Here is a 55991-nt window from a genome sequence, read left to right as displayed (position 1 = left end):
CAGCGCTCGCCGCGCAACATTCGGGACCAGCGGATGGCGGGCGAACCTAGCCGCTGGCGCGACCCGGGAGAACCCGAGGAATTTGCGCCGCACCAGCGCCGCGGCGCGACTGTCCGGGTGCCAGAGACCGGCCGGCGCGATCGCCGTGACGGACCGGCCGCGACCGCGCGCGGCGAGCTCGAGGGCCAGCCAGCCCCCCAGCGAATTCCCCGCCAGATGCGCGTCCCGCCATCCGATGTCGTCCATCAGCTCTTCCAGGAAGTCGGCGAATCCGGCGACCGTGCACGGCTGTTGCGAACCCGGTCCGCCCCAATGCCCCGGCAGCGTCGGCGCGAGCACCTCGAATTCCGTGGCGAGCTCGTCGATGACGCTCCCCCACGCCTGCCAGTTCAGGGCGAATCCGTGGATGAGCAGGAGAGGTTCCCCCGAACCGGCCCGATACACGCTGGGCGGGGCTTCCGATGAACGCTTCGTTGCGTCGCGCATAGACAATTCCTGGAGCTACGGGCCAGTCGTCCTCGCCGACAGGCCGACACTCCATCGTATAATATAGATTCAAAATAGGTGCAAAGTTCGACCGGGCAGCAGTCAAGATCGGCGAGCCAACTGATTTTCCGCAGCACGGCTGCCATATAGTTGAACGGTGGCTAGAAAATCACGGGCGGAGTCGACACCGGAAGATACGCAGGCAGCCGAGTCGAAGGCCGCCAAGACACGTCGGCGCATCCTCGACGCGGCAGCGCATGTCCTGAGCGTGAAGGGCTACTCCGGAACCCGGCTCAGCGATGTCGCCGAGTACGCCGAGATCCAGGCGCCCGCGATCTACTACTACTTCCCGTCCCGGGAGGACCTCATCGAAGAGGTCATGTGGAGCGGCATCGCCGAGATGGTCAAGCATCTCCAGTCGGTGCTGGACGAGGTGCCCAGCGATGTGTCTCCGCTGGATCGGATCATGATCGCGATCGACGCGCACCTGCGGCACGAACTCGACCTGTCCGACTACGCGACGGCCTCCATTCGCAACACGGGGCAGATTCCCGAGCACGTGCGCGCCCGCCAGCTCGCCGAGGAGGCCAACTACGGTGCGATCTGGCGCAAGCTGATCAAGGATGCCGCTGCCGAAGGGCAGGTGCGCGGCGATCTGGATCTGCATGTCACCCAGATGCTCATCATGGGTTCGCTGAACTGGGCCGCTGAATGGTGGACGCCGCGCCGAGGATCACTCGAGACCGTGATCCGGACGGCACAGTCGTTGATTCGCAATGGAATCGCCACCCCGGACTCGGTCGAGGAGACCCCGCCGCCGCGGCGCAGGCGCGCGCCGCGGAAGGCCGTGGCCCGGGCCGACACCGCATAGCCTGTGCCGCCACCGCGTAGCGCGGGTCAGCGTTCGATGCGCAACGCCTCGGTCGGGCATCCCTGAATCGCCTCTTCGACGGCCTTGAGTTCGTCGTCGGCGATGTCCTCCTTCAGCAGCACCAGGTCTCCGCTGTCATCGACCTCGAAGAAGGCCGGCGCGAGCGATTCACAGATGCCCAGGCCCGTGCACTTGCTGCGGTCCACGACCACCTTCATTACTGCCTCCTCCGGCTGGATTCGATCCGGGTGTGCGGGTGCGGTCCGTACCGCCGCCCGCCGCGCTCCCGGATGCTATCTTTTGAATCGAAGATAAATTAGATTCCCGATCCGGTCAACCGGCGGGAACCCGAGATGGAGGACGTGAACATGGACCTCGGACTCTCCGGCGCGCGTGTGCTCGTTACGGGCGGCGGATCGAACATCGGTCGCGGTATCGTCCACGGTTTCGCCAGCGAAGGCAGCCGCATCGTCATCGCCGATATCGACGGCGAGCAGGCGGAGAAGGTTCGCCTGGAGGCACTCGAATTGGGCGCCGCGGCAGCGGAAGTCGTCGCGGACGACCTCACCTCCCCCGCGGCCGCCGGCCGCGCCGTGCGCGCGGCGGTCGACGCCTGGGGCGGCTTGGACGCACTGGTCAACAATGCCGGGTGGAGCAGGCCCGGATTCCTGACCGAGGATACCGATCCGGCCCTGTGGCAGCGCACGGTGGAGGTCAATCTGTTCACCGCGATCGCCGCCACCCAGGCCGCCCTGGCCCCGATGATCGAGGCCCGTCGCGGCTCGATCGTCTTCATCGCCAGCGATGCTGCGTTCGGCCAGATCCGCCAGGGCATCTACGGCGCGACCAAGGCCGCCATGATCGCACTGGCCCGGACCACCGCGAAGGAGCAGGGACGCAACGGAATTCGCTCGAACATCGTCTGCCCCGGCCTGGTGATACCCGAGGGGCCCGAGGCGGTGGGCCAGGACAGCCTCTGGGCGGTGGGCAATGACGCTGTCTTCAATCAGAAGCAGATCGACTTCCTGCTCAAGGACATTCCGCTGCGCCGCCTGACGACGGCCGCCGACGTGGCCAATTCGGTGCTGTGGCTGTCCTCGGAGCACGCGGCCCGCCAGGTCACCGGACAGCTGTTCTCCGTGAGCGGCGGGTACACGATGCCATGACCGCCGACCGGTACTCCCCCGCCCCGATGAACGCAACGAGGGATCGCATTCTCGGCGCGGCCGCCTACGTGTTGAGCCGGCGCGGCGTAGCGGGCACGCGCCTCGCCGATATCGCCGCGCACGCGCAACTCCGCACTCCGGCTGTCTACTACTACTTCCGGTCCCGCGACGACCTGATCGAAGAGGTGATGCGCGAGGGCCAGCAGCGGGTGCGGCGGCATGTGGAACAGGCGATCGCCGCTCAGCCGCCGGACATTCCGGCCCTCGCCCTGCTCGACGCCGCGGTCGAGGCCCACCTGCGCATCGAGTTGGACATGTCGGATTTCGCGTCGGCGGTAACCCGCAACGCCGGGCAGCTACCGCCCGCGATGCGCGATTCCCTGCGCCAGGAGAGCGCCGCCTACCACGCCCTGTGGCGCGGCCTGCTGGAGCGGCTCGGCGACGCCGGAGCGCTGCGACCAGGGCTCGATATCGGGATCGCCCGGATGCTCGTGATCGGCGCGCTCAACTGGACCGCCGAATGGTGGAATCCGGAACAGGATTCGCTCGAGCACCTGGTCGCCACCGCGCAATCGATCGTGCGCCACAGCCTGTCTCCATCCGGAGGCACTCGATCCCGGATCGCGTGACCCGGGTCGTCCGGAGCGCATTGCACGCTGTACAAATTTGAGTCTATATTAAATTAATTCGTTCGACCATCAGGAGACACTCATGCCCGAGGCGTACATCATCGATGCCGTTCGCACCGCGGTTGGCAAACGTGGCGGCGGCTTCGCCCGGTCGCATCCGGCCGATATGGCGGCCCATGTGATCAAGACCGTGGTGGGCCGCAACGACTTCGACCCGGCCGATATCGACGACGTGATTCTCGGCTGCCTCGACAACATCGGTTCTCAGGCCGGCGACATCGCCCGGACCGCCGCGCTGGCCGCCGGTCTGCCCGAGTCGGTTCCGGGTGTCACGATCGACCGCCAGTGCGGTTCCGCCCAGCAGGCCGTGCATTTCGCGGCGCAGGCGGTGATGAGCGGCACCAGTGATCTCATCGTCGCCGGTGGCGTGCAGAAGATGAGCCAGTACCCCATCCTGTGCGCCTTCCAGGCGGGCGAGCCGTTCGGCTCGTCGGATCCGTGGACCGGCTGCGAGGGCTGGGAGGCCCGCTACGGCACGCAGGAGATCTCGCAGTTCCGCGGTGCGGAAATGATCGCGGAGCACTGGAATCTGAGCCGCGAGGCCAATGAGGAGTTCGCCCTCGAAAGCCATCACCGCGCGCTGCGCGCGATCGACGCAGGCTACTTCACCCGCGAAATCACCGAATTCGCAGGCGTTTCCGTCGATGAGGGCCCGCGGCGCGACACCTCCCTGCAGAAGCTGGCTCAGCTGAAGACGCTGCGCGAGGGCGGTCGGCTGACCGCGGGTGTGGCGAGCCAGATCTCCGACGGCTCGGCCGCGCTGCTGATCGCCTCCGAAGCCGCCGTGGAGCGTTACGGCTTCACGCCACGTGCGCGCATCCACCACATGTCGGTGCGCGGCGCGGATCCGGTGATGCTGCTCAGCGCGCCCATCCCCGCCACCCAGCACGCCCTGAAGCGAGCCGGCATGAGCATCGACGACATCGACGCCGTGGAGATCAACGAGGCGTTCGCGCCGGTCGTGCTCGCCTGGCTCGCGGAGATCGGCGCCGACCCGGCCAAGGTCAACCCGAACGGCGGCGCCATCGCGCTCGGCCATCCGATCGGCTGCACCGGCGCCCGTCTCATGACCTCGCTGCTGCACGAACTCGAGCGCACCGGCGGCCGCTACGGCCTGCAGACCATGTGCGAGGGCGGCGGCCAGGCCAACGTCACCATTATCGAAAGGCTCTGACCCATGCGTCGCACCCTGTACGAAGCCGACCACGAGGCATACCGCGAGACGGTCCGCACCTTCCTCGAACGCGAGGTCGTGCCCTACAAGGAGAAGTGGGACGAGGAGCGCTGGATCGACCGTGAGGTCTTCAAAAAGGCGGCCGCGGCGGGGCTATACGCCCTCGAGATCCCCGAAGCCTATGGCGGTTCCGATGTGCACGACTATCGCTTCCGCATGGTGGTCTGCGAGGAGGTCTCGCGCATCAACGCGTTGTCCTTCGGCGTGACCGTCAGCCTGCAGGACGACCTGGTTCTGCACTATCTGCTCGACCTGACCAACGATGAGCAGAAGCAGCGCTGGCTGCCCGGGTACGCCTCCGGCGACACCATCGGCGCGCTTGCCATGACCGAGCCGGGCGCGGGCAGCGATCTGCGTGGTATCCGCACCAGCGCGGTGCGTGATGGCGACCACTGGATCATCAACGGGCAGAAGACCTTCATCTCCAGCGGCATCATGGCCGATCTGGTCGTGCTGGCCGCGCGCACCGATCCCGATGCCGGTTCGCGCGGGTTCAGCCTGTTCGTCGTCGAGCGGGATACGCCCGGTTTCGAGCGGGGCCGCAAGCTGGACAAGATCGGCCTGCCCGGACAGGACACCGCGGAGCTGTTCTTCGACAATGCCCGGGTGCCGCACGCGAATCTGCTCGGCGAAGAAGGCAAGGGCCTGCAGTATCTGATGAGCCACCTGCCGCGGGAACGCCTCGGCGTCACCGCCAAGGCGATGGCGACCACGCGGGCGATCCTCGACCTCACCATCGAGTACTGCAAGCAGCGCCGGGCCTTCGACAAGCCGATCGCCGAATTCCAGCATGTCCGTTTCGAACTCGCGGAGATGCAGACCGAGGTCGAGATCGCGGAGACCTATGTGGATCGGTCCGTGCTCGCCTACAACGCGGGCGAACTCGATCCGATCGACGCGGCCAAGGGCAAGTGGTATCTCAGCGAACTCCAGAAGCGCGTGGTCGACCGCTGCCTGCAATTGCACGGCGGCTACGGCTATATGACCGAGTACCCGGTCGCCAAGGCATACATCGACACCCGGGTGCAGACCATCTACGGCGGTACCACCGAGATCATGAAGGACCTGATCGGCCGGGCCATCGTCCGCTGATCTTCGGAAGGCTCTCGCGCACAACGGAGGAGACCGCCTGAGACGAAGGCCCCGAACCCGCACCGGGTTCGGGGCCTTCGTCTTGCGCTGCGAGCCATCGTGTTCCGAGGTGCGGATTCGCAGGGTGTGTTGTCTCGTTGCGCGGACGGACAGAACGAGCGTCGGTGGACGACACGTGCCCCGGGACCAGTCGTTGGTGGCTCGTAGGTCCCGGGGCACGCAGACCCTGGCCGCGAGTGGGGGTAAGTAACTCGGGGCCAGGGGGTCGCCGTCGTGGCCCGGCGGTGTCCGGACCGCGGGCCACGACGTGTTCGGTCTCCGGGAACGGCAGATGATTGCGAGAGGACGTCGTTCCTGGAGCCGATAACCTTGCCGCGCTGTCACCCACCGGCGGCAAGGAGTCGAGCGGCCGAGACGGCCGCGTGTTGTGAAATGGTGCGCCCCGGGCTCCGTGAACGGTGGTTCCACGGGGCGGGTGGAGCCCGGGGCGCGCCGGCCTTGCCGTCGAAGGTTGGGTTTCGCGGCAAGGGGTATTCGGCGGGGTCAGAAGATCTTTCGCATGACCTTCAGGGCCCACGCGGCGTAGGGCGGGTAGGTGAACTTCGGGTCCGGCTGGAAGGTCTTGCGCAGCACCGATTTCCGATGACTGAGCGCCTCGAATCCCCAGCGGCCGTGGTAGGCGCCGATACCACTGGCCCCGACGCCGCCGAAAGGCAGCTGCGGCACCAGGAAGTGCATGGCGATGTGGTTGATCACCGCACCGCCGGACGGGATTTCGTCGACGAGCCGGCGCTGCACCGGGCCGGACTTGCTGAAGAAGTACGCCGCCAGGGGTTTCGGCCGCGAGTTCACGAATTCGATGGCATCGTCCAGCGTTTCGTACGACAACACCGGAAGGATCGGACCGAAGATCTCCTCCTGCATCACCGGCTCGTCGGGATGCGGATCGACCACGACGGTCGGCTCGATCGACAGCGACGAACGAGTCGCCCGGCCGCCGAGTGCGATCGTGCCCTGAGTCTTGTCCAGGTAGCCCGCCAGGCGGTCGAACTGCCGTTCGTTGACGATCCGGCGGCCGTCGGGCCCGCCGTCCCGCTCGAAGTCGGCGACGGTCGCAATGATCTTGTCCACCAGGCGATCCCGGATCCGGTGATCGGCCAGGACGTAGTCCGGCGCGATGCAGGTCTGCCCCGAGTTCATGAACTTCACCCAGGCAACACGACGGGCGACCACGTCGAGATCGGCGTCGTGGGCCACGACCACGGGGCTCTTGCCGCCGAGTTCCAGCGTGACCGGGGTCAGCGTCGGGGCGGCACCGGCCATGATCTTCTTGCCCACCTCGGTGCCGCCGGTGAAGATCGCGTGATCGAACCCCTGCGCCAGCAGTTCCTGAGTCACGGCGGCATCGCCCTCGACCACGGAAACCGCTTCGGGATCGAAGTACTCCGGCACCAGCCGGGCCAGCAGCGCCGAGGTGGCCGGGGCCAGCTCCGAGGGCTTGATCACCGCACAGTTGCCCGCGGCGAGGGCGGCGATCAGCGGACCCAGGGTCAGCACGACCGGGTAGTTCCACGGGCCGATGATGAGAACCACACCCAGCGGCTCATATTGGACCCAGGCCGATCCTGGGTATTGGATCAGCGGCAGCGGCTGACGCTGCCGGCGCATCCAACTACCTAGATGCTTGACCGCGTACACGGCCTCGCCGCGGGTCGACGCGATATCGCCGAACCAGGCTTCTGCGCGGCTGCGTCCGAGATCGCTGTGCAGCGCTTCGGCGAGCTGCTCCTCGCGTTCGTCGAGCAGCCGGATCAGGCCTTTCAGTTGTGTGACACGCCATTCCCGGTCTCGGGTTCGGCCGGTGGCGTAGGTACGCCGGGCCCGGTCCATGACCGCGGGGACGTCCGCCGCTGTCGCAGTGGCAGGTGTGGACATATCGTCACCTCTTTGTTCCGATATCGGTCGTTCAGCCCAGGGTCGCGGGCAGGTGCTTCACCGAGCGCACGAAATTGCCGACCATGTACGAGGGTTCGCCGAACTGCAGGTTCGGCGCGCGGTGCAGCAGCTGCTCGAAGATCTCGCGCAGCTGGATCTTCGCGACGAAGTTGCCCATGCAGTAGTGCGGGCCGCCGCCGCCGAATCCGACGTGGGGGTTCGGCGACCGCGTGACGTCGAACAGGTGCGGATCGGTGAACACCGTCTCGTCACGATTGCCGGAAGAGAAGATCGTGGCGACCCACTCTCCCTTCTTGATCTCCTGGCCGGCGAGGACGGTGTCCTGGGTCGCGGTGCGGCGGAAAGTCATTACCGGGGTGACCCAGCGGACGAATTCCTCCATGGCAGTGCCGATCCGGCCCTCGAAGTCCTCGGTCAGCAGCGCCTTCTGCTCGGGGAAGTCGTGCAGCGCCTTGGCCGCCAGCGAGATGGTGTTGCGGGTGGTGTCATTGCCGGCTACCGACAGCAGCACGAAGAACGAGGCGATCTCCTCATCGGTCAGCTTCACACCGTCGACTTCGGCCTCGACGAGGTTGGTCATGAGATCGGCCTGCGGGTTGCGACGGCGTTCCTCGGCCAGATCCATACCCATCATGAGCAGGCCGACGAGCGAATCGTTGAGCGCCTCGACGGGGGCCCGGCCACCGGTGACCTCCTCGTCGGCCCAGGCCACCATGGAGTCGGCCATGCGCGCGCCTTCCTCACGCAATGACGCCGGCAGCCCGACCATTTCGTAGATGGTCCACATCGGCAGGCGCTTGGACACCTGCTCCACGAAGTCGAATTCACCGGTCCCGATCCGCAGCAGGTCGTCGACGATGACGCCTGCCTGCTTCTTGATCTGGTCATGGATCTTCGCGACCTGCTTGGGGGTGAACGCGGAGCTGATGAGCTTGCGCAGGGCCGGGTGCCGCGGCGCGTCCATCGCGAGGAACGAGGAGGCGGCCTCGAGGATGTCCGCGGGCACCTCTTCGAGCTGAATGCCCAGGCCCGAGCAGAAGATATCGGGCTTCTTGCTCACCTCGGTGATCAGCCGGTGACTCGTCACCGCCCAGACACCCTCGTTCTCCGGCGGCATGAGCGCGCCCTCGATGGGCGGGTGCCAGCTGATCGGGCGTTCGGCGCGCAGCACGCGGAACGTGTCGTCGCGCTCGTCCGCGGTCTTCGACCAGAAGGCCAGCGGGGAGATGCTCAGCGGATCGTAGGCCCGGGTGGGCGGTGTGATTGCCGTGGTCATGTCAGCACTTCCTCTGAAATCGGTTGAGCATCTTCAGCTCTGGGCGGACGATGCGGAGCTGTACAGCTTTTCCAGCTCGCGCTTGACGAGCTTGCCGGTGGCCGTGCGGGGCAGGGATTCGACGAAATCCACACTCTTGGGCGCCTTGTAGTGCGCGACGCGGTCGCGGGCGTAGTCGATGATCTCCTCGGCCATGTCGTCGCTGCGGGCGACGCCGGGGTGCAGTTGCACGACCGCCTTCACCTGCTGGCCCATCACCGGATCGGGCACCCCGATGACAGCGACGTCGAAGATCGCGGGGTGCATGGTGAGCACGTTCTCGACTTCCTGCGGGTAGATGTTCACCCCGCCGGAAATGATCACGAACGACTTGCGGTCGGTCAGGAAGAGATACCCGTCCTCGTCGACATAGCCGAGATCCCCGACGGCGGTCCAGTTGGGGTGCTCGGGATGCTGTGCGGCAGCAGTCTTCTCGGCGTCTTTGTGGTATTCGAAGGGCAACGTTTCGCGCTCGAAGTAGACCGCGCCGACCTCACCGGCCGGCAGCTCCGTGCCGTCCTCGTCGCAGACGTGCACCGGCCCGAGGATGCTGCGCCCCACCGAACCCGGCTTCTTCTCCCATTCGGCCGCGCTGATGACGGCGAGACCGTTGCCTTCGGTGGAGCCGTAGTACTCGGCGACGATCGGCCCCCACCAGTCGATCATCGCGCGCTTGACCTCGGGCGGGCACGGCGCCGCCGCGTGCACCGCGAGTCGCAGGCTCGACAGGTCGTATGCCGAACGGGTTTCGGCGGGCAGTTGCAGCAGCCGCACGAACATGGTCGGCACCACCTGGGTGACAGTCGCGCGGTACTGCTCGATGGCACGCAGGAATTCCTCGGCGCCGAACTTCTCCATCACCACCACGGTGCCGCCGTAGGCCTGCACGACGCCGCACCAGCGCAGCGGGGCGGCGTGGTAGATGGGCGCGGGCGAGAGATAGACGTCGGATGCGTTGATGCCGAACAGCTTTCCCAGCGCCATGGTCAGCGGATCGCCGGGCTGGTCGACCGTCAACTCGGGCAGCGGCGGCTTGATGCCTTTCGGCCGGCCGGTGGTTCCGGACGAATACAGCATGTCTGCACCACGCGGCTGTTCGGAGAGCCGCTCGCCCGCCGCGGCCAGCGCGTCCTCGTAGGAGTGGTAGCCCGCGACCGGGCCGCCGAAGGCGAACCAGTGCTCGACCTCCGGTGCCGATTCCCGCACGGCGAGCGCGAGGTCGGCGATCCCGGCGGAAGCGATTACTGCCTTCGCATCGCTGTCGTCGACGATGTACGCCACCTCCGGAGCGGTCAGGTGCCGGTTGATCGTTGTGATGTACAGGCCGGATCGCAATGCGGCCCAATAGATTTCGAAACACTCCGGCGAATTGTCGGACAACATCGCCAGGACGTCGCCCGGACGGAGGCCGAGGTCGTGCAGGACCCGGGCCAGCCGGGCCGAATTCTCGTCCAGCTCACGGTAGGTGATCGTCCGGCCCGTGCCGGCCATGACCACGGCGGGTTTGTCCGGGGTCGAAAGGGCGTGTACGCCTGGGAACATGGTGCGATACCTCTTCGCTCGATTAGTCGCGCTGTGCCTGCGTCAGACCAGCAGGTCCGCGCGCCCGTCCCGGTGGAGGCTGTCGAGGTAGACCGGGTACAGCTTGCTGCCGAGCGGAGCGAGCTTGAGCATGCTCGCCACATTGCCCCCGACCTTGATCTTGCCGCGCGCCATGGCGAACGGCAGGTTCACCTTGCCCTGCCAGTAGGCATTGCCGATCTCGGCCGTCATCCGCATCGTGGCCGTCGAGCGGGCGAAGTGGTCCGCCCCCGACTCCACCCGCTTCGCGGGTGCGTCGACGACGAGGTACGCCTCCGGATCGGAGAACTCGAATCCGAGCACCACTCCGGTTGCTGCCAGCTTCGGGCCGATCTCCGGGTCCGCGAAGGCGGCCTCGAAGATTCCCCCGATGTACTTGCGCACCTCGTCCGCGTCCTTGAAGGCCATCTCGATTCCTCTCCGGGACTACGTGCGCCCCAGTTCTCAGAATATAACTTTGATTAAATTCCTGTCGGCGATTGAGTGGTGCCCACCCGACCGTTTGATTCGGACCCGATTTCGACGGACCCTCCGACTGCGCCGCCACTGGTGTGGCGCGCCCCACATGCGATGGGAGTATCGTAAGCATAAGTCGACTTACGCACAAGTACCGATGGAGACTGATGGCCGTCAAGCAGGACTACTTCGATGCCGCCTTCGAGCTGCTGTCCGAGGAGGGCTACAGCGCGCTGAAACAGGCGCCGCTGTGCCGCCGACTCGGCGTGACCACCGGGTCGTTCTATCACTACTTCGAGAACTGGCACGATTTCACGTCGCAGTTCCTCGATCACTGGCTCACCGAGAGCACGACGCAATTGGTGACCATGGCGCAGCAGCGCGGCGATGCGGTCGACCAGCTCGAGGCCCTGCTGCAATTCACCCTCGCCCTCCCCCATCGGGCCGAGGCCGCGATCCGGGTCTGGAGCCGGGCCGACCCCAAGGTGCGCGCCGTCCAGGACACCGCCGACGCGCTGCGCACCCAGGTGGTGCTGGAGGCGGTCCGGGCCGTGTTCGACGACGAGGAAGAGGCGCTCAACCATGCGCGGTGGGGCATCTACCTGCTCGTCGGCTATCAGCAACTCGATACCGGTGAGGACACGAGCCCACTGGAATGGGTGTTGCGCAGGCTGCTGCGGGACGTCGTCGAACGACGAGCGGACTCCCCCGCGCAGGCAGGGTAGCCGTGGCGGCCGGAATCGCACCGGCCGCTCAGCCCGCGCGCATGTACGACGGCAGATCGACAACGGAGTCACCGGCCAGCCCTACCCAGTTTGTCGGCAGGTGGTAGATCAGAATCGTTGCGACCGAACAGAATCCGAGGACGGCCAGGGTTCGGATCGGTCCCTGCCACCGCGCCGGCCAGCGCTCGAAGCCGCGCTCGACCGGTGACAGCCCCTCGGGATGCTCCTGGGCCGCCATGCGCATCCACGTGTACAGACAGCCCAGGGTCGCCACGAAAATGGCTTCGGTGAGCGGGAATTGGTGGATCTGCCCGGGCCAGAGGGTGAGCACGCGGAAGGTCCGCACGTACGCGTACGCGTGTGTGGCCCGCATGATCACGACCTCGACGACCAGATCGAAGAGGAATTCACCGAGCCAGACCAGACCGAACAGCGTCACGTTGCTCATGGCCGGGAACCGCGCGCGCAGCTTGTTCGCGTAGACGCAGGCGACGATCGCGACCCCGGCGCAGAAGTACACGTACATCGGCGGCCCCCACAGCAGCGCCTCCGCGTACCGTCCGGACACCGCCGGGTCGTGCAGCGGCATGAACGGCGACCAGCTGCCGAGGTTGACGCTGTGGGCGTTCCAGGCGAAGACGTAGGCGCGCAGGTTGAGCACCACATCCGCCGCGAACGCCACCAGCCCGCCCAGCACGAATTTGCCGTCCAGGCTCAGCTTTCCGGTGGCGCGCCACGGTTTGACGACGCAGAACCACAGGAAGCCGGCCAGCACCGCGGTGCTGGCGACCTCCAGCACCCGGATGCCCACCAGCCGCCACGGCTCCAGTTCATCCGGGCCGAGCACCGGGGCGGGCGCGAACTGGCTGTCCGAAAGCATCCAGCGCACATACGCTTGCGCGCTGATGATCAGCCAGACCGCACCCGCCAGGGCCCACACGGTGACAGCGCCTTTACGGCGGTCGTCGGTCGGTGCCGCCGTCGTGGCGACGACGATGTCAGGGTTTGTCATGTAGCTCTCCGAACGAGAGGGTGCCCGGTGGGTCATTTCGGTTGCTGCGGCGTCTGCGGGGACGAACCCTTGGGCGCGAGAGCGGAATCGATGCCACCGATGTCGGTGATCACCCAGTTGTTCCGGCTGTCGATGGTCAGCTGGTAGGTGGCCGTCGACTGGATTCCGTCGGGCGCTTGATTGTTCTTCGTCAGCACGCTGACGAAGCAATCGATCGAGTACACGCCGTTCGACTCCGACAGCGCCTTGGCGGCGACCGGCTTGGCGGTCGAAACCCATTGCAGCGGTGAGATGATCTGCTCCATCGAGGACGCGGCCTGGGTCAGCCGGTTCGACAGTTCGGGGCTGGTGCCCTTGGTCAGCCGCGAGCGCCAGGCCGCCAGATCATGGAAGTCCATATCGGCGGCCGCCGTCGCATAGTCGAGCGCGACCTGTTCGGCATGGGCGCGCTGCGAGTCGGCGGCACGCATGCTGTCGACGTCACTCGATTTCGCGTGCACCTGCCAGCCGAGGACGCCGGTCGTGACAACCAGTGCCGCAAGCACTCCGCCTGTCACGAGCGTCTTGAGAGTGACAGTGGATTCGCCCGCCAGCCGGCCGCGGCGGACCGCCGCGCCGAGGTGCGAGCGTCCGGCATCGCTCTTCGCGGTGGTCGCGTCGGTCCGCGCTGCGGCGGAGTCCTCGTCGTGAAGGGTGTCGTCCAGCACTGCTGATTTCTTGCTCATGTTCGTGTTCTTTCGTGAAATATCTTGTCGGCGTGGGCTTTCGGTCGGCATGCGGCGCGGTATCACCTCCCCGGGATCTGGACGTGGATGGCCAACGCGTCGCCCGAGGCGGTCGCGGCGAGGGCGTTGTCGAGGACCTGCCCCAGGTTCACCGTCCGCATCGCGGCGGCCCCGGCCCGGACTCCGGGCAGCAGGTCGACACCGAGTACCTGCAGATCCCCGGCGGACTTGTCGAGGAAGCCCTGCAGATCGTCGAGGAACGGGCTGGCGCCGTATTTGATGCCGTCGCGCAGCGGCCCGAAGTCGACCGCGAAGTGCATGCCTTCGATCACGTCGGTGAGACCTTGTGCGAACCCGACCATGTCGGGTGCGGCGCCCGCGAGATCGCCCGGTACCGAATCGCTCTGCAGCAGCAGCGGTTGCATGGCCTTCAGCAGGGTGGTGAGATTCCCGGACTGCTGGGTAATGGTGGACGCGAGCAGTTCACCGGCGTGGTTCAGATCGCCGAGGACCCGGCTGTCGTCCGGCAGAGCGACGTCCAGCATATGGAAGATGTCCTGAACCCGTTGTGGGTCAACCTGTTCCAGCAGCCGTGTGAGCCGCGCCGAGAGTTCCTTGAAGGTCGTGGGCACGACGATCTGCTTCGTGTCGATGGTGGCGTGATCGGCCAGGTAGGGCCCGGCGTCGCTGTCGGGCTGCACGGCGAGGTAGGTCTCGCCGAGCGCCGAGAGGTTGTCGATGCGGAAGCGGCTGCCGGCGGGAATGTGATACCCGTCGTCGTATTTCAACGCGACCTCGATGTGGTCGGCCGACGTGTCGACATCGGTGACGGTGCCGATCGCCACGCCGCGCAGCAGGACCCGGGACCCGGCCACCAGGCCATTGGTGTCCGATACGGCCATCATCGCGGTTTTCGTGTGTTCGAATGCGCCCGTTTGCAATCCGAGATGGTTCATGTACACGAACGAGGACGCGGCGATGACCGCCATGCCCAGCACGGATACTGCCGTCCGGTTGATCATTTCACGGCCCCCAGCATGCGCAGGACGTTCTCGACGTCGCCGATGAGCTGATCGCCTTGCGGCGCTTCGACCGAGCGGATGTTCACCGATGGATGCTGGACGAACGGCAGCAGCGTCGCGCGCAGGAAGGTGGAGAGCTTGTCCGTGGTCGCCGGTCCGTCGTCCCACAGTGCGCGCAGCGTTCCGCCCGCGCTCGCCAGGGAGTCGAGCATGGGCACCATCCACAGGCCGCCTTCGAAGATGCTGCCGATGGACGGCAGCACCAGGCTGACGTAGGAGACGATGCTGACGGCCCATCGCCGCCAGAAGTACGTTCCGGAATGGGTGCTGTCGTCGGTGAACATGGTGGACAGCAGCGACGATTTGCCATCGATCGCGACGGCCGTGGCGTCGAATCCGTTGAGCATCCGGTCGATCTCGCCGGTGTGCTGGGACAGGTCGCGCAGATCGGTCGACACCACCGTGGCCAGCTGTCGCACATCCTGCATCGCGGGCATCACCGAATTGATGCGGCCCATCGCGTCTTCGACCTTCTGGATGCTGCCGCCGTTGACGAAGTAGGCGAGCACCGCCATGGTGTCCTCCAGTTGCGGCGGTGAGGTCGTCCGGCTCGCGGGAACGGTGCCGCCCGGATCGAGGAATCCGGTAGCGGGGTGGTTCGGGTCCTGATCCAGTGCGATGTAGGTATCACCCAGCAGGGTGTTCTGCCGGATCACCGCCCGGATGTCCGCGGGCACCCGGGTACCGGATTTCAGCTCGGCGGTCACCGTTACCGCCTGTCCGGCGACATCCACCGCCTTGACCTCGCCGACCTGCAGGCCGTTCATCATGACGTCGGCGCCGGCGGGCAGATTCATCACACTGCCGAATTGCAGGGTGATGTTGTATCCGTTGTCGACGCCGCCGCGCACCGACGGCAGATCGTTGGGCCCCAGTGAGCACGATGTCGTCACGAGGACCGTGCCGCACAAGAAGATCGCGCCGAGCCCTGCCCTGAGCCTCGTCGAATGATTCATCTACTTGCCTTTCGCGAGAACCAGGTCCAGCAGTCCCGTCACCGGAACCGGTGCGCCCGAGCCGATGTCGACCGTCGGCGGCTGATAGCTCATGGTCAGACCGTCCGCACCCGACTGCTGCCGCAGCATCGCGGCCACCGGCGGGATCGACGACAGCAGGCTCGCAATGTCTTTCGACCGTGTCGCGGCCAGATGGATGACATCCGCCACCGGGCCCTTCATGAACGGCCAGAGCGTGTCACCGTAGTTGTGCTGGATGTCATTGAGCGTGGCGACCAGCCAGCCGACGTTGTAGGCGACCGAGGTGGGCCCGGACCACAGGTCGATGCCCGCCGCCAGCACCCCCGGCATCTGGTCCAGGATCGACCGCAGAGTCGCCCAGCGCTGCAAGGCCTCGTCGGTCAGCGGCGCCATATTCATGATGCTGGAACCGATATCGGAGATCAGCTGGTCCGGACTCTGCGCGGCGGAGGCGGCGTGCTGCAGCAGGGCGCGGGCGTTCTGATCGTTGCCGCGCATGGCGTCGTCGAAACCCGCGACCGCCGATTGGAAGCTCTGCTTGCCGTCGGCCGGCGCCATCGCATCGATGAAATCGGCAGCGGATCCCGCGATTTCGGAAATGCTCTTCGGAGTGAAGCTGTGCGACAGCGGAATACAGGAGCCGGAGGCGAGCTGCGCCCCGGATCCATGGTTTCCGACGAGTTCGAGACTACGATCGGCCAGCAGGGACTTCGACCTGGTCACCGCCTTCACATCGGCCGGGAGCCGGCGGTCGGAGGTCAGCGAGAAGGTGACCTCCACGTGGTCGCCCTTCGGCTCGATGCGGTCGATCCGCCCGATCCGGTAACCCATCTGGGTCACGGGGTTTCCGGCGTAGAGACCGACCGCGTCGGGCATAGCCGCGCAGAAGCCGGACCGGCTCTCCGGTGTGACTCGCGCGGCCACGGCATAGCCCCCGCCCGCGACGGCGGCGGTGACGCTCACGGCCGCGACCGTGATGATAAGTCGTTTGCGTTTCATGGTCATGTCAGCAGGTCCGTCCTGGAACAGGGACGCAGAGCGCCGCGGCCGAGATCGCTCCCCCGCTGACCGTGGCGAGGCCGTCGGGCCCCAGCCAGGCGACGAGCCGGTCCCGCAGGCCCTGCAACTGGTCGATCGCCGGGCCCATGTTCTGCTGGAAGCCCTCGATGGCGCTGCGGATGTTGGTGACCGCGGACAGCACTTCTTCCTTGTGGTTGAGGTAGAACTTCAGCAGCGGCTGGATCCGGTCCAGGGTGTCGCCGAGGAGGTGGTACGCCTCGTTGAAGCCGGCGTGCCAGGTGTTGTAGGTGCTGAGGACGATTTCGATCTGCCGGATCAGCTCGTAGACGAAATCCCTGCTGCCATTGAAGGTTTGCAGGTACTCCGCGGCGAGGTCGGTGATGGCGCGGACCTGTTCCCGCTGCTGGTCCAGCACGGTCGCGATGCTGTTCATGCCGGAGATCATCGAGCCGATGGATTCCGGATTGTGTTGCAGCGCTTGGGCGACCTGATCGATATTGGCATCGATGGTGCCGCCGTCGACCTTGTCGGTGACTTGGGGAGCGGCTTGCAGGACATCGCCGATCGAGTACGGCACCACGACCCGGTCGACCGGGATCACCGTATCGCCCAGCGCCGCAGTGCCGAGCGGGACCACGGTCACCGCGTAGCCCCCGACCGGGGTCAGCATCCGGACCTGGACCCGCGAGTCGGACCCGATGAAGGTGTCGGCGGAGACCTCGGCCTCCACCCGCACCGTGCTCGGCTGAATGGACACCTTGGTGACCTTGCCGACGGTGATGCCCGCGACGCGGACCTCTTCACCGGTGGACAGCGACGAGGCGTCGGTCGTCTCGAACGCGATCGTCTTGCGGTTCAGCGGGTGCAGGTACAGCACGCTTGTGGCCGCGAGGGCGACGACGGCGACGAGGACCACTACCGCGCCGAGCAACATCTCGTTGTGACCAATGCGGCGGACGATCGCCAGCGGGCCGGTGACGCCGGCCGAATTCCTCAGTGCGCGTTGCATACCACGACCTCGCTGTTGTTCAAGAGGACCCGCACCTCGGTCGGAAGGGTGGCGACGCCATTGGTGCACGCCATCGCACCCGGCTGCGCCGACAGCTGGGGTAGCTGCAGTCCGGCGAAGGCCATCGGCAGCAGCCGCAGGGCGTCGGCCGCGGCGGGCATCGACTGGAACGCCTGCATCAGCATCGTGTCGACGTCCAAGTCCTTGTTCAAACCGAGTTCGATGATCAACTGGTGCACCGGCGCCATGAACTGCGGCCCGAACGTGGCGGTCTTGCGGAACTCGTCCAGCACCGTCATGGCCTTGCCGATCGGAATGCTCAGCGACTGAACGAAATCCATCACCTGAGGCGACCTGCCGCCCATCGAATCCGAGATCCGGGAGAGGTTCGCGGCCAGGGTCGAGATGACCGCTTCGCGGTCGTGCGCCAGATCCGCGAGCTTCTGGACGCTGTCCAGCATCGGGGTCAGACCGCCGCCGTCTCCCTGCAGCAGTGAGATCGCGTTCTGGGTGAAGGTATTGATCTGATCGGTGCTCATGGTGCTGAGCACGGGCTGTAATCCGTTGAACAGCTGCGTGATATCGAACGACGGCCGCGTCATCGCGGTGCCCAGGTGATCGACCGGCTTGCCCGCTTGCTCGGGCGTCTCCAGGTCGACGTAGCGGACACCGGTGAGGTTCTGGTACTTGACGGCCAGCACTGTGTTGTCCGTGAGGCGGTACGGCTGCTCGAGCGAGAAGCCGACCTCGGCGATGCTGCTGCCATTGCGGCGGACCAGCTCGACCGACTGCACCTTGCCGATGCGCACGCCCTTGGTACGGACGTCGCCGTTCACGTGCAGACCCGACGCGTCGGTGAATTCCGCTGTGTAGCTGGTTGTTCTGCCGTCCACCGGGTTCTTGATGGCATTGATCACGATGACGAACAGCAGCACCGAGACCACCGCCGCGACACCGAGTTTCGCCAGGGTGACGAGAGTCTTGACCTTCGGGCTCATCGCGGCACCTCCGACTGCGGTGCCTGCGGTGCCTGCGGCAGGCCCGTCAGGGCGAGCGGCGCCGCCAGCATCGGCAGATTGTCCAGTACCAGACGGAGATTCAGGGTCTTGGCGCCGTCCGGACCGCTGAACACGCCGTTGTATCGGTCGACCAGTGTCGAGAGCTTCCCGAGCGCCGCACCGCCGTCCAGCAGCTGCGGCACCGTGTCGGTCAGCGCCTGGACCAGCTGCGTCACCGGGGTCAGTTCGGTCTGGTGCGAGGCGAGCAGGCGGCCCGCGGAGCCGAAGAGGTTGTTGGCGGCCAGGTACAGACCCTGGTCGGCCTGGTCCATCGCTTCGTCGTCGACGTGGAAGCTGCCGTCGGGCGCCTTGTTGAAGCTGATGTCGAACAGCGCCCACAGCGCGTCGACCGTCTGGCCGCTGAAGGCCGGGAGCACCGCGAGGATGTCGTTCGCCCGCCCGAGCAGCTCGCTCGGCATCGCCTGCTGTGTCTTGGCGGCGCGGTCGGCGACCACGATGCCGGTCTGGATCAGCGGGGTCAGTCCGTCGGTGTAGCGGATGACCTTGTCCAGGGTCGTGATCATGGACTCGGTCAGTGTGCCGTCGATCGCCAGCGAACCCTTTTCCAGCATCGTGGACATGGTGAAGTCACCGGCCGGCATGCGGTCGAGCACCCGATCCGCGACCAGGTTGCCACCGCCGGACTTGCTGACCAGGTTCACCGCGGTGATACCGAAGTAGTTCTCAGGCCGGAAGTCGACCTCGAACGAGTCGGTCAGTCCGTGGATCTGATCCGGTCTCAGCAGCAGGCTCATCCGCAGCGAGCCGCTGCGGGTCCGGTCGAGTCCGGAGACCTCGCCGACCTCGGCGCCGTGCAGAATCACCTTGGTGCCCTTGCCGACACCCGGGCCGACGTAGGGCACGTCGACACTCACCGGTAGTCCGTCGGGTTTCTCGTAGCGGGGGCGGACCCAGACGGCCGCGACGATCGCGATCGTCACCACCACGATCACCGCGGCGGCCGCGACGTTCACCACGCGCGCCTGCTGACTGTCCGTCCCCCGTAAGAAGTCCTGATTTCTCGTCTTCCCCATTGCCTATCCCTTGAAGATCAGAAGCGGGCTCAGCCCCCAGATGGCAACCGTCATGCAGAAATTCAGCACCACGATCGCGACCAGGCTGGCTCGGATCGCCCGTCCCGACGCGGCGCCGACACCGGCCGGACCGCCGCTGGCGAAATACCCGTAGTAGCAGTGGATGATGGTCACCACGGCGCAGAAGGTGACCGCCTTGATCACCGAAGCGCCCAGGTCCGGGAGGCTCAGAAACTGAGCGAAGTAATGGTCATAGGTCCCGGCCGGCTGCCCGTGGAAGGTCTTCACGATGATGCCGCCGGTGATGAAGCTGATCACCAGGGCCATCAGATAGCCCGGCAGCACGACGAGCATGCCGCCGATCAATCGCGTCCCGACCACGAATGGAATCGCTTGCAGGCCCATCGATTCCGTGGCGTCGATCTCCTCCGAGATCCGCATGGCGCCGATCTCCGCCGTCATCCGGCAACCAGCCTGCGCCGCGAACCCGATACCGGTGACGATCGGCGCGATCACCCGGATATTGCCGAATGACCCGATGATGCCGGTCAGCGGACCGAACCCGAGCAGGTCCAACGCCATGAACGCCTCGATCGCCACCACGGCGCCGACCGCCACACCGAGGAAGAACATCAGGCTCACCACGCCACCGTCAACGATGAGCGAACCGCTGCCCCAGGCCATGTTGTTCATGGTTTTCCACGTCGCCTGGCGATAGTGGCGAATCGTCTTGGGCAGCAGGTAGATCGTCTTGGTGACGAAGACCGTCACCTGACCGATTTCACCGAAGGCACGAGTAATCATTCGTTCACGCCAACCGTGCCGGGAAGAACATCATCTGCAGCTGGCTCACCAGCAGATTGGTAATGAAGATGCAGAAGACGCTGAGGACCACGGAGGCGTTCACGGCATTGGCCACGCCCTTGGGCCCGCCCTTCGCCTCCAATCCGCGCAGGCTCGCGATCAACACCACGATCGTCGCGAATATCAGGGCTTTCAGGACGGAGAACACCAAGTCGGTGGGTGTCGCGAAGGCGCCGAAGGACTGCCAGAAGCTACCGGGGACAACGTGATTGACATTGGCGGAGATGATCAGGCCCGCACCCACGCCGGCCGAGATGATGATGATGCACAGCATCGGCGCGATGGCGATCATGGCGAGGAACCGTGGCATCACCAGGCGTTCGACCGGGTCGACACCCATCACGCGCATGGCGTCGATCTCTTCCCGGATCGATCGGGCGCCCAGGTCCGAGGCGATGGCGGAGGCCGCCGCGCCACTCATGAGCAGGCCGGCCGCCATGGGCGCGCCCTGCCCGACCACGCCGAGCCCGCTCGCCGCGCCAGCCAGCGAGTTGGCTCCGACCTGGTTCATGATGCCGCCGACCTGGACCGACACCTCGGCGCCGATCGGGACCGCCATCAACAACGCGGGCAGCGCGGTCACCTTCAACAATGACCACATCTGCTCGATGACCTCATGAATCGGCATACGCAGCTTGATGGAATCCACAACGGCAAACCGCACCACCGCGGCGGTCAATTCCGCGGATCTTCCGATAGTGGCGAGAGAGCGCTTGGGCGACTCTTTCGCATAATCAACGACCCGAGCGCCGAATCGCGGACGCTGCCGTATCACCGGTGGTTCCATTGGTTTCTGTGCCGGTTCCGGAGCAACTACCGGCTGCAATGTAGCCGTCATTGTTTATCACGCATTCCTAACTTGAAGACTATTTACTTCAGATTAAAAACTGAGGATGAGCAGGGGCTCCTTGCCTTTCCATCTAATTCGGAATATGTGACATACGATCCCGACATCCACGATATGTGGTCGGCGTCACTACACGGTCAGCATAGCATAAGTCGGCTTACGCGCAAGACCGTTCGATACGGACTGCAAAAAACAACCGGAATGTTTCAATAAAAACGGAATACCGTAGGATTTAATCGTCGACCAGAAACACAACTGCCCTCCGATTCACGAAAGTGAACCGGAGGGCAGTATTTCAAGTTGTGTGCGGGTTTCCGGCCCGCGGACTTCTAGTTGGATCCCGCGGCCATGGACTCCACTGCCGTCAGTCGCTCGGAGATGGCCTGCTCCCGCTGCCGCTCGACCGCACGGCCGAACAATCGCAGGCCCTTGTCCTCGGAGCGGAAGTGCTTCAGCATCGCCTTCGCCGCGTTCTGACCGGGCATGCCGCTGATACCGGCGACCGGGTGGGTGCCGGAACCGGTGAGGAACAAACCGGGTACCGGCGTCCGGTAGCCCGCGAAACCCGCGGCCGGCTTGCGCGGGCCGAACCGGGTGATGATCGGGTCGACGTGGTACACGTTGCCGTCGATCGCCCAGAACCGATCCTGGATATCGGGCAGTGCCAAATCTCGGCGGGCCACCTCGAGATCCTCGACGCCCTCGTAGAAGAGGTTCGCGTCCTTGATCACGCTCTCGGTGATCTGCTTCTTGGCCTCATCCCACGGCAGACGCGGGATGCTGGGCGTCAATCCACTCCAGAACCAGTACAGGTCGCCGCCGGGGGGTGCCATCGACTCGTCGAACGCCGTCGACACCATGCCTAGGCCTGGAACATGTTGCGGCACATCGCCGCGCACGCAGTCACGCATCGCGGCCAGCGTCTGTTCATAGGTGTGGTACGAGTTGCACGCGACCCGCAGGTCCAGGCCATCACCACGCCACTTCTCGTGGCGCGTCATCCGGATCTTGCCCTTCAGCGCGACATTCAGCTTGTAGTCGGTGATCCCGCGCTTCAGGGTCGGGATGTTCTCGACCGCGTTCTGCAGCTTGGGCGGCAGCACACCCTTGGGCAGCAAGCGGGTCAATGTGTTTCGCGGGCTGCACGCCGTCAGCACACCGCGGCGAGCGTAGATCTCTTCACCGTTGGCCAGGTGCACACCGGTGACCCGGCCGCCGCGCACGATCAACTCGTCGACCGGCGAGTTGGTGCGGATCCGGCCGCCGTTGGACTCGATGCTGGCGATCAGCGCCTTGGGCAGCGCACCGGTGCCGCCGTGGAACATCGCGACGCCGTAACGGCTCAGCACGCCCAGGTAGATCAGCGACCAACCGCTCAGGTCCTGGTCGAACTGCATGAACGGCAGCGCGATCAGCAGGGGCGCGCGGATCATGTCGTGCTCGAAGCTCTCCTCGATCGCCTCGGTCTGCGACGACGCCATCCAGCGGCCGATCGCGATCAGCTCGCGACGGTTCTTCACCATGCCCTTGGCCGCCTGCATGATCGCGCGGATCTCCGGGCGGGTCGGGCTGGTCTGCATCAACGGAATGCCGATCTCGACCGCGGCGTCGATCACCCGATACAGATCGAGCAGGGCTTCGGCGTCCTTGCGCGAGAACCGTTTCAGCTCTTCCGCCGTCTTGCGCGGATCACGCCACAGGCCCAGCGAGGAACCATCGGCGGCCAGCTGATAGTGCGCCGGATCGATGATGGTCTGCTTCAGACCGAACTTGGCGCTGAGACCGAGTTCCTTGTCGATGTTCGTGGTCCGGAACAGCGATGCCTGCATCGAGGCCTCGTTGATCGTGTATCCCGGAGCCTCGGGCAGGAAGGGATTCGTCGCGGTCATGCCACCCGCGGTCGAGTGCGCCTCGACGACGAGTACATCGAGACCGGCCTGGGCCAGATAGGCGGCGGCCACCAGGCCGTTGTGCCCAGAGCCGACGACGACGACGTCGGCCACGTTGGAACTGGGTGGCATTGATCGAACCTCTCATTCTTCCGTTGGTGCGGATCTGTCTGTGCAAGACGGAATAGAAAATCCGCTGGTCTTACGCGGAGGCGCAGTGCCCGCCGCCCGCCGACGTCCGTGATCGGAGCCACCGAAGGTCTCCGAGTAGTGATGCTAGCCACTAATTAACGTTGACGTCAATATCGGCGTCTTCTAATCTAGATTCGAATTGCCACGTACGCAACGTGGCGACAGCGCACGACCCGAAAGGTGCACGATGACCACCGGTGTTCAGAGAGTTTGTGCCCTCAGCGGGCCGCTCTTCGCGGCCTCGCTCTTCGTCGGCATGATCATGGCCGGCCTCTTCCCACCCAAGCCGCCCAGCTGGTCCGCACAGCAGGTCGCCGAGTTCTGGAGCACCGACGCCGACCTCAAACGGGCCGGACTGATGATCATCATGATCGGCTCCGGCCTGCTGATCCCGTTCGGCGCCATCCTCGCGGTGCGGCTCAAGAAGATCGAGGGCGCCTCCTCGCCGTTCACCTATGTGATGCTGATCAGCACCGGCATCAGCTCGGTCGCGATTCTGCTACCGGTGTTCATGTTCGCGGTGGCCGCCTACCGGCCCGACCAGCGGTCGCCCGAGCTCACCCAGGCGTTCAACGACGCGGGCTGGCTGCCGTTCGTGATGAACTGGCCGGCCGTCACCGGCATGGCGCTGGCCATCGCGTTCGCCATCCTCGGCGATCGCAGCCGGACGCCGCTGTGGCCGCGCTGGGCGGCCTACTACAACCTGTGGACCGGATTCCTGTTCGCCGCAGGCGGTTTCGCGATCTTCTTCAAGCACGGCGTCTTCGCGTGGAACGGACTGCTGGCCTACTGGATGGCCGCGGTCGTGTTCGGCGTCTGGTTCTTCGTGCTGGCCTATCTGCTGTGGACGACCACCGGCGCGCACGCGACCTCCTACGACGACACCGCCGTGGCGGCCCGATGACACAGACCGCCGTCGACCTCGACGTCGCGGTGCCCGCGCGGCGGATTCCGGGCGAGGAGGGCATCTGGGTCTTCGTCATCGGAGACATGACCGTCTTCGCGCTGTTCTTCGGCGTGTTCATGTACACGCGTGGACACGATCCGGCCGCCTTCACCCCTGGGCAGCCCGGCCTGGACCGGACGCTGGGCGCGATCAATACGGTGCTGCTGCTCACCGGTTCGCTGCTGGCCGTCCTGGGTGTGCGGGCCTGCCGAACCGCTCCGGCTCGCACCCGGATGGCGCTGTTCCTGTCGGCGGCCGCGTGCGCGGCCGGGTTCGTCGTCATCAAAGCGGTCGAGTGGTCGCATCAGTTCGCCGCGGGCCACACGGTGGGTACGAACGACTTCTATTCGTACTACTTCGTTTTCACCGGTATCCATCTGCTCCACGTGCTCATCGGCATCATCGTTCTCCTGCGGATCGCGTTCGTCGTCCGTAAGGAGACCCTCGAATCCCGTGATCACGTGCTCGCCGAGAGCGGCGGGATCTTCTGGCACATGGTCGATCTGCTGTGGATCGTCCTGTTCGCACTCTTCTATCTGATGCACAACGGAGTGTCATGACCACCACGCGTCGCATTGGCCTGGTGTGGGCCGTTCTGATCGCGGCCACCGGCGTTTCCTGGCTCACCGGAACCGAATTCGGCAATCGTTCCGAATCCGCGGTCACCGTCCTGCTGCTGGCGGTGTCCTTCTTCAAGATCCGCCTGATCGGCCTGCAGTTCATGGACATCCGCACCGCCCCGCGCGGCCTGCGAGCCTGGTTCGAGGCCTACATCGCCGGCGTGCTCGGGATACTCATCGCACTGTCCGTCCTGGCGTAGCGCGGATGCGCCTGAGGCGGACGGCCGGTGAGACAACGTTCTCGCCGGCCATCCGCGTTCGTCTCACCAGCCATTGCCTTCCAGCAGCTTGGTGAACTGTGCGACAACCGATTCGAGGTCGTCGTGGCTGCCGACGAACCCCGCGTACAGGCCCATCCCCCACATCACCGCGATCAACATCTCCGTGACCGCCTCGATATCGGTGCCTGCCGGCAGCACACCGCGGTCCGCGGCCGAGTGGAGCGTCTCACCGAGGAATCCCCGCAACTCGTCGAGCTGGCCGAGGGCCCGTTCCTGGAACTCCGGATGGCGCACGGAGTCGAGCAGCGATGACGAAATGAACTGTGCGTACGAACGATCGGACGAATCGGCGCGGACCGCAGTCGCGAGGAACGACGAGATCCTGGCCGCCAGCGTCGGCTGCTCGCTGGCCTGATCGATTCCGGCGGCGACCACCTCGTCCCGGGTCGCTTCGAACAGCGCCGTGTACAACTCGGTCTTGTCCCGGAAGTAATGGTTGACGGCGGGCCTGGTCAGATCCGCGCGCGCCGCGATCTCACGGAACGTGGCGCTCTGATAACCCACCTCGGAGAACACCGCCCTGGCGGCGTGCAGAATACGCTGACGCGTGTCCGCACCGGCGGTCATCGCCGGGCGTCCACGCCCTCGTGCGCCGCGACCGACTTCACTCGTCATGCGCTTCACCCCACATCCATGCTCACCGGGACTGGAACGAAATTCGGCACCGGGTCAGGTGAATACAGCGACGTAGCGCCAATCCAATACCGGCCGTTCACGGCCCACGATGCGACCGTCCGCGAAAACCTCCGATCGAAGCTCGATCAGGTGGGCACCGGCGGTCGACGGGAGCACCCGTTCGACAGTGATCACACTACGCAAGGTGTCCCCCTCGTGCACGGGCCCGAGATGGTCACAGCCGTGCCATCCCACGACCGTCGCGAGATTCGGGAACGCCCGGGAGGCCTGGGCGAGCGCCAGGCCGATGGTGTGTCCGCCGTAGACGAGACGCCTGCTCCCCGCGGCGGATTCGTCATGGTGCACGCGCGCGATATTGAGACTGAGGCGGGCGAGTTGCGCGGCGCCGTCGACGAGATCGCCGCCGACGATGTCGATCTTCTGCCCCGGTTCGGGAATCGTCCCGGCCGCGCCCGGCGCCCAGCGCAGCGTCTCGAAGTCCCATGCCGCGAGCGATGCCGACCAATCCGGTTCCCCCGACGGACCGAGGTGGTCGAGATCGTCAGCACGACCGGTCTCCATATCCGCGCGCAGCGGGAGCATGGCGCACCGCCAGAAGTCGAGAACATCTCGGCCGAGTTGATCAACGGTATGAATCCGCAGGGCCACCAACCCGGTCGGCGCGCGATCGGTGCGCCGCCGGTTCTGCCGCAGTCCTTCGACCGTGGTGGTCGTGGTGAGAGTGTCTCCCAGATGGGGCATGCGCCGGAAGGCGAGCCCTCGATAGAACAGATTCGCCTTCACATGGTGGGTGACCACCGTCGACTGACCGATGGCGATATCCCACACCAAGGCGGGGTGTGCCAGCCCCGGAGCACCGGTCACCGCTACCGACAGCCCGTGGTCGAGGGGAAGACGCAGCCGGTCGCCGACGATCGACTGATGTACCGCCGCAAGACCTTCGGTCAAGGTGACCGCCGGCGCACCGTCGAACACCTGCCCACGCTCGAGCTCCTCGAAGTACGGTCCTTCCGCGTTCATTGCGCCACCGCCGTCTTGAGCAGCGTCCGGCGCGCGGCCACCGCGACCGCCTCGTCGATCATCTGGCCGTCGAGTTCCACTGCGCCACGGCCGCTGTCATGGGCCGCCGCCAGCGCGTCCACCACACGGCGCGCGTAGTGCACTTGCTCACTGGAGGGTTCGAACACGGCATTGATCATGTCGACCTGACGGGGATGAATGGCCCATTTGGCGTCGAAACCGATCCGCGCCGCATGGCTCACCGCCGCTTGGAATTCGTCATCGACCCCGACGCCCAGGTACGGGCCGTCCACCGCGTCGAGGCGATGGGTGCGCGCGGCGGTGATCACCCTGTCCTGCACCGCGATCCAGAGCGCGGGATCCAGCCCCGCCGCCCGGCCCAGTGACGCCGCGAGATCGGCGTATCCGGTGATCAACGCCGTGAGCCGGGTGGTGGCCGCGGCGATCTGCTCGATTCGGCTCAGCCCGTCGGCGGTTTCGATCAGCGCCTCCACGGCCAGCGGCGCTCCGCCGTCGGCCTCGATCCCGTCGAGCAGGCGGTCGGCGAACTCCAGATCCCCCGGCGACTCGACCTTGGGCAGCACGATCGAGCTCGCCGGGATTCCCGACCGGGCGACCGCGTCGATATCGAGGTGGCACCAGCGACTGCGAGTCGCATTGACCCGCACCGCGATCGACGGCAGCCGGCCGAAGTCGTCCCACTCGATCGCGCTCAGCAGCGCCCGCGCTCGGTCCTTGTCCGCGGGCGCGACGGCATCCTCGAGGTCGATCACGACCTGGTCCGCGCCGGCGGTCATCGCCTTGCGGATCTTGCGCTCGTCGCCACCGGGTACGCAGAGGACCGACCTCCGCGGTGGACGTTCTGTCATCGACAGCCACCCTTTCTACTTTTTAATCTATGTTAAAGTATATCGATAACTTATCGGAGCCCCACGAGGAGTCAACTGTGAGCGAGCTGTCCGCCGAGGAGCAGCAGGTAGTGGCGACGGTGCGTGAATGGGTCGACCGCGAGGTCCGCCCGGTCGCTCGCGACCTCGAACACGCCAACGAATACCCCGAGAAGCTGATCGAGCAGATGAAGCAGCTCGGCATCTACGGCCTGGCCATTCCCGAGCCGTACGGTGAAGCGCCGGTGTCGATGCCGTGCTACGTCGGCGTCACCGAGGAGCTCGCGCGCGGCTGGATGAGCCTGGCCGGCGCGATGGGCGGCCACACCGTCGTCTCGAAGCTGATTCTCGCCTTCGGCACCGAAGAGCAGAAGCAGCGGTATCTGCCGAAAATGGCGACCGGGGAAATCCGGGCCACCATGGCGCTCACCGAACCGGGCGGCGGCTCCGATTTGCAGGCCATGATCACCACCGCCAAGCGAAATGCGGACGGCTACACCATCAATGGCGCGAAGACCTGGATCAGCAATGCCCGCCATTCACAATTGATCGCGCTGTTGTGCAAGACGGACCCGGCCGCCGAACCGCGGCATCGCGGCATCAGCATTCTGCTCGTCGAGCACGGCCCCGGCCTGACCGTGTCGCGCGATCTGCCGAAACTCGGCTACAAGGGTGTGGAGAGCTGCGAACTTGTCTTCGACGGATATCGCGCGCCCGCGGACGCGGTGCTCGGCGGTGTCGAGGGCAAGGGCTTCTCGCAGATGATGAAGGGCTTGGAAACCGGTCGCATCCAGGTGGCCTCGCGCGCGCTCGGTGTCGCCCAGGCCGCGTTCGACGACGCCTTCGCCTACGCCCAGCAGCGAGAGAGCTTCGGCGTTCCCATCTGGAAACACCAGGCCATCGGCACCTATCTGGCCGAGATGGCCACCAAGCTCACCGCCGCGCGGCAGCTGGTCCTGCACGCCGCACGCAAGTTCGACGCCGGTGACCGCTGCGACATGGAAGCCGGGATGGCCAAGTTCTACGCCTCCGAGGTCGCCATGGAGATCGCACTCGACGCGGTGCGCATTCACGGCGGCTACGGCTATTCCACCGAATACGACGTGGAACGCTATTTCCGCGACGCGCCGCTGATGATCGTGGGCGAGGGAACGAACGAGATCCAGCGCAATGTCATTACCGCTCAACTGATCTCCCGCGGCGGCCTCACTCGCTGAACCTCGGGATCCGACCGGCTCGGCGGTGGTGCGCCACCCCTCGCGACCCACCACCGCCGGGCCGGCCGATACGATCACGCCGAAGTCTGTTGTCCCGCAACCGCGGACGGCACCCCGAGCACTCGCTCGAGCTCCTCGAGTTCCACATCCGTGTACGCCGCCAGGTCTGCCACATTCGGCACCGACCGGCGGCACGCGGTGAAACTGATGTCGACCTGCTGTGCGTAGCTGGACATGGTCGCGTTCAGGGCCTGACCGTGGAACAGCACCGACGGACCGTAGATCTGCTCCACCGGCGCTCCGTCGTAGTACAGCGGCTGCGTCGGACCGGGGACATTGGACACGATCAGGTTGGCGCTGGGCCGGACTCGGCCGCTCAATCCGAGGATGAACAATCCGATCTGCGGACCGGTCAGCAGAATCGTGAACGGCGCGACCGCATGCGCGGGCAGCGACCGTTGCACCCGCTTCGCCGCGGTGGTGGACCGATGCACGGCCCGCAGCCGAGCCAGCGGATCGCCGATCTCGGTGTGCAGCCGCGCGAACAGGAACGCCAGCGCGTTCCCGACCGGCGCCTGACTCGCGTCCCGCAGGTTGACCGGCAGTTGCCCGACAACCGATGTGGCGGGAAGTCCGCCCCGCTCCAGCAGGTACCGGCGCAGCGCGCCGCCGAAGACGGTCAGGAAGACATCGTTGACAGTGACATCGGCGGCCGTGGCTATCCGCTTCAGGCGCGCGAGTTCGTAGTGCCGGGTGACGAATGTCCGCTTGTTCCCCACCCTGCGGTTGAACACCGTGTCCGGGGATTGGAACGGTCCGGCCAGGGCGCCGGTGTGATCGCGGTGGATCGCGATGAACATGCGAATCAGCGCCGACACCGCGAGGGCACCGGAACCTACTGCCCGGCACAGTGTTCCGACGATTCGCAACGCCGGGTGCCGTGCGCCGCGCCCCGGGATGACCCGCAGCTCAAGCGCTGCGCCGTTGCCGCGGATGCCCGCGCTCCAGGGCGGCAGCATGCCACGGGCCGCCGGGTCCGGACTCAGGATCCGCCCCAGCAGTCGCGCGGCGCCGACACCGTCGAGCTGCCCGTGATGGAGCTTGAGGTATATCGCGAAGCGACCGTGTTCGAGCCCTTCGATCACGTGGCATTCCCATAGTGGCCGACGCCGATCCAGGGGCAGCGAATGCAGGTGCGACACCAGCGTTTCCAGCTCTCGTTCACCCCCGGGCGCGGGCAACGCGATGTGGCGGAGATGGTGGTCGAGATCGATGTCGGCGTTGGGAACGGTGTGCCAGCCCGGTAGGGGTGTCTTGCGTAGCAGCAGGTTGAACGGCGGGGCGAAGGTCCGGTCCGACCTCCACCGGGTGACCAGATCCCCCACATAGGTGCCAGCGGCGCCCTCCGGGGGCGACAGGATGAGCAGCGGTCCGAAATGTGATGGTGCATCGCGCTTTTCGATGTAGAACCACGCGGCATCGAAAAGGTTCAAGAAGGTTCTCGTCATCTACCTGTTCTCACTCGACTGGAACGGACGGATGGCCTTCGTCGTTGAACGCCGTCGCAAGAGCAAGGGGTGCCTGGCGCGCGCCTGCCGGAGACCCCAGCCTCCGACATTGATCTAATGTACGTTAAATTTTCAGCTCCGTCCGAGTAATCGGCATCGACGTTGCGCATGACACACGACCAACTCGGCGCAAGCTCCGCCGGTGGCGATTTCCTCACTTGAGAGTGCACTTTTGGCGCCCGCACCGCATCCCCGGCGAGCAAGGAGGCGCTCGACGCAGCACCCGGAAGTATGACCGGTCGCACATATTGACATGAATGTAAATTAGATTACTCTGGGCCACCGTGTGCGGTGTGTCATACGAAAGATCAGGACTCATGACCGTATCGAAACCGACCGTGGTCGCCATTCCCAATGCGCTCCACAGCGAATCACCCCCGAACGCCTCGTGGAGTTCCATCAACCTGGCCGAGGCGGTCCCGGGCGTGATGACCCCCCTGTGCGCCAGCGCCTGGGTTCCCGCCAGCGAGCTCGGGCTGCGCGCGCCCTTCTTCGCCATGGGCGCGCTGGACGCCGACCGGCGGTCGATCCCGGCGGATCCGCTGGACCGGATCACCAATGTGTTCTACGGCCGCATGGCGGTCCGGGTCGATTTCCTCTGTGAGATGGGCGATCTGATCCCGGGACAGTCCGGCGAGGCGCTCTCCCGGGATTTCTTCGGTTTCGTCCCACCCGATTTCGTGAGCAAGCCGTCGAACCGACGACTCCCGATGATCCTGATGCGGTATCCCCGAACACTTCTCGGCATCGCCGCCGAGATCGAGCGACGACGGCGCGAGACCGACGCGTGGTGGCGGACCGCCATCCCCGACAGCGCCGTGCTCGGTCTGAAGGACGCGCAACGACTCCTGGTCCAGGCGATGGATCGATTCGCCGACAACCTCGCCATGCAGGCGGTGGTCAGCGCGTGCGCGATTCAACCGGTCTACGAACAGCTCACCACGATGGCCACCGCCGCCGGCACCGCACCGGCCGACCTGATGCGCGGGCACGGATCACACGAGGAGAGCGCGGTCCTGTCCGACCTCTGGGCAGTGTCGCGCGGGCGTCTGGAGCTGCCCGAATTCCTGTGCCGGCACGGATATCACGGCCCCGGCGAGGGCGAACTGTCCACCACGGTATGGCGCGAGGACCCGTCGCCCATCCTGCGCATCATCGATCAGTACCGAACCCTGGACGACACCGCGGCACCGGAGGAGACCGAGGCCGATTCCGTGAGTCGCCGTGAGGCGGCCGAACGGCGGCTGTTCGACAATCTCCCGTGGTCGAAGCGGCTGCCAGCGCTGCTGCTCCTGCGGCTCGCACGGCGGTTCGTGCCGCTGCGCGGCGTCGGCAAGGTCTCGTACCTGCAAGCCCTCGATGTGATCCGAGCGTGCGCCCGGCGCATCGGCGCGCTGCTCGTCGCGACGGGACAGCTCGAAACCCCCGACGACGCTTTCTATCTCACGCGCGAGGAGATCACCGGCTCGCTAAGCGGGGACCTCCGCGCGATCGTGGACCGGCGCCGTACCGATCGGAGGCTGTACCAGTCGCTCGAGGTCGAGACCTCCTGGACCGGTACGCCCGTCGCGACACCGATCGAGGTTCCGGCGCGGGAGCGAACCAGCACGCTGTCCGGCGTCGGCGCCTCACCCGGTGTGGTCGAAGGCCGTGCCGTGGTGGTGCTCGACCCGTCCGAGACAGAGATCGAAGCCGGCGACATTCTCATCGCGCACACCACCGACCCGTCGTGGGTCTCGCTGATGTTCCTGTCCGAGGCCCTGGTCGTCGATATCGGCGGCATGCTCAGCCACGCCGCCGTGGTCGCGCGGGAACTCGGCATTCCCTGCGTCATGAACACCAAGAACGGAACACAGGTCATCCGCACCGGTGACGTCGTCCGCGTGGACGGCGCCAGCGGCTGTGTGGAGATCATTCGCACCACCGAAGGAGATTCTCAGTGAACGCCAGCCTCACCACGACCGCGGCCTGGGGCCCGCTCGCCGAACCCATCCACACCGAGGCGGCGGCACCGGGCGGTCCGGTCTGGAAAGACAATGCGTACCTGTCGTTCTGGGATACCGATGCCGAGGTCTTCGGCACGCTGCACGTGTCGACCTCCCCCAACGACGAACGGGGGCGCCGCACGCGCTGCAGCATGTCGGCGGGCGGTCGCACCGCCGAGATCATCGAAAGCCTGGAACCCGGCAGCTTCACGAGTTCCTCCATCGACTTCGGGCTCGACGGGGTGGTGCGGGTCGAGCACCCCGATCTGACCTTGGAATTGACCAATACGCCGCTGTTCGTGCCCGCGGACTACGCGGTCGGCGGGCTCATCCCCGAACTCGTCCCCGGCAAGCCGCTGCAGCACTATCAGCAGGGCTGCGCGATCGCCGGGACCGCGACCTTCGCCGACGGCACGACTCACGCCTTCCAGGGCTACGGAATGCGCGACCGCACCTGGGGATTCCGCGACGAATCGGCCCAGTGGATCGAGTACGCCGGCCTGATCGCCGTGTCCGAGGACAGTTTCCTCACGGCGATGAAATTCCTCGGGGCGGACGGCACGGTACGCGGCGACGGCTTCTACATCACGGGCGAATCGTCCACTCCCATCACCGGTATCGCCTTCGCTCGCGACGCGGCCGCACAGTTCGTGCGGGCGACGCTGACGCTGGCCGACGGCTCCGAGCACGTCGCGCACCTCACCGATCGCGCGGCCGGGTTCTGGGTACCGATGGGCGCGGCGAGCGAAGGCCCCGCCTTCGGCACCTACGACGATTTCATGCGGCTGGTCCTCGATGGCCGACCGGGCGCGGGACTGTTCGAACAGGGCATCCTGCACCGCGTTTGGTGATCGACCGGCACCGACCAGGAGTACTGGAAATGAACGACGAAATTCGGATTCTGCAAACGACCAGGCTCAAGGGACGCCCCCGGATCGAGGACCTGAGCGAGACTCTCGATCTGGCACGCGACACCCTCGAGTCGGCTCTGCGTCCCATGCTGGGAGCCGGTCTGCTCGAAGAGGTCAAAGGGCGCGTCAAGCTGACCCTCGAAGGCAGGCAGCGGCTCGAAACACTGTTCGCGGCCGTGCGCGCCGGGACCGATCAGACGGCCCTGTCCGCCGCGTACCACGAATTCGATTCCTACAATTCGCGATTCAAGCAGCTGGTGACCGACTGGCAGCTGATCGACGGTGAACGGCCCAACGACCACACCGACGCCGACTACGACAACACGATCATCCGGCGACTCTCCGACCTGCACGCGAACTTCCTCGAGCTCGTGGCCCGGTTGGCGGGTATCGCTCCCCTACTGTCGGACTATCCGCGCCGATTCACCGACGCGCTCGGCCGAATCACCGCGGGCGAGCACCGCTGGCTGGCCGCACCGCTGATCGACAGCTACCACACCGTGTGGTTCGAGCTGCACGAGAACCTCATCGGGCTTGCCGGCCTGTCCCGGGTCGCCGAAGCCGCCGCCGGGAGGGCCGAATGAGTACGCATCCTTCCGTCGTACAGCTCAAGGGTCTCGCCGGTCTCGACCGAACTGTGGTGGGAGGCAAGGCCTGGAGCATCGACCGCATGCTCGCGCTCGGAATTCCAGTACCCCCGGCCTTCGTCCTGACCACCGACGTGTGCCGCGACTACTACGCCAACGACCGGCGAGTGGACGACTCCGTCTGGGATGCGATCCCGGCGGCCATGGCAGAGCTCGAACTGATCACCGGCCGCCACTTCGGCGCCGCGGCCCGGCCGCTGCTGGTGTCCGTCCGCTCCGGCGCCGCGACCAGCATGCCGGGCATGATGGACACGGTTCTCAATCTCGGCATGACCGACGAGGTCGAGCGGGCCCTCGCCATGGAGAGCGGGGATCCCGGCTACGCGGCCGACACCCGGCGTCGATTCCTCGAGCAATTCGAGCGGGTGGTCGGGGTACCGGTGCCGCTGGACCCCTGGGAACAGTTGCGGCTCGCAGCCACCGCGGTACTGCAATCCTGGAATTCCGATCGTGCCATCCATTACCGCCGCGAGCGGGGCATCCCGGACGATGGCGGCACCGCGGTCACCGTGCAGGCCATGGTCTTCGGCAATTTCGATGACAAATCCGGCACCGGAGTGCTGTTCACCCGGAACCCGCTGACCGGCTCGGCCGAACCCTACGGCGAATGGCTGCCGCGCGGGCAGGGTGAGGACGTCGTATCCGGCCGCGCCAATGCGCAGCACCTGGACGACCTGGGTGCGTCGATGCCGCACGTCCACGCCGAACTGATGGCCGCCGCCACGCGTCTGGAAGAGGATCGGCGCGACGTACAGGACATCGAGTTCACCGTCGAAGGCGGCACACTGTGGCTGCTGCAGACCCGCAACGCCAAGCGGACTCCGGAAGCCGTTGTCCGGCATGCCGTTCTGCATCAGCGGCAGGGACTCATCGACACCCGCGAGGCGCTCGACCGGATCGGCGTCCAGGATGTCCAGGCACTGCTCACCCCGCATCTGGACCCCGCGGCGGTCGCCACGGCCACGCGTGTGGCAAGCGGTAAACCGGCGTGCCCGGGCATCGCATCGGGGGTCGTCGTCACCGACGCCGACGAGGCCGAAGACCGTGCGGCCCGAGGCGAATCCGTGATCCTGGCCCGGCCCACCACCGACCCGGATGACGTCGCCGCCATGTCGGCGGTCTCGGCCGTGCTCACCGAGTTCGGCGGATCGACCTCGCACGCCGCGGTCGTGTGCCGCGAGATGGGCGTGCCCTGCATCGTCGGCTGCGGCGCGGACACCGTCACCGCCCTGGCCGGACAGTTCGTCACCGTGTCCGCGACCACCGGGACCGTCTACCACGGCGGGCTGCCGATCATCACCGGTTCGGAATCCGGGGACCCGGACCTGGCGCTCCTATCCGATTGGCTCCGAACCGAACTCGGCGCGGCGGCCACCGGCAGCCTGCCGGAACTGCTCCGGCTGCGCGCCCACCGCCTGAACACCGAGAGGACCGCATGACCGACCGCCACACCGTCTACTCGCTGCTCGACTCCCAGGGTTGCGATCCTCGTAAGACGTGGACGACAGGCAATGTGGCAGAGGCGTTTCCGGGTGTCTTCACCACCTTCGGATTCACCTTCATCCACGAACCGATGGAGCTCGCCTTCCGGAAGATGTTCGTCCGGCTCGGTGTGTTCGCACCGTCGCAGATCGTGCTGCCCGATCGGATCGAGGACATGTTCTGGACGCTGTTCGCCGGACGCGCGGCAGCGAACATCGACATGTTCCGCGACCTGGCCAATCTCATCCCCGGCACCTCGCCGACGGCGGTGGAACAACAGCTGTTCGGCTATGTCCGCCCGACCACCGTCGATGCCCCCTCGTACCGGAGATACCCCGCCATCCTGGCCAAGGCGCCCTGGACCGTCGCGACGCTGCCGCGCCGCCACGACGCCATGTTCGCCGGGTTGCGTCGCTGGCGCCTCGATCGGCTGGCCGACATGGCCGCCCGCACCGAGTCCGAATGCCTGGACATCCTCGCCGATGCGCGAAAGCGCTTCGAGCAGATCATGATCGAACACCTGGTCGTGGCCTTCGTCAGCTCGGGTCTGGCGGATCGCCTGCGCGACACCGTGGCCGAGCTCGGCCATCCGGGTCTGGAAGCGCAGCTGATGTCCGGCGTGGGTTCCGACGAGAACGAGGTCGCGCACGATCTGTGGGCGCTCGCCCACGACGAGATCACCCTGGACACCTTCTGTGACCGTCACGGCTACCACGGCTCCAATGAAGGCCAGCTGTCGGGTGTTTCGTGGCGCGAGGATCCGGGTCCCATCCTGAACCGCCTCGGCGACTACCGTGCCATCGCGGCCGACAGCCCGCGCGCACCCCGGCAGCGCAGCCGCGAACAGGCCGCGGTCCGCGAACGCGCGATGGCCGAACTGAGCAGTGCCACTTCGGGATTCAGCCGACGGACCGTCTCTATGCTCACCGGGGTCACCGCTCGCTTCCTGGCGCTGCGCGAACAGGGCAAGGCGGGTTATCTGCTGACCTTCGACGTCGCCCGCGCGGCGACCCGGCGACTGGGCGGCCATCTGGTGGCACGCGGCGTGATCGATCGTGTCGAGGACGTCTTCCACCTGTCCTACGACGAGCTCGTCCGCGGCGTCGACGGCGATCATCGCGAACTCGTCGCGGACCGTTCAGCCGTTTACCAGGAGCGACTGGCCTACCGGCTGCCGCAGTCGTGGACGGGACAACCGGAGGTGCGCAAGGCCGGAGAGGCCACTGCCGTAACGCCTTCCGACCCGGGAATCATTACGGGTGTCGCCGCCAGCGGCGGTGTGGTGGAGGGCAGGGCCCGGGTCGTCCGCGATCCCGACACCGTCGAGCTCGAGGAAGGCGACATCCTGGTCTGCGAAACCACGGACCCCAGCTGGGTCTCGCTGTTCCTGGTCGCCGGCGGCGTGGTCACCGACCACGGCGGGCTGCTCAGCCACGGCCCCATCGTCGCCCGCGAACTCGGCATTCCGTGTGTCTGCGGAACCGAGAACGGCAGCTACCGCATCGAAGACGGCCAGCTCCTCAGGCTGAACGGCGATCTCGGCACCGTGGAAATCCTGGGCCCGCAGGCTGCCCCGTGACCAGACGCTCGCTCCGCACGTCCGGCCTGCGCCACCGGAGTATCCGTATCCGCGTGCTCGCCATCGCGCTGATTCCCTGTGCCGCCCTGCTGGTGACGGGATCGGTCGCGGTGGCCGGCCTGGTGCAGGATGCCCGTTCGGCGTACCGCTGGTCCGATTACCTGACCGAGCAGCTGAATCCGCTCGTCACCTTCATCATCGCGGTGCAGAACGAACGAACAGCCAGTCTCGCCGCGCTGGACGGCAGTCCGCAGACGGTCGCGGAACTGCAACGGCAACGGGCGAAGACCGACGCCGCGCTGGCCGAGATCGCCCGGCTGGCACCGCAGATGCAGGCGCTCAACGAGAATGCCGTGGCACAGTCGACACCGGCGTTCGCCGCGCTCGCAGCCCAGGCGCCCATCGTCCGGAAGAACGTCGACGCCCGCCAGGCGAGCGCCACCGAGGTGGACGATTTCTACACCAGGCTGGCCGATGTCATCGCGATGGGGCTCGAGGGGCTGGCGCACTACACCCCCGATTCACTGACCGCCGCAGAGGAGATGAGCGCCTCGGATCTGATGCGGATGACCGATCTGCATTCGCGCGCAATCGGTTTCGCCGCGGCGGCGGCTCCGCACGGGACTCTGCCGCTCGACGATCGACACCGGGTCACCGAGTTGACCGGCGCGTACCGGCATCAACTCGACGGGCTGACCTCGCGCCTCACCGGCGCCGAGCAGTCACAGCTGCGGAAGCTGAGGGAATCCCCCCAATGGCGGACCGCCGTCGAGTCGGAAGACCAGCTCGCCGACGAGGGCGATCTTCCGATCCCGTTCGGGGACTGGCGTGTTGCCGAACAGTCGGTCGACACCGAGCTCATGGCCCTCTTCAAGGGTCATGCGCAATACGCCAACGGCCTGGCCTCCGACGCCGCGCACCGGTCACTCGTGCGTTCGATCGTGGCCGGAACAGGCGTCGCGATCATCGCGGTGACAACATTCGCGTTCGCGGTGCTGCTGGCCAACCGACTCGTCCGGCGACTGCGCTCGCTGCGTTCGAGGACCCTTCAGCTGGCCAACGAGACGCTGCCGGCCATCGTCGAGCGACTGCACGACGGCGAGCACGTCGACATCGATGCCGAGATGACCCAGATCGATGACCGCGATGACGAAATAGGTCAGGTCGCAGCGGCATTCGGTTCGGCGCAGCGCACCGCGATGATCGCGGCGGCCACCGAGGCCCGCACCCGGGACGGGTTCAACAAGGTCTTCCTCGATATCGCCTACCGCAGTCAGGTCATCGTCCGTCGCCAGCTCGATGTGCTCGACCTCGCCGAGAACAAACAGGACGATCCCGAACATCTCGAGCTGCTCTTCCAGCTGGACCATCTGGCCACCCGGGCCCGGCGGAACGCGGAGAATCTGCTGATTCTCGGCGGCGCACAACCCGGCCGCCGCTGGCGGCAGCCGGTGGCGCTGGAGCAGATCGTCCGCAGCGCGGCCTCCGAGACGCAGGATCTGGCGCGAGTCAGCGCAATTCGATTGCCGCAAGCCCATGTCCTGGGCACCGCGGTGGCGGACCTCATTCACCTGCTGGCCGAGTTGATCGACAACGCGACCGCGTTCTCACCGCCGCAGGCACCGGTGACCGTGCACGGCACTATCGTCGGTCGCGGCGCGGTCGTCGAGGTCGAGGACCAGGGCCTCGGCATCCGATTCGACGAGCGAGAACGGCTGAACGAGCTCCTTCGCGATCCACCGGACTTCCAGGAAATGGCCCTGGCCGGACAACGGCACCTGGGGCTGTTCGTGGTGAGCCGGCTGGCGCACCGTCACGGGATCATGGCCAGCCTGCAGGAGTCCGCCTATGGCGGCATCAAGGCGATCGTGCTGGTTCCCAGCAAGCTCCTGGATTCCAGCATGTTCGACGCGGCACCGGTGGCGTCCGCGATCGGCTGGGCCCCTGGGCCCGCAGTGATCGACGCGCCGGTACGGCCTGCGCACGACCCTGTTCCGCGCCTACCGGGTCGCGAATACCAACAGCTCCCCCCCTGGCCTACCGAGATCGTTGCCGATGTGGTCGATGCGAACGATTCCGCCCCGGCGGCAGTACACCATACCGCGATACCGCTCGAAGGCCGCCACGCATCGGCTCCTGCCGTGGGTTCCCGGAACCCGTTGCCGCGCCGACAGCGGCAGGCACATCTGGCACCGCAACTGCGGGTGGAAGACGACGCGACCGATGCCCCGCCACCCGCGACCGCCGGTCGGCTCCGGCCCCCTGCGGAGGTCCGTCATGCCATGGCCTCCTTCCAGCGCGGCACCCGTCAAGCGCGCGCCCATACGTACCGAACCCCCGAATCATGAACGGTCACAGCATGAATAACGACGCGCAGATCCAAACCGGCCGCAATGCGCTGGACTGGCTCCTCGACGGCCTGGTCAACCGGCTGCCCGGGGCCGAGCACGCGGTGGTGCTGTCCGCCGACGGCCTCGCACTGGCCCGCTCGGCCGGCCTCGACCCCGAAAACGCCGAACATCTCGCCGCCATCGCCTCGGCCCTGCACAGCCTGGCGCGCGGCGTGGGCGCCCGCTTCGGCAAGGGCCCGCTGCAGCAAACGGTCGTCGAACTCAGCGAGGGCTATCTGGTGGTGACCGAGGCCGGACAGGGTGCGTGCCTGGCGCTGCTGGCCGCCATCGAGGCCGACCTGGGTCTGGTCGCCTACGAAATCAATGTCATCGTCGGACAGGTCGGCGAACAGTTGTCGGCGATGCCCCGCAGTACGCCAGGCGCATTGCGGACACAGTGGGCGCCGTGAACCACCGCGCAGACGACCCCTGGGCGTTCGAGGACGATCCCGGTCCCCTGGTCCGGCCCTTTGCCGTGACCCGGGGCCGAGTCGGCAAAGACCGTCACAACCTGGACATGCTCACCCTCGTCGTCGCGGTGCGCTCGGAAGCCGAAGTGGCAGCGCTCGATCGGGAGTACGGCGACATCGTGCGGCTCTGCCAAGGCAGACCGCAGTCCATCGTCGAGCTGGCCGCCCACCTGCACCTCTTGCTGGCAGCCGTCAAGGTGCTCGTGGGCGACCTGATCGACTCCGGCTACCTCATCTTCCGTTCGCCGCCACCACCGGCGAGCGGGCCCGACCCTCTACTTCTGCAGGCGGTGATCGATGGCATACGCAGGCTCTGAGTACGCCGACCCTTCCAACTTCGGCGCTACCCAGGTCGTCAAGCTGCTGATCGCAGGTGGTTTCGGAGTCGGCAAAACGACCTTGGTCGGAACGGTCAGCGAGATCACGCCCCTGCGCACCGAGGAACGATTGTCCGAAATCGGCGCGGCCTTCGATGATTTGACGGGCGTGGAGAACAAGACGACCACCACTGTCGCGCTGGATTTCGGCCGCATCACGCTCGGCCCGAGCCTCGTCCTGTATCTCTTCGGCACGCCGGGCCAGGACCGATTCTGGTTCATGTGGAAGGAACTATCGGTCGGCGCGCTCGGCGCGATCGTGCTGGCCGACACCCGCCGCCTCGAAGACTGTTTCCCCGCGGTGGACTACTTCGAGTCCCGCCGGATCCCGTTCGTCGTCGGAGTGAACTGCTTCGACGGGGCCGACATCTACGACGAGCAGGAAATCCGTATCGCTCTCGACCTGCCGCACGACATCCCCGTCCATCTCTGTGACGTCCGGCGTCGAGAGTCCGGGAAGGCCATACTGATCCGCCTGCTCGAACACATCCGGACAGAGAGTACGGCGAGCCACCGGCCTGCGGTCGGATAGCGTTCGACGGTTCGCGGGCATATCGCGTAGTGTGAATAGGCTTTCATCCAATGAAGGCCTATTCGTCACTGCCGGACCGACGATCGAAACCCCGCAGAGGATCGCTGTGAACCAGACCCAGCAGACCAACGTTCCGACCCGTCGGGACCGCCGGCGGGAACGCAACCGGCGCAACCTGCTGGACACGGGCCGCGCACTCATCGCCCAGAGAGGTGTCGCGGGGCTGCGTATCCAGGAGATCACCGAACGCGCGGATATCGCGCTGGGCTCGTTCTACAACTACTTCGCATCCAAGGAAGAGCTCGTCGAAGCCGTTGTCAGCGAAAGCCTCCAGGAGTTCGCCTCGGCGACCATCCCCGCCGACGAGGCGAACATCGACCCCGCGATCACGGTCGCCCACGCCATCACACGATTCATGCGGCTCAGCGATTCGGATCCGGATTTCGCCCGGCTCATCGTGAACCTGAGCCACGCGGACGTCCTCTTCACGACCGCCGTATACCCGTATGCGCGAATCGCATTGGAGCGCGGCATCGATCAGGGGCGGTTCGTGATCGCCGATATCGAGGTGACGCTGACGGCCGTGACGGGGGCGGCGCTGGCGCTCATCCGAGAGATCCTCGAAGGCCACAAGACACCGGATATCGACCGGGCATTCAGCCTGCACGTGCTGTGCTCGCTGGGTCTGAGCCCGAGCGAGGCATCGGAAGTATGGAACAAGGCGGGCCGCATTTGATGGAAACGTGAAGGGTGATCCCGCAGATCCGCGGGATCACCCTTCACGTCGTGCGCCTCGTTCTCCGGTCGCGGCGCAAGGTTTACGCGGCCAGGACTCCGCCGTGGGGTTGCAGGTGCAGCGCGTCTTCGGATTCGGGGCGACCGATCGCCTTCAGCACCATGACGACATTCACGAAGAACTGAATGCCGAAGACCGTTGCCGGCACCCAGAAGACGAAGATGCCGCCCCAGCTGAACGGGCCCGAACGGAAGAACGGCAGCAGCACTGCGGGGAAGAACATGATCAGCACCCAGATGTTCACGTAACCCAGCCAGCGCGGGAACAGCGGACGGCTCCGGTTGTCGGAGAAGATCGCGTAAGCGAACGCCAAGCCCTGCACCATCACCGGGGGAAACGGCATGACCAGGAAGATCCAGCTCAGGTCGTTCATCAGCACGGTCAGCTCCGGCGAACGCTCCGGCCGGAATGCGGTCACGACGAAGAGGAGACCCGGCAGCAGGAACGTCACGCAGGCGAAAGCTCCACCGGCCAGCTGTGTGAAGACGACAGTCGGGTGTACACCCGGTATGCGCTGAATCTGGCCGGAAATGACCGCGGTGAACGACGCGTAGAACATCGAACTGAGCATGACCATCGCGGCACCGGCCCGCACGCCGTTCGCGTGATCCCGATAGTGAGCCACGACCTCCGCCGTGGTCTGCGAGGGCAGCATCGGTGGAAACATGCCGGCCACCACCAGGCCCCCGAAGAACACGAGCGGGCATACGATGCCTGTCCATGCACATATCCGTTGGAAGGTCATCTGGTTCATTTCAACAATTCCTTCATTACTCGTTTACAGCTCTGACTCCGATATCGGTTCAGGCCCACAGATACATGCCGACTACCACCCCGCACACAACGAGGCAGTAACTCTCGTAAAGGCTGCGCAGCAATAGTGGGGCGGCGCGCAATTCCATAAAGTACATACCGATCAGTCGTACCTTGATGAACGCGACCAACACGATCACCACACTCGAGATGGGGTGACCGGCGGTCCGATCGTGACCGCCGTGGGTGCCGAGGAACCAGGAAACCACGGTAGCCATGACCAGGACGCCCCATACGGCGGTCACCCGCCCGCGCACAAGTGCCGTCAATGCCGACATCGTCACCTCACCAGATACAGCAGGGGGAACAGGACGATCCAGAGCAGATCGACCATGTGCCAGAAACAGGCGCCACCCTCGAAGAACGCACTCTGCCGCGCGGTGAGGGCCGGCTTACGACTCAACACGAGCAGCGCCGACAACACCAGCATGCCCACGATCAGGTGAAACCAGTGCAACCCGGTCATGACGAAATAGAGCATGAAGAAATTGTTCGTCGAAGGCGTTATGCCGGCATGGACCTTCTGGCCGTACTCGATGACCTTCAGGGTGGAAAATATGACTCCACACGTCATTGCACCGATGATGAACCATGACGCAAGCGGACTCTGCGTACGCACCGCACGAACAGCGAGTACCACCAGCAGCGAGCTGAACAGCAGGACCACCGTATTGGCGGCGCCGAAATCTTGGTTCAAGGCCCGCTGCGATTCTGTGAACAGCACAGTGTCTTTCGCGCGGTAGTACAGAAAAGTCGCGAAGAGCACCGAGAACGTCAGCATATCGCCGAGTATGAATACCCAGACGCCGACCTCACCCGGGATACGCCGACCCGAGCTCGCAGTCACGACATGCATCGACCGTCTCGGTTTCGTGCCTCTGCCCGCTGCCGTAGCAGTTCGGAGAGAGTTCCGGTCCATTCGGCCCCGGCTTCGCCCCGGACCCAGTCCGATACCTGCGCGAGATCTGGGTCTTCGCGCTCTGAGGTCGAGACGATGGGCAACTGGCCTTCATAGACGGCGCCGGTGGTCGCGCACACAGTGACGGTCTTGCCTACCAGGCTGGTGACGGTGCCGGGGCCGCACCCAACGATGCACGGCACCCCCATTTCTCGGCACACGACGGCGGCATGTGACGTCGACCCGCCGAATTCGGTCAGCACGGCCGCGACCACCGACATAGCGGCGACGTCGTCCGGGTCGGTCGTCGGCCGGGCGAGGATCACCGACTCACCGCGCTCCGCGCGCTCTTCGGCCTCGTCGGCGTCGCTGACAACGACACCCGAAGCGATACCGGGACAGGCCGGCTTTCCACTCGCCACGGTCTTTTCGGCCGCGACCGCAGTCGGGTCCAGATGCGGAGTCCGCAATGCTTCCACATCCTGGACATCGATCCGTTCGAGGGCCTCCTCCACGCTGATCAGTCCCTCGTTCTGCAGCTGCACCGCATGCCGCACCACGGCTTCCGGCGTGCGCTTCGCGCTTCGGGTCTGCAGCAGCCACAGCCGACCGCTCTCCACGGTGAACTCGATGTCCTGCACGTCCCGGCCCTGTCCCTCGAGGCGTCGAGCGGCGAGCATCAGATCCGCGTGGACATCCGGCATGGTGGTTGCCAGGGAATCGAGAGGCAACGCGTCGGCGCGGCCGGAGACGACATCCTCGCCTTGCCCGCGCGGCAGCCATTCACCATACGGTTCCGGGGTGCCGCTGAGCGGGTTGCGTGTGAATAGCACACCGGTGCCGGATGCATCGTCCAGGTTGCCGAACACCATTGCCTGTACTGTCACGGCAGTTCCGCCCGTGTCGGACAGACCACGGTCGCGCCGGAACGCGATTGCCCGCGTCGAGTGCCAAGACTCCAGAACCGCGACGACGGCCTGGCGCAACTGCTCCCAAGGATCGACGGGTGCGGCGACGCCTGTCACACGTTCGAACTGTTCGAGGAAGCGGCGGCGGGTGTCGGCGGCGTATGCGGCATCACCGCTCTGCTCGGCCAGGGCTCGCTCGATGTCATCGGTCATGCCGAGGTTGAGGATGGTGTCCATCATCCCGGGCATGCTGGTGGCAGCGCCCGAGCGGACCGAGATCAAGAGCGGGCGTCGTGGATCACCGAATCTGCGGCCGGTGGTCTCCTCCAGCCGTGCCATCGCGTCCGGAATCTGGGCCCACACGTCGGCGGGCAGTTGCCGGTCGTCTGCGTAGTAGCGTCGGCATACTTCGGTGGTGAGGACGAAGGCCTGCGGTACGGGAATTCCCAGTTCGCGCATCTGCTCGATGCTGAATGCCTTGCCGCCCAGTACTTCCCGGTCCGCGCCTGTGGTGCCGTCCAAGGTCAGGACACTGATCGAGGGGGTTGTGGTCGTCGTCATTCTGCTCTCCCCGCGGCCGCTTCCTCCACGCGGGAGCGGCCGGTCAATCCGATAAGGTCTTCGTGCAGTTCGAACCACACGGTGTGATAGCTGTCGATCAGCGGCCTGGCGAGCCATCCGTGCTCGCCACTGAGAACCTTGGCCAAGGCGACGGAGAATCGGTGGGCGTACGGTGCCAGCCTGGGTGCGATCGCGCACATGCCGCGCAGGAGTGGAAGAAACTGTTCATGCAGGACCTCGAGTCGGCCGATGATGGCGGCGTCGTACTGTGCGTCGCTGTGATCGTTGGGCGTGCTGCCGTCCTTCAGCTGCCAGTCGGCCACCAACTGTTTGAATCCGGAGTTGAAATCATCGAACCGGTGGTACGCGACCGACAAAGTTTCGAGATCGAGGTCTGCGCGTTCCGCCTCGATCAACGACGAGAGCCTGGTCCGGCCTTCGGCGGTGATCTTCACCCGTCCATTCGTTTCGGTCACCCAGCCACTCTCGAGCAGCGGGCCGAGCACCTCGGTCACGGAGTCCAAGAAGAGCCCGGCGCCGTCGGCGACCTCGGTGGCTCGCGGCCGCCCCTTCAAGCGCACCTGTTGCAGCACGCGAATCTCGGCAGTCATCAGCCGACCTCCTGTACGGCGTTCTCCGCCACGCGTTCCTGGATCTGGACCAGCCCGGTGGAACCGTCGACCAGCAGTCGATCACCGGTTTTGATTGCGCGCGTACCGTTTCCGGTGTTGATGACACACGGTATGCCCATCTCCCGTGCCACGATCGCACCATGGCTGAGCGGTCCACCGATATCGATGACCACTGCCCCGGCGACGAGGAAGCACGATGCCCAGCTGGGATCGGTGGTGGCGCAGACGAGGATCTCGCCGTCCTCCAGGTCACCGGCATCGGCGTCATGGACGACGCGCGCGATCCCTTCGACCGTGCCGGCGCTCACCGGCATCCCGCGAACCTCGGTGACGTCCTCCGGTTCCGCCGCTCTGCTCCGCTGCGGCACGGGAACCCCGACCCACTGGTCGGGCAACACCAGAGCGACGTACTCGTTGAAGCTCGCCCGCCGTTCGTCCACGCGTGCAAGGCAATCGGCCGGGAGCTCACCGGTGATCTCGTCGAAGGTCAGGTAGTACACGTCGTCGGCGGAGCGCAACAGGCCTCGCGCCACCAGGTCCGCGCCGATGACCCGAGCCGCAGCCCGGGCAGCATCGATGGTCTGTACGAACGCTGCCTTACCGACCTCGCGAAGCGGAATATAACGCCGGGCGATATTCAGCACCATCCGCGCTTTGCGCCGGTCGAGGGCGCCGAGTCCGGCGAACACGCTGCGCTCGGCAGCGGCCCGTTCCTCGCGCTGCCGTTCCGCGCGCGCGAAGGGCGACGAGGACTCCGGCAAGCCCCGGTAGGTGGTGACCAGGCGCTGCAAAGGTGTCGGGTCCTCGCGCCAAGAACGCGAGGAGATTTCTGCCTCCACCGGGCCGTGGTAGCCGTGGTCCGCCACGAACTCGCTGAGGGATCGTTCGCCGCGCGAGACCTGCCAGAGCTGACCGGCGGATTTCGCCTCCTCGACATCGCCGAAGCCGGTGATCAGCGAGGTGGACAGGTTGGAATTCCCACTGGTGGTGGCGATTTCGCTGATCTGGTCGAAGATTCCGGTGCCCAGCAATGTCACGATTGAGTGCGGGCACATGACGTCCTCGAAGCGCTGCGCGGCCTCCAGCAGGACCTTTCGCGCCGCGGCGGCATCAGGGATGCCACCTGGCGCGGTGACCGTACGCCACCATCGATCGGTATCGGCGCGCAGCCGCCGGATCCGGGCAGGTAGCCGCAGCACGGTCCAGCCCATCTTGCCCGCGATGATCGGGTACCGCCGCATGGACGGATGGCTTTCCACCCCGGGGCGAACCGAACCGAGCAACTGCTCTTCCAGTGCATCGCCGGAGGTACCCGGCATCAGGTCCGCAGCCCGACGCAAGCAGTCGATATTTGCGGCGAACCGGCCGAAAACCGCAGCGGAGAAGCGGTCATCGACGGATTCGGGCACTGTCACGGCACGACGCGGCAGCACCCCCAGGTCGCAGAACGCGCCCTTCATGCCCAACTCCAGCGGGTCTCGCCAGAAGGTCCAGCCCAGCGGGGTTGCCACCCCGGGAAAGTTCTCCCGGGTGTTCACCGTCGTCCACGCAGTCTCGGGAGAACCGATCTCGTGCAGCGGGTTCGTCATCGGCCCTTCCTTTCTGTTCCGGCAACGATGAACTCGTGCCCGTTCGTGTGCCTTGTCATGAATCTCGTCTTTCGTCGACTGAATCGAAATGTGTTCGGATCACCGGTGTCCGGCGACTGCGCGGCGCTTCATCGCCTGCTGGTAGCGGTCGAACCAGATCTCCTGGTATGTCGCATACGTGACTCGCCCGTGCTCGTCCTCCCACCGGAAGACGCTGTCGCGGAACGCCGCGTTGGGCCAGGCCGGGATGTTCGCGGCCGCGATGGCCTCGCCACGGAAGCGATGGATCGTCCCGTGTTCGTCCTCGGCCTCGATCTCCTGCCGCACCGCCATATGCAGGTCCGGGTGGTACTCGAGCACGTTCCGCCGCACCCGGGTGATCGACCGGGTCTCCTCTCCCAGCCGGATCCAGGCGTAGTGGTGCGACGGGCGGTCGCCGACGTCGTAGAGACCCGCCCAGGCCGGATCGGTGTCCAACGGTTCGAAACTGATCTGGTTGAAGATCAGATCCGGTCCGAAGTACATGGGCGACCAGCCCACCGGCGGCACCGGCACGGCGCCGCGCTTCTCCACCCGCACTTGATTCCACGATCGGTCACGCGGCGCGAAGCAGTCGACCGGATACCGTTCACCGCCGAGCGTCAACTCACCGGTGACATGCATGAATTGCTCACTGCCACCAGGGCTTCGCCCCACGGAATGATGGTCTTCCTCACCCGGCATGACATGACCGCGCGCGAGTAGCGGCGTTACCGCCTCGGCGACGATGTCGAAGGAAGCGTCATCGCTCTGATAGCTCGCGCGGATCCGGTGGCCGGGCTCGAGGAATTCGATCACCAGTCCGTTATCGGTGGTGATCGTGTTGTCCGCGATCACCGGCCAGGGCATCGTGATCTCGTAGTCGAGGAAGGCCATATCGGTGAACTCGATATTGTCCATCCCCTGGAAGAGGCAGACGCCACCCTGCGAGAGCGGAAAGGCCGGCTGCAGCCGCAGGTAGACGAACGCGCCGATCGCCGCCTCGGGAACTGAGAAGCCGAAGTAGTAGGTGTGAATGGTGTGCGGATCCCACTGCTCGCCCTCGGCGGGCAGGGGACGCAGCAGATCTGTTGCGGGCGAATGAATTTCGACGGACATCGTAAGTCTCTCTGCTCAGAAGCGGGCACTGGCGACCGGCGCGGCCGACACTTCGGGGGAGTTCAGGGACATGATTTTTCGGAACAGTGACTCGTCGCCGGCCTCGGCAGCGGGCCGGGCGACGGCGATACCGATCAGCCACACCACGAACAGCGCGAGACCCAACGTGGCGAAAGCCGCGAAGTAGGTCCAGAAGTACGACACTTCTTGCTGATTCAGCGCCGCGAACACTGGCCAGCCCGCGGCACCGTTGGCTGCGCCGTCGGCCATCGGAATGGCGGCGATGACCGCGAGCAGCTTCCACGCCTGGTCCAGGTGGGGCAGGATCTTGTAGATCACGGCACCGGCCAGCATCGGCATCAGCGGGTTGACAAAGCCCCACCAGAGCGGGAAGCCCCAGAAATTGAACGGCTGATGGCCGTAGTAGAGGTAGGTCTTGGCCGTGATGCCGGGCGTCTCCAGAACGATGTTGATGGCGAAGTCCATGGCCCAGATCGCGAACAGGTTCCGCATCGTGACTCCACGGGCGAAGAGTTTGGATGCCAGGTATCCGAGGCCGCCTACGTACCACGGGTAGACGAACACGATGTAGAGCGGCATCGTCCGGTCGAGCACCGTGAATGTGCCCAGTGCTCCGTTCTCCTTCAAGAAGCACATGCCGAGCACATCGACCAGCGGCTCCCAGATCGCCGCGAACAGTCCGCCGATCAGGCAGAAGAGCAGGACCGGCCCTCTACCCTTCAGCAGTCCGCGCAGCGCGATCAGGATCGTCACGCCGAGCGGAATGAAGATGAAGATGTTGAAGAACGTCTCCGGCCCCTTCGGCATCACCTCCTCGACGGGCGGCTGCGGGATCGTCGTCGCTAACAGCGTTGTCAACAAAGGGGCCTCCATCACTACTCTCTGTCCACCGTGTGCGGCGTCACATTTGAAGCTAGCTTAGATTGAAAGGCATTTCAATAGTGAAAACATGTTCACAATACTGACGCGAGCAGCCGCAGCTCCGAGAGGATCTACCTGTGGAACACACGGAACCGCCCCGTCCACTGACCCGCAACGGTCGGCGGCGCGAACTGACCCGCCGCAGCCTCCTCGATACCGGGCGAGGGCTGATCGCCGAGCGAGGTGTCGAGGGCCTGCGCATTCACGAGATCACCGAGCGCGCCGACGTCGCGCTGGGCTCGTTCTACAACCACTTCGCGTCCAAGGATGAACTGGTGGATGCGGTGCTCGGCGAAACCCTCGCCGAGCTGGCGGCAAGCAGTGTCCCGGAGGCCGATATCGACGCGGACCCCGCCACGGTCGTCGTCGGTGCGATCGTCCGATTCATGCGGTTGACAGACACCGATCCCGACTTCGCCCAGTTGCTGGTGAATCTCAACCACGCCGAAGCGCTCTTTCTACGATCCATTCACCCGTACGCGCGCACGGCCGTCGAGCGCGGCATCGCCAGTAGGCGCTTTGTCGTGGTGGATATCGAGGTGACGGTATCCGCGGTGATGGGCGCCGCATTGGCGCTCATCCGCGAGATCCTCGCGGGTCACAAGACACCCCAGGACGACCGGGCCTTCAGCCTGCACGTGCTGGCGGCGCTCGGATTGACCCCGGCGGACGCCGTGGAGGCCTGGAATCGCGCCTCGACGATCCACTGAAGGGCGATCGCGCGGCCGGTGGGTCGCAAACACCTGCCCTGACTCGGCGGCCGGCGCAGGGTGCCGTGCTCGCACCGGCGAGTCGGCAAGTTTTCTACAATGAAAAAAGTTTCATGATTGAAAAATCATTCTTCTTTGTGAATGATTGTCGTATGAACCCAGACACACCCCACCTCGCCGGCCCGCTGCCTCGCGAGACCGACTACGTGGTCATCGGCGCTGGTCACAACGGCTTGACCGCAGGTTGCTACCTATCCCGCGCAGGGCATCAGGTGACCGTGCTCGACGCGTCCTCGCAGATCGGCGGAATGACCGTCACCACTGCGATCCTGCCGAGCGCGCCACAACATCTGTTCAACGAGGGCGCCATCCAGGCGACCGGGATCTTCGGAATGTCCGGCATCGCGGATGATCTCGAGCTGCACAAGTACGGCCTGCGGATGATCTCCGTCGATCCCGCACACGTGCAGCTCGCACCCGACGGGAGCTCTTTGGCAATCTGGAAGGACCCGCGCAAGACCGCCGATGAGCTGCGTCGCTTCTCCAAGCGGGACGCCGAGGCGTGGCTGGACCTGGCGAATGCGCTGGACCCCGCGATGGACCTCGTCATCGCCTATATGAAGGCACATCCGTTGCGGCCGTGGACGAAAGAGATGGGCAAGGCGCTCGCCCGGGCGGCGCGGCACCCCAAGCGGCTGTATTCGCTGCGGCACCTGGCGACCGCTTCGCACACCGAATTCCTCGAAGAGACCTTCGAATCCGAACTGCCCAAGGGCGCGCTGGCGGCCATGGCCGCTTTCTCGCAGATGCGCCTGGACATGACCGCCTGGGCGATGATCTATCTCGGTGTCGTGCAGAAGATCCCGAATGCCATGCCCGTCGGCGGCACCGGCTCCCTGCCCGCGGCTCTGGAGCGTTATCTCACCGCGCACGGCGGCAGCGTCCACACCGGTTGCCGCGTAGCGGAAATCGTTCTCTCGAATGGCCGGGCCACCGCGGTCAAGCTCGACACCGACCAGATCGTGCGGGCGCGCAAAGGCATCATCAGCACCTGCAACCCGGTCATCACGCTCAATGAGCTGCTGCCCGAAGGGGCGCTGGACCGCACACTGACCGTGCGCGCCAAGGACATCCCCATTCGCAAGACCCACGCCACCTCGCTCAAGATCAACGTCGCCTTGAAGGGCGAGGTCTCGATGAAACGCCATGAAAAGTGGCGCGGGAACGATCTCGATCTGCGCGGCTACCTCGCGGCCTGGCACACCCTCGAACAGCAGGACGCCGCCTGGAACGCCGTGGTACGCGGCGAATGGCCCGACCCCGTCCCGGTCAGCTGCTCGATGATCCCCTCGGCCGTCGACCCCTCGCAGGCGCCCGCCGGGCAGAGCACCTTCTACCTGTGGTCCGGTGTCATCCCCGTGACGCCACGGGAGCCCTGGGCGGACGTGCGTGACAAGATCGGCGACGCCGTATTGCGTGACTGCGCACAGTATTACGAAGGGCTCGACAGTCTGGAGATCGACCGGGCGGTGCTCGGCGGGCCGGACATCGAGGCGCGCTTCAACGCCCCCGCCGGAAACGTCTACCACGTCGATCCGCTGATCACCCGCTTCGGACCCATGAAACCCGCGCCGGGACTGGGCGCCTATCGCCTGCCTGTCGACGGCCTCTACCTCAGCGGTGCGGGAACACATCCCGTCGGTGGTGTCTGCGCTCTGCCCGGAAAGCTCGCCGCCGAAACAGCGATGCGGGTCGAGGCGAAGTCCCGTCGATGAGATGAAAGGGGCTCTCGCGGCGCACGATCGGCCGCGAGAGCCCCTTTTCTTCTTTCTTCAGAGATCAGACGACCGCATGCCGGCTGCGTTCGGCGGCCGCCTCGTTTTCGATCGCGCGAATGACCACCCAGGTCATGACCAGATACCAGATTCCGAACGCCGCGGCCGGGATCCAGAAGCCGATGATTCCGGTCCAGGCGAAGACGCCCGTCTTGAAGAAGATGATCAGGCTGGCGGGCAGCAGCAGAGATCCGACCCAAACGTTGTACCACGCAACCCATTTGGGAAAGATCCGCTTGTCGTTGTGATCGGTGAGAACGGCCACGACGATAGCGCCGAGCTGACCGAGAATCGGCGGCCACGGCAGGATCAGCATGACGTAGCTGATGTCGTTCATGAGCTGGGTCAGCTCGGGCGAACGATCGGGCCGGAACACTCCGCCGATGAAGAGCAGCATCGGAATCATCAGGACGACGGTCACGATAATGCCCGAGGCGAATTGCAGAATGGCCAGCGATGGAATTCGGCGCTCCATCCGCCGCAACTGCATGCTGATGACGAAAAAGTAAGGGATCGTCAAGAATACGCCGATCATGCCGAGCAGCAGCCCGATCTTGTGCAGCGCGACGTCCTCTCCGTACCGCGCGGCCACCTGCGCCGGACTGTCCGCGGCCGAGATGAGCGGGATGAACCCGCCCATCAAACCCCACCCTCCGAACAGCAGAACAACGAAGGCGGGTCCACACCACGCGCAGAACAGTTGTATCCGGCGGGAAAGCTCCACATCCGCCAGCTGGATTTCATGATCAATCATCGACAACCTCTCCATGCCCGATGCTGCCCGGCTCAGCCGACCAGGCCGATTTCATGCTATCCAGAATTGAAATAGCGTTCAACTATGAAATCTTCTTCACGTTAGATTCTGGAGTTCTTCGGACCTGCCCCGGCAGCGTGGACAACAGCATCGAGAAACGAGAAAGGGTGGTCCGCTCCGAGGAGCGGACCACCCTTTCGTGTCCGGCGATGTCACTTCCGTGCGGACCTCGCCGGCGTTCTCTTCGCCGGTGCGGGCTTGGCGGCAGGCTGCTTCGCCGTGGTGTCGGCGGGCTGTTGCGCGGAGGCGTCCGCCGCGGGCGCGCCGCTGATCCGAGCGTCGTAACCACTACGCGCCGCATGGTCGAAACTCAGGAACGCGGTGTCGGCGCCGAGCAGGTGGTTCATCCAGTCCCGCAGCCTCCGGCCGATCAACGGCTGCGTCCGCACCATCGGGCCGAGGACCGCGGGCAGATACACATCCGGTTTGCGCAGCACGATCGCGCGCACGATGGCCTCCGCCACCTCCGCCGGCTCCAGATTCTTGAGCAACTTCGTACCCTTGGTACCGGCGACCAGCTCGGTGTTGGTGAACGACGGCAGTACACAGGTGAACGAGACACCGGAGCCCGCGAACTCCACGCGAGCGGACTCGGTCATCGAGATGACCGCGGCCTTGCTGGCTGCGTAGCTGAGTCCGCCTGGCACCGGCGCGGTTCCGGCGATCGAGGCGACATTGACGATATGTCCGCGGCGACGCGAGAGCATCCCGGGCAGCGCGGTGCGCATGCCGATCATCGGCCCCGCGACATTGATATCGAGCACCCGCTTGGACAGCGTCGTCGCCTCGTCGAGGAAGGGCCCGATCGGCATGATGCCCGCATTGTTGACGAGCACATCCAGCGGACCGAACCGCTCTTCCGCCCGAGCCAGAAAGGCGGCGAACGACTTTTCGTCCGTGATGTCGACCCGTACGGCCTCGACACCGTCGCCTCCGAGCTCGGCGGCAGCCTGCACGGCGGCGGCCTCGTCGATATCGCCGATGACGATCTTGACGCCGCGGCGATGCAGGGCCTTGGCGGTTGCCAGACCGATTCCTCGCGCCGCGCCGGTAATGGCCACGACCTTGCCCTGCATCCTGCGGGTCAGTTGTGCTTCGTTCATTCCCTACCTACTTCGTTGGAGGTCGTGAGCCCGCGGACAGCGCCCGGGCACTTCGACGGTCTGCTCTACTGTCGCTAACACTGTGGTCAGCCGGCCTTCTGACCATCATATTAGAAAATAGATTAAATACTAGGGTTACCGGAACGGCCGCTCGTGTTGGAGTGCACGTCCACTATCCGTAGCTCCACAGATCACGGCACGGTAGTGGCCGCAGGCCTTTCCGCACCCTTCGGTCGACGGTGACGCGACGTCCGCGCTGCGTCATGGCCGTGCAGAAGTGCCGCGCCTCCGATGCCGTCGCGGCGTATTCGAGGCGGATCTCCCCCACACTGTCGTCGAACCGTATTTCTACGCGCCACAGCGATTCCGCCGCACCCGCGAGCGCCGCCACCCCACATCCCAAGCACATCCCACCGACCTCCTACATCGTCAGGGGCGCCTCCGTATTCGACACACGCGGCACCTGTAAGGGTTATAGAGCCGGCGCGGCGGCGCGACGGCTCGCCGCAAAGGCGAGGCCCTCGTCCCAGGTCGCCTTCCGCATGATCAAGCCGCGGTATTTCATGATGACGTTCTGGCCGTTGATGGTGAGCGCTCCGGCCAGTCGATCGCCCTGGCGATACAGGGCCACACAGCGTCCGTCGGTGGCGAGATCACCATCCACGATTCGGATTTCGTCCGCGGTGGGCACACCGACGAACTGGATTCGGCTGTCGTACCAGTCCGACCAGAAGTAGGGCACGGTCTGATACGGATTGGCAGCACGGGGGTCCAGGGCGTTGCGGGCGGCGACCGCGCCCTGTTCGGCCGCGCTCGTCCAGTGTTCGAGCCGCATGGGCCGATCGAACAGCGGATTGTGCCATCGCGCGACATCGCCTGCGGCGTATACCCGTTCGGCTCCGGTCCACAGCGTCTCATCGCAGACGACGCCGTTGTCGATCCGCAGCCCCGAGCCTTCCAGCCATCCGGTGGCCGGGATCGCGCCGATACCGACGACCACCAGGTCGGCGTCGATCGCGGTGCCGTCGGTGAGCAGCACCCGCTCGACGCTGCCATTGCCTTCCACCGCGCTCACGCCCACACCGCATCGCAGATCGGTCCCGTGTCGCTGATGCAGTGACGCGCAGGCCACGCCCATGGTTTCGCCGACCGCGCGAACGAGCGGCGTGGGCAGCGCCTCGACGATGGTGACGTCGAGACCACGCTTACGAGCGCCGGCGGCGACCTCCGAGCCGATGAAACCCGCGCCGATGACCACGGTCCGCGCACCGGCGTCGAGTGCTTCCCGGACCGCCACCGCATCGTCGAGGGTGCGCAGCGTGTGCACGCCGGCCAGGTGCTCCGACCCGGGCAGAGTTCGCGCGTCGGCTCCGGTGGCGATGACCAGCGCGTCGTATCGGACGGCTCGATCACCGATCTCGACCTGCTTGGATTCTGTGTCCAAACCCGTTGCAGGGAAACCGAGTTCGAGTTGGACGCCGAGTTCGTCACGCAGCATGTCCGCGCTCCGGAAGAGCGTCGACGCGGGCGACTCCCCTGCGGGCAACTGGTCGAGGTACGCCTTCGACAGCGGCGGCCGGTCGTAGGGCAGGTGATGCTCGGCACCGATGAGCGTGATGTCACCGTCGAATCCGGTCTTACGGGCAGCCTCGACCGCCCGTAGGCCCGCCAGTGACGCCCCCACGACCACGAGGTTCTCCTGTGCCAACTCGCTCACCTTCCGATTTCGTATCTGGATGTCCTGCTGAGGATTTCGTCGCCGGTGTCAGCCGACCGGATTGACGCCGGGCTGCGCCGCGGTCATGTCGGTGATGTCCTTCCACCGCTCGGCGATATCGTCGATGGTCGGCGTCCCGTCGAAGGCCACGCCCTGCGACTGGAAGTACTGGACGCGGTGCACCTGACCGCCTCCGGCCACGATCACCGAACCGCTGTCGGTGCACTCGTCGCTGACCAGGTATCCGACGACCGGTGCGACCTGCGCGGGCGGAAGTTTCGCCAGCAGTTCCGGAGGAGCGATGTCGGAGGTCATGCGGGTGGCCGCCATGGGTGCGATCGCGTTGGCGAGGATGCCGTACTTGCGGCCCTCGATGGCGAGGGTATTGATCAGGCCGACCAGCCCGGCCTTCGCGGCTCCATAGTTGGACTGCCCGTAATTTCCGTACACCCCGCTGGTCGACGTGGCGACCACGATGCGCCCGTACCCCTGCTCGCGCAGGTGCGGCCAGACCGCCTTGACGACGTGGTAGCCGCCATAGAGATGGACCTGCACGACCGCATCCCACTCGGCGGTGGTCATGTTCTGAAATCCCTTGTCGCGCAGGATGCCCGCATTGCTGATCAGGCCGTGCACGGCGCCGAATTCGTCGCGGGCGGTGCGCACGATCCCCGCCGCGCCCGCCTCGGTCGCCACGCTGTCGTAGTT

General features: G+C 65.7%; 55 protein-coding genes (1 of these 55 cut by a window edge). 22 read left to right on the top strand and 33 right to left on the bottom strand.

Translation table 11 applies throughout. The annotated features are described in order from the left end of the window. Positions 1-486 carry the 5' portion of an alpha/beta fold hydrolase gene (locus ACFXN1_RS15700; RefSeq protein ID WP_379443402.1) on the bottom strand. Its footprint begins 354 nt before the window's first position, so the window shows 486 of its 840 coding nt (coding positions 1-486); it begins with the start codon at positions 484-486; its stop codon lies off the left edge, out of view. Positions 487-643: 157 nt separating this feature from the next. On the opposite strand from ACFXN1_RS15700, the gene ACFXN1_RS15695 reads away from it, so the two are divergent. After that, complete coding sequence (locus ACFXN1_RS15695; RefSeq protein WP_379443403.1) at positions 644-1357, top strand: TetR/AcrR family transcriptional regulator; 714 nt, start codon at positions 644-646, stop codon at positions 1355-1357. A 26-nt stretch (positions 1358-1383) separates the two neighbouring features. On the opposite strand, the gene ACFXN1_RS15690 is transcribed toward ACFXN1_RS15695, so the two are convergent. Continuing rightward, positions 1384-1575: a ferredoxin gene (locus ACFXN1_RS15690; protein ID WP_379443405.1), complete on the bottom strand. Its 192-nt coding sequence runs from the start codon at positions 1573-1575 to the stop codon at positions 1384-1386. 150 nt (positions 1576-1725) lie between these two features. On the opposite strand from ACFXN1_RS15690, the gene ACFXN1_RS15685 reads away from it, so the two are divergent. From ACFXN1_RS15685 to ACFXN1_RS15670, 4 genes are all read left to right on the top strand, one after another. Next, entirely contained in the window at positions 1726-2523 is a 798-nt protein-coding gene (locus tag ACFXN1_RS15685; RefSeq protein WP_379443415.1) for an SDR family NAD(P)-dependent oxidoreductase, read from the top strand. Beyond that, entirely contained in the window at positions 2520-3152 is a 633-nt protein-coding gene (locus tag ACFXN1_RS15680) for a TetR/AcrR family transcriptional regulator (RefSeq protein WP_379443407.1), read from the top strand. Before ACFXN1_RS15685 ends, ACFXN1_RS15680 begins: the two co-directional genes overlap by 4 nt. An 82-nt stretch (positions 3153-3234) precedes the next feature. Next, complete coding sequence (locus ACFXN1_RS15675) at positions 3235-4386, top strand: acetyl-CoA C-acetyltransferase (protein ID WP_379443409.1); 1152 nt, start codon at positions 3235-3237, stop codon at positions 4384-4386. Positions 4387-4389: 3 nt separating this feature from the next. Next, positions 4390-5538 (top strand): acyl-CoA dehydrogenase family protein, encoded by a 1149-nt coding sequence (locus ACFXN1_RS15670; RefSeq protein WP_379443411.1) that lies wholly within the window; start codon positions 4390-4392, stop codon positions 5536-5538. A gap of 543 nt (positions 5539-6081) precedes the next feature. Here ACFXN1_RS15670 and ACFXN1_RS15665 read toward each other — a convergent pair. Genes ACFXN1_RS15665 through ACFXN1_RS15650 form a run of 4 tightly spaced genes read right to left on the bottom strand, consistent with a single transcriptional unit; the run spans position 6082 to position 10798 of the window. Beyond that, positions 6082-7473, bottom strand: a complete 1392-nt coding sequence (locus tag ACFXN1_RS15665) for an aldehyde dehydrogenase family protein (protein ID WP_379463603.1) — start codon at positions 7471-7473, stop codon at positions 6082-6084. A gap of 31 nt (positions 7474-7504) precedes the next feature. Continuing rightward, positions 7505-8770 carry a cytochrome P450 gene (locus ACFXN1_RS15660; protein ID WP_379439412.1) on the bottom strand — a complete coding sequence of 422 codons (1266 nt, stop codon included), beginning with the start codon at positions 8768-8770 and terminating at the stop codon, positions 7505-7507. A 33-nt stretch (positions 8771-8803) separates the two neighbouring features. Beyond that, a complete protein-coding gene (locus tag ACFXN1_RS15655) occupies positions 8804-10351 on the bottom strand; it encodes an acyl-CoA synthetase (RefSeq protein WP_379439411.1) in 1548 nt (515 codons plus the stop codon). A gap of 42 nt (positions 10352-10393) precedes the next feature. Next, positions 10394-10798, bottom strand: coding sequence for an SCP2 sterol-binding domain-containing protein (locus ACFXN1_RS15650; protein WP_379439410.1), 405 nt, complete (start codon positions 10796-10798; stop codon positions 10394-10396). A gap of 215 nt (positions 10799-11013) precedes the next feature. Here ACFXN1_RS15650 and ACFXN1_RS15645 point away from each other — a divergent pair, with 215 nt between their 5' ends. Next, complete coding sequence (locus ACFXN1_RS15645) at positions 11014-11571, top strand: TetR/AcrR family transcriptional regulator (protein WP_379399072.1); 558 nt, start codon at positions 11014-11016, stop codon at positions 11569-11571. A 28-nt stretch (positions 11572-11599) separates the two neighbouring features. On the opposite strand, the gene ACFXN1_RS15640 is transcribed toward ACFXN1_RS15645, so the two are convergent. From ACFXN1_RS15640 to ACFXN1_RS15590, 11 genes are all read right to left on the bottom strand, one after another. Continuing rightward, the gene (locus ACFXN1_RS15640) at positions 11600-12583 is read right to left on the bottom strand and encodes a spirocyclase AveC family protein (RefSeq protein ID WP_379439409.1); all 984 of its coding nucleotides are present in this window, start codon (positions 12581-12583) and stop codon (positions 11600-11602) included. A 32-nt stretch (positions 12584-12615) separates the two neighbouring features. Then, positions 12616-13308, bottom strand: coding sequence for a hypothetical protein (locus ACFXN1_RS15635; RefSeq protein WP_379439408.1), 693 nt, complete (start codon positions 13306-13308; stop codon positions 12616-12618). A gap of 62 nt (positions 13309-13370) precedes the next feature. Then, positions 13371-14330 carry an MlaD family protein gene (locus ACFXN1_RS15630; RefSeq protein ID WP_379439407.1) on the bottom strand — a complete coding sequence of 320 codons (960 nt, stop codon included), beginning with the start codon at positions 14328-14330 and terminating at the stop codon, positions 13371-13373. Beyond that, entirely contained in the window at positions 14327-15346 is a 1020-nt protein-coding gene (locus ACFXN1_RS15625) for an MlaD family protein (protein ID WP_379439406.1), read from the bottom strand. Before ACFXN1_RS15625 ends, ACFXN1_RS15630 begins: the two co-directional genes overlap by 4 nt. Then, positions 15347-16372 (bottom strand): MlaD family protein, encoded by a 1026-nt coding sequence (locus ACFXN1_RS15620; protein ID WP_379439405.1) that lies wholly within the window; start codon positions 16370-16372, stop codon positions 15347-15349. A gap of 1 nt (position 16373) precedes the next feature. Beyond that, positions 16374-17396, bottom strand: coding sequence for an MlaD family protein (locus ACFXN1_RS15615; RefSeq protein ID WP_379439404.1), 1023 nt, complete (start codon positions 17394-17396; stop codon positions 16374-16376). Continuing rightward, complete coding sequence (locus ACFXN1_RS15610) at positions 17381-18394, bottom strand: MlaD family protein (RefSeq protein WP_379439403.1); 1014 nt, start codon at positions 18392-18394, stop codon at positions 17381-17383. Before ACFXN1_RS15610 ends, ACFXN1_RS15615 begins: the two co-directional genes overlap by 16 nt. After that, positions 18391-19488, bottom strand: coding sequence for an Mce family protein (locus tag ACFXN1_RS15605; RefSeq protein ID WP_379439402.1), 1098 nt, complete (start codon positions 19486-19488; stop codon positions 18391-18393). Before ACFXN1_RS15605 ends, ACFXN1_RS15610 begins: the two co-directional genes overlap by 4 nt. Positions 19489-19491: 3 nt before the next feature. Then, on the bottom strand, positions 19492-20292 hold the full coding sequence (locus ACFXN1_RS15600; RefSeq protein WP_379399081.1) for an MlaE family ABC transporter permease: 801 nt from the start codon (positions 20290-20292) through the stop codon (positions 19492-19494). A gap of 4 nt (positions 20293-20296) precedes the next feature. Beyond that, positions 20297-21190 (bottom strand): ABC transporter permease, encoded by an 894-nt coding sequence (locus ACFXN1_RS15595; protein WP_379439401.1) that lies wholly within the window; start codon positions 21188-21190, stop codon positions 20297-20299. 338 nt (positions 21191-21528) lie between these two features. Next, the gene (locus ACFXN1_RS15590; protein ID WP_379439400.1) at positions 21529-23220 is read right to left on the bottom strand and encodes a phytoene desaturase family protein; all 1692 of its coding nucleotides are present in this window, start codon (positions 23218-23220) and stop codon (positions 21529-21531) included. A 247-nt stretch (positions 23221-23467) separates the two neighbouring features. On the opposite strand from ACFXN1_RS15590, the gene ACFXN1_RS15585 reads away from it, so the two are divergent. Genes ACFXN1_RS15585 through ACFXN1_RS15575 form a run of 3 tightly spaced genes read left to right on the top strand, consistent with a single transcriptional unit; the run spans position 23468 to position 25046 of the window. Further along, positions 23468-24184, top strand: coding sequence for a hypothetical protein (locus ACFXN1_RS15585; RefSeq protein ID WP_379439399.1), 717 nt, complete (start codon positions 23468-23470; stop codon positions 24182-24184). Next, positions 24181-24786 (top strand): cytochrome c oxidase subunit 3, encoded by a 606-nt coding sequence (locus ACFXN1_RS15580; protein WP_379439398.1) that lies wholly within the window; start codon positions 24181-24183, stop codon positions 24784-24786. Before ACFXN1_RS15585 ends, ACFXN1_RS15580 begins: the two co-directional genes overlap by 4 nt. Continuing rightward, positions 24783-25046, top strand: coding sequence for a cytochrome C oxidase subunit IV family protein (locus ACFXN1_RS15575; protein ID WP_379439397.1), 264 nt, complete (start codon positions 24783-24785; stop codon positions 25044-25046). The genes ACFXN1_RS15580 and ACFXN1_RS15575 overlap by 4 nt, the downstream gene beginning before the upstream one ends. Before the next feature lie 63 nt (positions 25047-25109). Here the strand turns inward: ACFXN1_RS15575 and ACFXN1_RS15570 are convergent, their stop codons facing one another. Genes ACFXN1_RS15570 through ACFXN1_RS15560 form a run of 3 tightly spaced genes read right to left on the bottom strand, consistent with a single transcriptional unit; the run spans position 25110 to position 27652 of the window. Further along, the gene (locus ACFXN1_RS15570) at positions 25110-25742 is read right to left on the bottom strand and encodes a TetR/AcrR family transcriptional regulator (protein WP_379439396.1); all 633 of its coding nucleotides are present in this window, start codon (positions 25740-25742) and stop codon (positions 25110-25112) included. 54 nt (positions 25743-25796) lie between these two features. After that, positions 25797-26783, bottom strand: a complete 987-nt coding sequence (locus ACFXN1_RS15565; RefSeq protein WP_379439395.1) for an acyl dehydratase — start codon at positions 26781-26783, stop codon at positions 25797-25799. Continuing rightward, positions 26780-27652 (bottom strand): HpcH/HpaI aldolase/citrate lyase family protein, encoded by an 873-nt coding sequence (locus tag ACFXN1_RS15560; protein ID WP_379439394.1) that lies wholly within the window; start codon positions 27650-27652, stop codon positions 26780-26782. Before ACFXN1_RS15560 ends, ACFXN1_RS15565 begins: the two co-directional genes overlap by 4 nt. A gap of 77 nt (positions 27653-27729) precedes the next feature. Between ACFXN1_RS15560 and ACFXN1_RS15555 the strand changes: the two genes are divergently transcribed. Next, positions 27730-28887, top strand: a complete 1158-nt coding sequence (locus ACFXN1_RS15555; protein WP_379439393.1) for an acyl-CoA dehydrogenase family protein — start codon at positions 27730-27732, stop codon at positions 28885-28887. A gap of 74 nt (positions 28888-28961) precedes the next feature. On the opposite strand, the gene ACFXN1_RS15550 is transcribed toward ACFXN1_RS15555, so the two are convergent. Further along, positions 28962-30395, bottom strand: coding sequence for a wax ester/triacylglycerol synthase family O-acyltransferase (locus ACFXN1_RS15550; protein ID WP_379439392.1), 1434 nt, complete (start codon positions 30393-30395; stop codon positions 28962-28964). Between the two features lie 488 nt (positions 30396-30883). Here ACFXN1_RS15550 and ACFXN1_RS15545 point away from each other — a divergent pair, with 488 nt between their 5' ends. The 10 genes from ACFXN1_RS15545 to ACFXN1_RS15500 all read left to right on the top strand — a co-directional run bounded on the left by ACFXN1_RS15545 (position 30884) and on the right by ACFXN1_RS15500 (position 41564). Continuing rightward, positions 30884-32398, top strand: coding sequence for a PEP-utilizing enzyme (locus tag ACFXN1_RS15545; RefSeq protein WP_379439419.1), 1515 nt, complete (start codon positions 30884-30886; stop codon positions 32396-32398). Further along, on the top strand, positions 32395-33291 hold the full coding sequence (locus ACFXN1_RS15540) for a hypothetical protein (RefSeq protein ID WP_379439391.1): 897 nt from the start codon (positions 32395-32397) through the stop codon (positions 33289-33291). The genes ACFXN1_RS15545 and ACFXN1_RS15540 overlap by 4 nt, the downstream gene beginning before the upstream one ends. Positions 33292-33320: 29 nt before the next feature. Next, on the top strand, positions 33321-33935 hold the full coding sequence (locus ACFXN1_RS15535; RefSeq protein ID WP_379399093.1) for a hypothetical protein: 615 nt from the start codon (positions 33321-33323) through the stop codon (positions 33933-33935). Further along, the gene (locus tag ACFXN1_RS15530; protein ID WP_379439390.1) at positions 33932-35437 is read left to right on the top strand and encodes a pyruvate, phosphate dikinase; all 1506 of its coding nucleotides are present in this window, start codon (positions 33932-33934) and stop codon (positions 35435-35437) included. The genes ACFXN1_RS15535 and ACFXN1_RS15530 overlap by 4 nt, the downstream gene beginning before the upstream one ends. After that, the gene (locus tag ACFXN1_RS15525) at positions 35434-37059 is read left to right on the top strand and encodes a PEP-utilizing enzyme (protein ID WP_379439389.1); all 1626 of its coding nucleotides are present in this window, start codon (positions 35434-35436) and stop codon (positions 37057-37059) included. The genes ACFXN1_RS15530 and ACFXN1_RS15525 overlap by 4 nt, the downstream gene beginning before the upstream one ends. Further along, the gene (locus ACFXN1_RS15520; protein ID WP_379439388.1) at positions 37056-39407 is read left to right on the top strand and encodes a nitrate- and nitrite sensing domain-containing protein; all 2352 of its coding nucleotides are present in this window, start codon (positions 37056-37058) and stop codon (positions 39405-39407) included. The genes ACFXN1_RS15525 and ACFXN1_RS15520 overlap by 4 nt, the downstream gene beginning before the upstream one ends. An 11-nt stretch (positions 39408-39418) precedes the next feature. Then, on the top strand, positions 39419-39859 hold the full coding sequence (locus tag ACFXN1_RS15515; protein ID WP_379439387.1) for a roadblock/LC7 domain-containing protein: 441 nt from the start codon (positions 39419-39421) through the stop codon (positions 39857-39859). Further along, positions 39856-40236 carry a DUF742 domain-containing protein gene (locus ACFXN1_RS15510; protein WP_379439386.1) on the top strand — a complete coding sequence of 127 codons (381 nt, stop codon included), beginning with the start codon at positions 39856-39858 and terminating at the stop codon, positions 40234-40236. The genes ACFXN1_RS15515 and ACFXN1_RS15510 overlap by 4 nt, the downstream gene beginning before the upstream one ends. After that, complete coding sequence (locus ACFXN1_RS15505; RefSeq protein ID WP_379439385.1) at positions 40217-40828, top strand: ATP/GTP-binding protein; 612 nt, start codon at positions 40217-40219, stop codon at positions 40826-40828. Before ACFXN1_RS15510 ends, ACFXN1_RS15505 begins: the two co-directional genes overlap by 20 nt. 106 nt (positions 40829-40934) lie before the next feature. After that, a complete protein-coding gene (locus tag ACFXN1_RS15500) occupies positions 40935-41564 on the top strand; it encodes a TetR/AcrR family transcriptional regulator (RefSeq protein WP_379439384.1) in 630 nt (209 codons plus the stop codon). Positions 41565-41646: 82 nt separating this feature from the next. On the opposite strand, the gene ACFXN1_RS15495 is transcribed toward ACFXN1_RS15500, so the two are convergent. The 8 genes from ACFXN1_RS15495 to ACFXN1_RS15460 all read right to left on the bottom strand — a co-directional run bounded on the left by ACFXN1_RS15495 (position 41647) and on the right by ACFXN1_RS15460 (position 49044). After that, the gene (locus ACFXN1_RS15495; RefSeq protein ID WP_379439383.1) at positions 41647-42378 is read right to left on the bottom strand and encodes a hypothetical protein; all 732 of its coding nucleotides are present in this window, start codon (positions 42376-42378) and stop codon (positions 41647-41649) included. A 49-nt stretch (positions 42379-42427) separates the two neighbouring features. Continuing rightward, on the bottom strand, positions 42428-42706 hold the full coding sequence (locus tag ACFXN1_RS15490) for a cytochrome C oxidase subunit IV family protein (RefSeq protein ID WP_379439382.1): 279 nt from the start codon (positions 42704-42706) through the stop codon (positions 42428-42430). An 11-nt stretch (positions 42707-42717) separates the two neighbouring features. After that, the gene (locus ACFXN1_RS15485) at positions 42718-43293 is read right to left on the bottom strand and encodes a cytochrome c oxidase subunit 3 (protein WP_379439381.1); all 576 of its coding nucleotides are present in this window, start codon (positions 43291-43293) and stop codon (positions 42718-42720) included. Beyond that, a complete protein-coding gene (locus tag ACFXN1_RS15480) occupies positions 43281-44804 on the bottom strand; it encodes a pyruvate, phosphate dikinase (protein WP_379439380.1) in 1524 nt (507 codons plus the stop codon). Before ACFXN1_RS15480 ends, ACFXN1_RS15485 begins: the two co-directional genes overlap by 13 nt. Further along, positions 44801-45319, bottom strand: a complete 519-nt coding sequence (locus tag ACFXN1_RS15475; RefSeq protein ID WP_379439379.1) for a hypothetical protein — start codon at positions 45317-45319, stop codon at positions 44801-44803. Before ACFXN1_RS15475 ends, ACFXN1_RS15480 begins: the two co-directional genes overlap by 4 nt. A 95-nt stretch (positions 45320-45414) precedes the next feature. Next, positions 45415-47025: a PEP-utilizing enzyme gene (locus ACFXN1_RS15470; protein WP_379439378.1), complete on the bottom strand. Its 1611-nt coding sequence runs from the start codon at positions 47023-47025 to the stop codon at positions 45415-45417. Positions 47026-47124: 99 nt separating this feature from the next. Next, a complete protein-coding gene (locus ACFXN1_RS15465) occupies positions 47125-48162 on the bottom strand; it encodes a tyrosine protein kinase (protein ID WP_379439377.1) in 1038 nt (345 codons plus the stop codon). A gap of 15 nt (positions 48163-48177) precedes the next feature. Then, a complete protein-coding gene (locus ACFXN1_RS15460; RefSeq protein WP_379439376.1) occupies positions 48178-49044 on the bottom strand; it encodes a hypothetical protein in 867 nt (288 codons plus the stop codon). 137 nt (positions 49045-49181) lie between these two features. Between ACFXN1_RS15460 and ACFXN1_RS15455 the strand changes: the two genes are divergently transcribed. Both ACFXN1_RS15455 and ACFXN1_RS15450 read left to right on the top strand, forming a co-directional pair. Beyond that, positions 49182-49814, top strand: coding sequence for a TetR/AcrR family transcriptional regulator (locus ACFXN1_RS15455; RefSeq protein ID WP_379439375.1), 633 nt, complete (start codon positions 49182-49184; stop codon positions 49812-49814). Between the two features lie 152 nt (positions 49815-49966). Further along, the gene (locus ACFXN1_RS15450; RefSeq protein ID WP_379439418.1) at positions 49967-51589 is read left to right on the top strand and encodes a phytoene desaturase family protein; all 1623 of its coding nucleotides are present in this window, start codon (positions 49967-49969) and stop codon (positions 51587-51589) included. Between the two features lie 64 nt (positions 51590-51653). Here ACFXN1_RS15450 and ACFXN1_RS15445 read toward each other — a convergent pair whose 3' ends face one another. The 4 genes from ACFXN1_RS15445 to ACFXN1_RS15430 form a co-directional block, all read right to left on the bottom strand. Next, positions 51654-52403, bottom strand: a complete 750-nt coding sequence (locus tag ACFXN1_RS15445) for a hypothetical protein (RefSeq protein ID WP_379439374.1) — start codon at positions 52401-52403, stop codon at positions 51654-51656. Between the two features lie 212 nt (positions 52404-52615). Beyond that, positions 52616-53566, bottom strand: coding sequence for an SDR family oxidoreductase (locus ACFXN1_RS15440; protein ID WP_379439373.1), 951 nt, complete (start codon positions 53564-53566; stop codon positions 52616-52618). Between the two features lie 472 nt (positions 53567-54038). Then, positions 54039-55274, bottom strand: a complete 1236-nt coding sequence (locus ACFXN1_RS15435; protein WP_379439417.1) for an NAD(P)/FAD-dependent oxidoreductase — start codon at positions 55272-55274, stop codon at positions 54039-54041. A 57-nt stretch (positions 55275-55331) separates the two neighbouring features. Then, the coding region (locus ACFXN1_RS15430) for an SDR family NAD(P)-dependent oxidoreductase (protein ID WP_379463602.1) at positions 55332-55991 on the bottom strand (660 nt) is incomplete at its 5' end.

The sequence above is a fragment of the Nocardia sp. NPDC059154 genome, from assembly GCF_042755705.1.
GTDB lineage: Bacteria > Actinomycetota > Actinomycetes > Mycobacteriales > Mycobacteriaceae > Nocardia.
Note: the sequence above shows the minus strand (reverse complement) of the source record. Positions and strands in the feature narration are given on the sequence as shown.

Excerpts from the sequence above, each read along its gene's own strand:
- ACFXN1_RS15575 (WP_379439397.1), top strand. The coding sequence starts at position 24,783 with ATGACCACCACGCGTCGCATTGGCCTGGTGTGGGCCGTTCTGATCGCG.
- ACFXN1_RS15545 (WP_379439419.1), top strand. The coding sequence starts at position 30,884 with ATGACCCCCCTGTGCGCCAGCGCCTGGGTTCCCGCCAGCGAGCTCGGG.
- ACFXN1_RS15530 (WP_379439390.1), top strand. The coding sequence starts at position 33,932 with ATGAGTACGCATCCTTCCGTCGTACAGCTCAAGGGTCTCGCCGGTCTC.
- ACFXN1_RS15605 (WP_379439402.1), bottom strand. The coding sequence starts at position 19,488 with ATGGGGAAGACGAGAAATCAGGACTTCTTACGGGGGACGGACAGTCAG.
- ACFXN1_RS15480 (WP_379439380.1), bottom strand. The coding sequence starts at position 44,804 with ATGACGACGACCACAACCCCCTCGATCAGTGTCCTGACCTTGGACGGC.
- ACFXN1_RS15525 (WP_379439389.1), top strand. The coding sequence starts at position 35,434 with ATGACCGACCGCCACACCGTCTACTCGCTGCTCGACTCCCAGGGTTGC.
- ACFXN1_RS15665 (WP_379463603.1), bottom strand. The coding sequence starts at position 7,473 with ATGTCCACACCTGCCACTGCGACAGCGGCGGACGTCCCCGCGGTCATG.
- ACFXN1_RS15570 (WP_379439396.1), bottom strand. The coding sequence starts at position 25,742 with ATGACGAGTGAAGTCGGTCGCGGCGCACGAGGGCGTGGACGCCCGGCG.
- ACFXN1_RS15445 (WP_379439374.1), bottom strand. The coding sequence starts at position 52,403 with ATGATTGATCATGAAATCCAGCTGGCGGATGTGGAGCTTTCCCGCCGG.
- ACFXN1_RS15515 (WP_379439387.1), top strand. The coding sequence starts at position 39,419 with ATGAATAACGACGCGCAGATCCAAACCGGCCGCAATGCGCTGGACTGG.
- ACFXN1_RS15585 (WP_379439399.1), top strand. The coding sequence starts at position 23,468 with ATGACCACCGGTGTTCAGAGAGTTTGTGCCCTCAGCGGGCCGCTCTTC.
- ACFXN1_RS15655 (WP_379439411.1), bottom strand. The coding sequence starts at position 10,351 with ATGTTCCCAGGCGTACACGCCCTTTCGACCCCGGACAAACCCGCCGTG.
- ACFXN1_RS15535 (WP_379399093.1), top strand. The coding sequence starts at position 33,321 with ATGAACGACGAAATTCGGATTCTGCAAACGACCAGGCTCAAGGGACGC.
- ACFXN1_RS15660 (WP_379439412.1), bottom strand. The coding sequence starts at position 8,770 with ATGACCACGGCAATCACACCGCCCACCCGGGCCTACGATCCGCTGAGC.
- ACFXN1_RS15645 (WP_379399072.1), top strand. The coding sequence starts at position 11,014 with ATGGCCGTCAAGCAGGACTACTTCGATGCCGCCTTCGAGCTGCTGTCC.
- ACFXN1_RS15565 (WP_379439395.1), bottom strand. The coding sequence starts at position 26,783 with ATGAACGCGGAAGGACCGTACTTCGAGGAGCTCGAGCGTGGGCAGGTG.
- ACFXN1_RS15470 (WP_379439378.1), bottom strand. The coding sequence starts at position 47,025 with ATGACGAACCCGCTGCACGAGATCGGTTCTCCCGAGACTGCGTGGACG.
- ACFXN1_RS15465 (WP_379439377.1), bottom strand. The coding sequence starts at position 48,162 with ATGTCCGTCGAAATTCATTCGCCCGCAACAGATCTGCTGCGTCCCCTG.
- ACFXN1_RS15595 (WP_379439401.1), bottom strand. The coding sequence starts at position 21,190 with ATGACGGCTACATTGCAGCCGGTAGTTGCTCCGGAACCGGCACAGAAA.
- ACFXN1_RS15690 (WP_379443405.1), bottom strand. The coding sequence starts at position 1,575 with ATGAAGGTGGTCGTGGACCGCAGCAAGTGCACGGGCCTGGGCATCTGT.
- ACFXN1_RS15685 (WP_379443415.1), top strand. The coding sequence starts at position 1,726 with ATGGACCTCGGACTCTCCGGCGCGCGTGTGCTCGTTACGGGCGGCGGA.
- ACFXN1_RS15505 (WP_379439385.1), top strand. The coding sequence starts at position 40,217 with ATGGCATACGCAGGCTCTGAGTACGCCGACCCTTCCAACTTCGGCGCT.
- ACFXN1_RS15590 (WP_379439400.1), bottom strand. The coding sequence starts at position 23,220 with ATGCCACCCAGTTCCAACGTGGCCGACGTCGTCGTCGTCGGCTCTGGG.
- ACFXN1_RS15615 (WP_379439404.1), bottom strand. The coding sequence starts at position 17,396 with ATGCAACGCGCACTGAGGAATTCGGCCGGCGTCACCGGCCCGCTGGCG.
- ACFXN1_RS15495 (WP_379439383.1), bottom strand. The coding sequence starts at position 42,378 with ATGAACCAGATGACCTTCCAACGGATATGTGCATGGACAGGCATCGTA.
- ACFXN1_RS15550 (WP_379439392.1), bottom strand. The coding sequence starts at position 30,395 with ATGACGAGAACCTTCTTGAACCTTTTCGATGCCGCGTGGTTCTACATC.
- ACFXN1_RS15680 (WP_379443407.1), top strand. The coding sequence starts at position 2,520 with ATGACCGCCGACCGGTACTCCCCCGCCCCGATGAACGCAACGAGGGAT.
- ACFXN1_RS15580 (WP_379439398.1), top strand. The coding sequence starts at position 24,181 with ATGACACAGACCGCCGTCGACCTCGACGTCGCGGTGCCCGCGCGGCGG.
- ACFXN1_RS15650 (WP_379439410.1), bottom strand. The coding sequence starts at position 10,798 with ATGGCCTTCAAGGACGCGGACGAGGTGCGCAAGTACATCGGGGGAATC.
- ACFXN1_RS15450 (WP_379439418.1), top strand. The coding sequence starts at position 49,967 with ATGAACCCAGACACACCCCACCTCGCCGGCCCGCTGCCTCGCGAGACC.
- ACFXN1_RS15670 (WP_379443411.1), top strand. The coding sequence starts at position 4,390 with ATGCGTCGCACCCTGTACGAAGCCGACCACGAGGCATACCGCGAGACG.
- ACFXN1_RS15560 (WP_379439394.1), bottom strand. The coding sequence starts at position 27,652 with ATGACAGAACGTCCACCGCGGAGGTCGGTCCTCTGCGTACCCGGTGGC.
- ACFXN1_RS15630 (WP_379439407.1), bottom strand. The coding sequence starts at position 14,330 with ATGATCAACCGGACGGCAGTATCCGTGCTGGGCATGGCGGTCATCGCC.
- ACFXN1_RS15640 (WP_379439409.1), bottom strand. The coding sequence starts at position 12,583 with ATGACAAACCCTGACATCGTCGTCGCCACGACGGCGGCACCGACCGAC.
- ACFXN1_RS15600 (WP_379399081.1), bottom strand. The coding sequence starts at position 20,292 with ATGATTACTCGTGCCTTCGGTGAAATCGGTCAGGTGACGGTCTTCGTC.
- ACFXN1_RS15620 (WP_379439405.1), bottom strand. The coding sequence starts at position 16,372 with ATGACCATGAAACGCAAACGACTTATCATCACGGTCGCGGCCGTGAGC.
- ACFXN1_RS15675 (WP_379443409.1), top strand. The coding sequence starts at position 3,235 with ATGCCCGAGGCGTACATCATCGATGCCGTTCGCACCGCGGTTGGCAAA.
- ACFXN1_RS15440 (WP_379439373.1), bottom strand. The coding sequence starts at position 53,566 with ATGAACGAAGCACAACTGACCCGCAGGATGCAGGGCAAGGTCGTGGCC.
- ACFXN1_RS15485 (WP_379439381.1), bottom strand. The coding sequence starts at position 43,293 with ATGCATGTCGTGACTGCGAGCTCGGGTCGGCGTATCCCGGGTGAGGTC.
- ACFXN1_RS15610 (WP_379439403.1), bottom strand. The coding sequence starts at position 18,394 with ATGAGCCCGAAGGTCAAGACTCTCGTCACCCTGGCGAAACTCGGTGTC.
- ACFXN1_RS15625 (WP_379439406.1), bottom strand. The coding sequence starts at position 15,346 with ATGAATCATTCGACGAGGCTCAGGGCAGGGCTCGGCGCGATCTTCTTG.
- ACFXN1_RS15635 (WP_379439408.1), bottom strand. The coding sequence starts at position 13,308 with ATGAGCAAGAAATCAGCAGTGCTGGACGACACCCTTCACGACGAGGAC.